General features: G+C 66.8%; 47 protein-coding genes. 21 read left to right on the top strand and 26 right to left on the bottom strand.

Features of this window, described 5'->3' with window-relative positions:
- Positions 1-148: 148 nt before the first annotated feature.
- From GR303_RS21605 to GR303_RS21580, 6 genes are all read right to left on the bottom strand, one after another.
- The gene (locus tag GR303_RS21605; protein WP_161725936.1) at positions 149-754 is read right to left on the bottom strand and encodes a glutathione S-transferase family protein; all 606 of its coding nucleotides are present in this window, start codon (positions 752-754) and stop codon (positions 149-151) included.
- Positions 755-822: 68 nt separating this feature from the next.
- Positions 823-1,671 carry a 23S rRNA (adenine(2030)-N(6))-methyltransferase RlmJ gene (locus GR303_RS21600; protein ID WP_161725934.1) on the bottom strand — a complete coding sequence of 283 codons (849 nt, stop codon included), beginning with the start codon at positions 1,669-1,671 and terminating at the stop codon, positions 823-825.
- 7 nt (positions 1,672-1,678) lie between these two features.
- Positions 1,679-2,341, bottom strand: coding sequence for a ribonuclease T2 (locus tag GR303_RS21595; protein ID WP_246205791.1), 663 nt, complete (start codon positions 2,339-2,341; stop codon positions 1,679-1,681).
- Complete coding sequence (locus tag GR303_RS21590; RefSeq protein WP_161725932.1) at positions 2,338-2,769, bottom strand: hypothetical protein; 432 nt, start codon at positions 2,767-2,769, stop codon at positions 2,338-2,340. Before GR303_RS21590 ends, GR303_RS21595 begins: the two co-directional genes overlap by 4 nt.
- A gap of 79 nt (positions 2,770-2,848) precedes the next feature.
- Positions 2,849-3,871, bottom strand: coding sequence for an extensin-like domain-containing protein (locus tag GR303_RS21585; protein ID WP_161725931.1), 1,023 nt, complete (start codon positions 3,869-3,871; stop codon positions 2,849-2,851).
- Between the two features lie 492 nt (positions 3,872-4,363).
- On the bottom strand, positions 4,364-4,618 hold the full coding sequence (locus GR303_RS21580) for a hypothetical protein (protein WP_161725929.1): 255 nt from the start codon (positions 4,616-4,618) through the stop codon (positions 4,364-4,366).
- 89 nt (positions 4,619-4,707) lie between these two features.
- Here GR303_RS21580 and GR303_RS21575 point away from each other — a divergent pair, with 89 nt between their 5' ends.
- Positions 4,708-5,277, top strand: coding sequence for a GNAT family N-acetyltransferase (locus tag GR303_RS21575; RefSeq protein ID WP_210254035.1), 570 nt, complete (start codon positions 4,708-4,710; stop codon positions 5,275-5,277).
- 4 nt (positions 5,278-5,281) lie between these two features.
- Here GR303_RS21575 and GR303_RS21570 read toward each other — a convergent pair whose 3' ends face one another.
- The 4 genes from GR303_RS21570 to uvrC all read right to left on the bottom strand — a co-directional run bounded on the left by GR303_RS21570 (position 5,282) and on the right by uvrC (position 8,712).
- Positions 5,282-5,737, bottom strand: coding sequence for a molybdenum cofactor biosynthesis protein MoaE (locus GR303_RS21570; RefSeq protein ID WP_161725926.1), 456 nt, complete (start codon positions 5,735-5,737; stop codon positions 5,282-5,284).
- Positions 5,738-5,758: 21 nt separating this feature from the next.
- Positions 5,759-6,010: a molybdopterin converting factor subunit 1 gene (gene moaD / locus GR303_RS21565; protein WP_161725925.1), complete on the bottom strand. Its 252-nt coding sequence runs from the start codon at positions 6,008-6,010 to the stop codon at positions 5,759-5,761.
- 4 nt (positions 6,011-6,014) lie between these two features.
- Positions 6,015-6,611 (bottom strand): CDP-diacylglycerol--glycerol-3-phosphate 3-phosphatidyltransferase, encoded by a 597-nt coding sequence (gene pgsA, locus GR303_RS21560; protein ID WP_161725923.1) that lies wholly within the window; start codon positions 6,609-6,611, stop codon positions 6,015-6,017.
- 97 nt (positions 6,612-6,708) lie between these two features.
- On the bottom strand, positions 6,709-8,712 hold the full coding sequence (gene uvrC / locus GR303_RS21555; RefSeq protein ID WP_161725921.1) for an excinuclease ABC subunit UvrC: 2,004 nt from the start codon (positions 8,710-8,712) through the stop codon (positions 6,709-6,711).
- Positions 8,713-8,824: 112 nt separating this feature from the next.
- On the opposite strand from uvrC, the gene GR303_RS21550 reads away from it, so the two are divergent.
- The 3 genes from GR303_RS21550 (at position 8,825) to GR303_RS21540 (ending at position 11,663) form a co-directional block, all read left to right on the top strand.
- Positions 8,825-9,985, top strand: a complete 1,161-nt coding sequence (locus GR303_RS21550; RefSeq protein ID WP_161725919.1) for a benzoate/H(+) symporter BenE family transporter — start codon at positions 8,825-8,827, stop codon at positions 9,983-9,985.
- A gap of 63 nt (positions 9,986-10,048) precedes the next feature.
- Positions 10,049-10,576 (top strand): hypothetical protein, encoded by a 528-nt coding sequence (locus GR303_RS21545; protein WP_161725918.1) that lies wholly within the window; start codon positions 10,049-10,051, stop codon positions 10,574-10,576.
- A gap of 154 nt (positions 10,577-10,730) precedes the next feature.
- A complete protein-coding gene (locus tag GR303_RS21540) occupies positions 10,731-11,663 on the top strand; it encodes a ribose-phosphate pyrophosphokinase (protein ID WP_161725916.1) in 933 nt (310 codons plus the stop codon).
- A gap of 13 nt (positions 11,664-11,676) precedes the next feature.
- Here GR303_RS21540 and GR303_RS21535 read toward each other — a convergent pair whose 3' ends face one another.
- Positions 11,677-12,579, bottom strand: coding sequence for a DMT family transporter (locus GR303_RS21535; protein ID WP_161725915.1), 903 nt, complete (start codon positions 12,577-12,579; stop codon positions 11,677-11,679).
- Positions 12,580-12,707: 128 nt separating this feature from the next.
- Between GR303_RS21535 and GR303_RS21530 the strand changes: the two genes are divergently transcribed.
- The 6 genes from GR303_RS21530 to GR303_RS21505 all read left to right on the top strand — a co-directional run bounded on the left by GR303_RS21530 (position 12,708) and on the right by GR303_RS21505 (position 17,022).
- Positions 12,708-13,247 (top strand): MarR family winged helix-turn-helix transcriptional regulator, encoded by a 540-nt coding sequence (locus GR303_RS21530; RefSeq protein WP_161725914.1) that lies wholly within the window; start codon positions 12,708-12,710, stop codon positions 13,245-13,247.
- Positions 13,248-13,348: 101 nt separating this feature from the next.
- Complete coding sequence (locus tag GR303_RS21525; RefSeq protein WP_161725912.1) at positions 13,349-14,191, top strand: FkbM family methyltransferase; 843 nt, start codon at positions 13,349-13,351, stop codon at positions 14,189-14,191.
- Between the two features lie 179 nt (positions 14,192-14,370).
- Positions 14,371-14,985, top strand: a complete 615-nt coding sequence (locus GR303_RS21520; protein WP_161725911.1) for a 50S ribosomal protein L25/general stress protein Ctc — start codon at positions 14,371-14,373, stop codon at positions 14,983-14,985.
- Between the two features lie 87 nt (positions 14,986-15,072).
- Positions 15,073-15,693 (top strand): aminoacyl-tRNA hydrolase, encoded by a 621-nt coding sequence (gene pth, locus GR303_RS21515; protein WP_161725909.1) that lies wholly within the window; start codon positions 15,073-15,075, stop codon positions 15,691-15,693.
- A gap of 4 nt (positions 15,694-15,697) precedes the next feature.
- Positions 15,698-16,795, top strand: a complete 1,098-nt coding sequence (gene ychF, locus GR303_RS21510; RefSeq protein ID WP_161725908.1) for a redox-regulated ATPase YchF — start codon at positions 15,698-15,700, stop codon at positions 16,793-16,795.
- Between the two features lie 74 nt (positions 16,796-16,869).
- A complete protein-coding gene (locus GR303_RS21505) occupies positions 16,870-17,022 on the top strand; it encodes a hypothetical protein (protein ID WP_161725906.1) in 153 nt (50 codons plus the stop codon).
- A 6-nt stretch (positions 17,023-17,028) separates the two neighbouring features.
- Here GR303_RS21505 and GR303_RS21500 read toward each other — a convergent pair whose 3' ends face one another.
- Together GR303_RS21500 and GR303_RS21495 are read right to left on the bottom strand one after the other, a co-directional pair.
- A complete protein-coding gene (locus GR303_RS21500) occupies positions 17,029-17,451 on the bottom strand; it encodes a group III truncated hemoglobin (RefSeq protein WP_161725904.1) in 423 nt (140 codons plus the stop codon).
- A gap of 112 nt (positions 17,452-17,563) precedes the next feature.
- The gene (locus GR303_RS21495) at positions 17,564-18,712 is read right to left on the bottom strand and encodes a hypothetical protein (protein ID WP_246205789.1); all 1,149 of its coding nucleotides are present in this window, start codon (positions 18,710-18,712) and stop codon (positions 17,564-17,566) included.
- Between the two features lie 213 nt (positions 18,713-18,925).
- Between GR303_RS21495 and nfi the strand changes: the two genes are divergently transcribed.
- The 3 genes from nfi (at position 18,926) to GR303_RS21480 (ending at position 24,319) form a co-directional block, all read left to right on the top strand.
- Positions 18,926-19,594, top strand: coding sequence for a deoxyribonuclease V (nfi, locus tag GR303_RS21490; RefSeq protein ID WP_161725902.1), 669 nt, complete (start codon positions 18,926-18,928; stop codon positions 19,592-19,594).
- Between the two features lie 199 nt (positions 19,595-19,793).
- Positions 19,794-23,159 carry a PQQ-dependent sugar dehydrogenase gene (locus tag GR303_RS21485; protein WP_161725901.1) on the top strand — a complete coding sequence of 1,122 codons (3,366 nt, stop codon included), beginning with the start codon at positions 19,794-19,796 and terminating at the stop codon, positions 23,157-23,159.
- 143 nt (positions 23,160-23,302) lie between these two features.
- Entirely contained in the window at positions 23,303-24,319 is a 1,017-nt protein-coding gene (locus GR303_RS21480) for a MaoC family dehydratase (protein WP_425487133.1), read from the top strand.
- 119 nt (positions 24,320-24,438) lie between these two features.
- Here the strand turns inward: GR303_RS21480 and GR303_RS21475 are convergent, their stop codons facing one another.
- The 7 genes from GR303_RS21475 to petA form a co-directional block, all read right to left on the bottom strand.
- On the bottom strand, positions 24,439-24,984 hold the full coding sequence (locus tag GR303_RS21475; protein WP_161725897.1) for an adenine phosphoribosyltransferase: 546 nt from the start codon (positions 24,982-24,984) through the stop codon (positions 24,439-24,441).
- 40 nt (positions 24,985-25,024) lie between these two features.
- Positions 25,025-25,708, bottom strand: a complete 684-nt coding sequence (locus tag GR303_RS21470) for a GNAT family N-acetyltransferase (RefSeq protein ID WP_161725895.1) — start codon at positions 25,706-25,708, stop codon at positions 25,025-25,027.
- A gap of 40 nt (positions 25,709-25,748) precedes the next feature.
- The gene (locus GR303_RS21465) at positions 25,749-26,624 is read right to left on the bottom strand and encodes an S-methyl-5'-thioadenosine phosphorylase (RefSeq protein ID WP_161747605.1); all 876 of its coding nucleotides are present in this window, start codon (positions 26,622-26,624) and stop codon (positions 25,749-25,751) included.
- A gap of 63 nt (positions 26,625-26,687) precedes the next feature.
- Positions 26,688-27,302 (bottom strand): 2'-5' RNA ligase family protein, encoded by a 615-nt coding sequence (locus GR303_RS21460; RefSeq protein ID WP_161725892.1) that lies wholly within the window; start codon positions 27,300-27,302, stop codon positions 26,688-26,690.
- A gap of 1,258 nt (positions 27,303-28,560) precedes the next feature.
- Entirely contained in the window at positions 28,561-29,445 is an 885-nt protein-coding gene (locus GR303_RS21455; RefSeq protein ID WP_161725891.1) for a cytochrome c1, read from the bottom strand.
- Between the two features lie 23 nt (positions 29,446-29,468).
- Positions 29,469-30,749: a cytochrome b gene (locus GR303_RS21450; protein WP_161725889.1), complete on the bottom strand. Its 1,281-nt coding sequence runs from the start codon at positions 30,747-30,749 to the stop codon at positions 29,469-29,471.
- A gap of 25 nt (positions 30,750-30,774) precedes the next feature.
- The gene (gene petA / locus GR303_RS21445) at positions 30,775-31,338 is read right to left on the bottom strand and encodes a ubiquinol-cytochrome c reductase iron-sulfur subunit (protein WP_201752180.1); all 564 of its coding nucleotides are present in this window, start codon (positions 31,336-31,338) and stop codon (positions 30,775-30,777) included.
- Between the two features lie 255 nt (positions 31,339-31,593).
- Between petA and GR303_RS21440 the strand changes: the two genes are divergently transcribed.
- Together GR303_RS21440 and hemF are read left to right on the top strand one after the other, a co-directional pair.
- On the top strand, positions 31,594-32,073 hold the full coding sequence (locus GR303_RS21440) for a tRNA (cytidine(34)-2'-O)-methyltransferase (protein WP_161725886.1): 480 nt from the start codon (positions 31,594-31,596) through the stop codon (positions 32,071-32,073).
- 147 nt (positions 32,074-32,220) lie between these two features.
- The gene (gene hemF / locus GR303_RS21435; protein ID WP_161725885.1) at positions 32,221-33,117 is read left to right on the top strand and encodes an oxygen-dependent coproporphyrinogen oxidase; all 897 of its coding nucleotides are present in this window, start codon (positions 32,221-32,223) and stop codon (positions 33,115-33,117) included.
- Between the two features lie 67 nt (positions 33,118-33,184).
- Here hemF and GR303_RS21430 read toward each other — a convergent pair whose 3' ends face one another.
- Genes GR303_RS21430 through GR303_RS21415 form a run of 4 tightly spaced genes read right to left on the bottom strand, consistent with a single transcriptional unit; the run spans position 33,185 to position 35,920 of the window.
- Positions 33,185-34,432, bottom strand: coding sequence for a tRNA nucleotidyltransferase/poly(A) polymerase family protein (locus tag GR303_RS21430; protein WP_161725883.1), 1,248 nt, complete (start codon positions 34,430-34,432; stop codon positions 33,185-33,187).
- Complete coding sequence (locus GR303_RS21425) at positions 34,429-34,686, bottom strand: DUF6111 family protein (protein WP_161725882.1); 258 nt, start codon at positions 34,684-34,686, stop codon at positions 34,429-34,431. Before GR303_RS21425 ends, GR303_RS21430 begins: the two co-directional genes overlap by 4 nt.
- The gene (locus GR303_RS21420; protein ID WP_161725881.1) at positions 34,683-35,321 is read right to left on the bottom strand and encodes a CoA pyrophosphatase; all 639 of its coding nucleotides are present in this window, start codon (positions 35,319-35,321) and stop codon (positions 34,683-34,685) included. Before GR303_RS21420 ends, GR303_RS21425 begins: the two co-directional genes overlap by 4 nt.
- Entirely contained in the window at positions 35,321-35,920 is a 600-nt protein-coding gene (locus GR303_RS21415) for a DUF1285 domain-containing protein (RefSeq protein WP_161725880.1), read from the bottom strand. Before GR303_RS21415 ends, GR303_RS21420 begins: the two co-directional genes overlap by 1 nt.
- Positions 35,921-36,121: 201 nt before the next feature.
- Between GR303_RS21415 and GR303_RS21410 the strand changes: the two genes are divergently transcribed.
- The 4 genes from GR303_RS21410 to GR303_RS21395 all read left to right on the top strand — a co-directional run bounded on the left by GR303_RS21410 (position 36,122) and on the right by GR303_RS21395 (position 43,150).
- The gene (locus tag GR303_RS21410) at positions 36,122-37,138 is read left to right on the top strand and encodes an AAA family ATPase (RefSeq protein WP_161725879.1); all 1,017 of its coding nucleotides are present in this window, start codon (positions 36,122-36,124) and stop codon (positions 37,136-37,138) included.
- 10 nt (positions 37,139-37,148) lie between these two features.
- Positions 37,149-38,075 carry a DUF58 domain-containing protein gene (locus GR303_RS21405; RefSeq protein WP_161725878.1) on the top strand — a complete coding sequence of 309 codons (927 nt, stop codon included), beginning with the start codon at positions 37,149-37,151 and terminating at the stop codon, positions 38,073-38,075.
- 3 nt (positions 38,076-38,078) lie between these two features.
- Positions 38,079-40,886, top strand: coding sequence for a DUF4159 domain-containing protein (locus GR303_RS21400; protein WP_161725877.1), 2,808 nt, complete (start codon positions 38,079-38,081; stop codon positions 40,884-40,886).
- A gap of 191 nt (positions 40,887-41,077) precedes the next feature.
- Entirely contained in the window at positions 41,078-43,150 is a 2,073-nt protein-coding gene (locus GR303_RS21395) for a hypothetical protein (RefSeq protein ID WP_161725876.1), read from the top strand.
- On the opposite strand, the gene GR303_RS21390 is transcribed toward GR303_RS21395, so the two are convergent.
- Positions 43,151-43,660 carry a GNAT family N-acetyltransferase gene (locus tag GR303_RS21390; protein WP_161725875.1) on the bottom strand — a complete coding sequence of 170 codons (510 nt, stop codon included), beginning with the start codon at positions 43,658-43,660 and terminating at the stop codon, positions 43,151-43,153.
- Positions 43,661-43,817: 157 nt separating this feature from the next.
- Complete coding sequence (locus GR303_RS21385) at positions 43,818-44,300, bottom strand: NUDIX domain-containing protein (protein ID WP_161725874.1); 483 nt, start codon at positions 44,298-44,300, stop codon at positions 43,818-43,820.
- Between the two features lie 428 nt (positions 44,301-44,728).
- Between GR303_RS21385 and GR303_RS21380 the strand changes: the two genes are divergently transcribed.
- The gene (locus GR303_RS21380) at positions 44,729-45,640 is read left to right on the top strand and encodes a metallophosphoesterase family protein (RefSeq protein ID WP_161725873.1); all 912 of its coding nucleotides are present in this window, start codon (positions 44,729-44,731) and stop codon (positions 45,638-45,640) included.
- Positions 45,641-45,922: 282 nt separating this feature from the next.
- Positions 45,923-46,348: DUF4142 domain-containing protein (locus GR303_RS25245; protein WP_161747604.1), on the top strand; the 426-nt coding region annotated here is incomplete at its 3' end.

Raw genomic sequence — 46,348 nt, 5'->3', positions numbered from 1 at the left:
GACAACGACGACGACTTCCCGGGCTTCGACGGCGAGACCGACTTCGGCGTCATCCGCGCCGGTCTGAACTTCCGCTTCGGCACCTACTAAGATCCGGCGCCGCAGCACAACACAACAAGGCCCGGGGCAACCCCCGGGCCTTTTCGTTTCACGCGGTGACCTTCGTCTTGGCGAAGGCCGGAACGCGGGCCTCGAAGTCGGCAAGCCACGCCACGAGCCTCGGATGGCTCTCGCGCCACCGGCCGCCGAAACGCAGGTCGAGATAGCCGAGTGCGCAGGCAAGCGCGATCCTGCCGATATGCAGATCCTCTCCGGGGGTCGAGAGATGGGCCTCCGCATGGGCGAGGCCGCGACGCACCTTGTCGGCCTGGTGGTCGACCCATTTCGGCTCGCGCCTGTCTTCCGCACGGAAGCGGCCCTCGTAGACCTGCAGCAGCGCCGCATCCATGATGCCGTCACACAGGGCCTGGTCGCGCAGGGCGGAGAAGCGCCCGGCGCCGTTCGGGATGATGCGCCCTCCCCCAGCCAGATGATCGAGATACTCCACGATGACCCGGGAATCGTAGAGCACCTCGCCGCCTTCCAGGATCAGCGCCGGGATCTTGCCGAGCGGGTTCTGCTGGCGAATGGAATCCTCGGGGTTCAGGGTATCCGCATCCACCACCTGGATCCGGTCCGAGAGGCCGAGGATCGCGGCGGAGAGCTTCACCTTCCGGCCGAAGGGCGATGCGGGCGAGGAGCGAAGAACGAGCATGGAAGAGAACCCCTGATGAAGAGAAGGACAGGAGTCATGACCGTTCGAGGCGCCCGCCGCAATCGGTTTTAAGCAGGGGGGCCGAAGGCCTCGCAGCGATAGGCGCCGTAGCCGCTGCGGGACAGGCGCTCGGCAAGGGCCGGCAGCAGCAGTTCCGCCTCATCCTTCAGGATCCAGGGCGGATTGAGGACGAAGAGCCCGCTGCCATTGAGTCGCGCGGAGTCGCGTGGATCGTCCACATAGAGTTCCAGCCGCAGGCCCGCGCGCGGGCTCTCCCGGTGCAGGCGATCGAACAGGGCATCGACGGGCCGCGCATCCTTGATCGGGTACCAGCCCGCATAGACGCCGGTGGACCACTTTCTCAGGGCGGCGAGCGTCTCGGTGCCGAGCCGCTCCAACTCGTTGGGCTGCTCATAGGGAGGGTCGATCAGCATGAGGCCGCGCTTCTCCTTCGGCGGGATCAGGGCATGCAGGGCCGTCCAGCCGTCGAGATGCATCACCTTCAGGTTCGAGACCTCGTTGAAGGCCTCGCTCAGCACCGCATGATCGGCCGGGTGCAGTTCCACGAACACGCCCCGGTCCTGGCGCCGCAGCAGCTCGCGCACGATGCCGGGCGAGCCGGGATAGATGGTCTGCCCGTGCCGGGCGCGGACATCGGCGATCACCTTGCGGTAGGGCGCGAGAATGTCCTCCACCTCGGGAGCGAAAGGCTCGTCCAAGCGCCCGACGCCCTCGACCCACTCGCCGGTCCGTCCGGCCTCGTCGCCCGAAAGGTCATAGAGCCCGATGCCGGCATGGGTGTCGATGACCCGCAGCGGGGTGTCCTTGCGCTGCAGATAGGTAAGGATCCGCACCAGCAGCGCGTGCTTCATGACATCGGCGAAATTGCCGGCGTGGAAGGCATGGCGGTAATTCATGTCCGTCCTATCGGGGCGCGGGAACCGTGATTGCGCCCGCGCGGCAGCCGTCGCGGTCGACCTCGGGACACGAGCGGAAGCCGCGCAGATCCCTGGTCAGGCAGATGCGCACCTCCTGGAGGATGCGCCGTCCGCAGGAAACCGCAATCATGTCGGGGCGCAAGCCTGGATTGACGTCGATGAAGGCGCGCTCGATCTCGCTCGGCAGCACCTGCGAGCGGCTGTCCAGGCCCTTGAAGCCGTCCGGGATCCGGACGAGCTCGCGGGCCCGCCGCACGGCCTGGAAGTAGCCGCTCGGGGACTCGCCCGTGCAGGTTCCATGCTTGCGCCACTGATAGCGGGCGAGATTGTCGTCCGGGAAGAGTCCCTTGGCGTCCGCCATGGCCGCTTGCGGCACGAAGCGGCCGCTGGGCTCGCAGAAGCTGGGATAGCCCTGCTCGTATTGCGGCCAGAGGCCGTGGGTCACGAAGCCGAGCCCGCTGCCGCTGTCGCATTGCGGGCTGCGGCTGCCGCTGTTCTCGCAGAAGCCCGGCGACCAGGAGAGGGCCAGCACATGGAAGTCGAACTGCCCCATGGGGGCGCCCCTCGCCTCCCGCGGCCCGGGAGCCGCCATGGCGGAAAGCGAGAGAAGACAGGCACCCGCGGCGGCAAGGCACCGGCGCAGGATCAAGGGGCGGCCTGCTTGCAATGGGGAGCGAAGGAATAATGGCGGTCGAAGCCGTCGACGCAGGCTTCCGTATTCCAGCCGATGCCGATGAAGCCGAGATCCTCGCGGATCGAGAAATTGATCCTGCGCTTCAGGCCGTCCGACACGACCACCGTGCCCGTGCAGTAGCGGCGGGGGATGTAGTCGAGCCCCCAGGGGCGCCAGGCCACCTGCCGCACCTGCTCGAAGGCGACGATCTGCAGGTTGGAGTTCCAGAACTTGTATTCCTTGCTCTGGAAATTCACGCTGATGTCGTGGAGCACGGACGGGTCGGCGCAGGCCGGCAGGGTGGCGTCGAAGGGTTCCTCGCGCCGCTCCGCGGGCGTGATCTCACGGGCGAGGACGGGGCCGCTCAACAGCATCAAGGAGATGAAAGCCGCCAGCCACTTCATTCGGGGTGCTCCAACAGATCTTCGGTTGTCCTCCGACCATGTGGGCGAAGCCCACGGAGGTCAAGGCTGCGCCTGCGGTTTAATAGAGGGCGTGTCTGTTCAGCACCATCGGCTCCCCGGCGGGACGCTGCAGGGGTCTGGGCGGAGCATAGGTCTGCTCCACGGGGCGGCCGGTGGGAGGAAGCGGCGGATAGGGCTGTACGGGCTGCCCTCTGGGCGACGCGGCATTCGCCCCCGGCAGGTCGGGAGAATAGCCGGAGGAGAAGCGCTGCACGGGGGCGGCCAAGGCGGGAGCCGGAGGCGGCGCGGGGGGAATATAGGCTTGGCCCTCCGCCACATCCTGCTCCAGGTCGACGGGAGCAATCTCGCCCGAGGCAGCGGCGCTCTGGAGCACCTCCCGGCTGCGCTCGGGATCGATCCGGGGCGTAAACTTCAGGATCGGCTTGCAGATGCGCCGTTCGCCCCTCGGATCGTGCCGCGCAAGGTCGAGATGGAAGTGATCGTAGTGGAAGGCGTCGGAGCCCGGACCGAGAACCGTCGTGAAATACCGGCAGGCGCCGACGAAAACCTCGCGCAGGAAGTCCTGCTGGGCGGGATCCCTGCTCCGCCAGCCGTCGACGACCGAGATCTCCCGGCCGTCGGCCAGGGCGAATCCCATGATGTCGATGGCATTCCCGAAGGAGTGCTCGGACAGCTTCGCGCCCATCTGGTTGTTGCGGGGCCTGCAGGAATAGGATCCGGCCTTCAGGTCGGCGAGAGGAACGCCGAAATACATTTCCGCGGCCGGCCTCACGATCTCGTTGAGCCAGGTGTCGATGCTCGGGATGATCGGGCAGGCGAGCGTCACCCTGGATTTCAGGCCGACGGCGCCGTTGTTGAAGGCGGATACCTTGAAGGGATAGTCCATGCCGCAGACGCCCGGCCCGTCGATCTTGTTGCCCAGGGCCATGTAGGCAGAAGGCTGCACGAGGCGCTGGGACAGGCAGGCTTCCTCAGCCTGCGCGCGCCAGGGCTCGCGCTGCTCGAACCGGAACAGGCCGCAACCGGTAAGCCCAAGGCCGACAAGCGATAGGGCAACAAACGCAACTAACCCACGACGCATGGCCCGAACCCTAGAGCGGGGCCGTAAACATCCCGTCAACGGCAGGAAAGGCTCAGCCGCGTGGGCGATTCGGGGTCGGGAGCCCCTTTCACGGCACATTTCACCGAAAAAGAGGAGTGCGACAGTATGGAGCAGGAACTTATTTCGACGAAGGTCTTATGCGGATCCAGCCTTGGAAAAACAAGACGTTAACCATTTGTTAACCATTTCTCGAGCCGCTCCGGAACCGCTCTATCTCTTTCGAAGTGCTTCTCAGGCCCTCGCAGGTTTGATACCTTCCTATCCGTTCAGAGAGGGGTATTAACCCCTTCACGCGGAAAGGGGCACCCGATGAATATGACATCGAACCTGGACTGGACGTCCAAGCTCAACATCGCCGCCGTCTGCGTCTCCTCCTCCTTCATTCTCGCCATCGTCGCCGGCCTCCTCTGAGGCTCCGTCGACCCAATCGGCTCCAGAGTTTCGACGCCGCCGCATTCCGGCGGCGTTTTTTCATGCATCCGGGCACGCCGTTTCCGTGATGCTCCAGGACATCACGTTGATCTCCATCTGGCACTGGGCGAGCCGCGGGCCTTGGGCGGTCCTGAGGCAGACCTTCTCGCCGGGCGCGAAGATGCGCCCCTGGGCCCGGCAGTAGCAGTCGAGCGGGTTGTGATCGGGAGCCTGAACGGTTTGAGGCACCGCAGGCCTCTCGTGGGCGACGGCGGGAGAGAGCATGAGGAGCCCAAGAACGACAGCGCTGCGCATGGAGCATCTCCGCTTGTCATCGGCTCGCCATGCTCCGCCTTCTGCGGCATAAGGTCAAGGAACTCGCCTCAAGCCGCCCCTTCCCTTCCATGACTGAGCCCTCCGAAAACCTCATGATCCGCCGCGGATCCGTCTCCGACAGCGCCGCCATCGGGCGGATCCTCGCCGGTGGCTGGCGGCAGGCCTATGCCGGCTTCATGCCCGAGGCGGAACTCGGTCCCCGAACCGATCCGGACTACCGGCGAGCGGAGGTCGAGGCATGGCTCTCGTCCGATTTCGATGGGGAACGGGAACTGCTGCTGGTCGCCGAGGAGGCCCGCAGCGTGGCAGGCTTCCTCGCCGCGCGTTTGGGAGACCGCAACGACGTGGGCGCTGCGTCCCAGATCACGCTGCTCTATGTCTCGCCCGAACGGCAGGGACGCGGGATTGGCCAGCGGCTCCTTCTCGAGGCGGCGGAATGGCTGAAGGAGACGGCGCCGGGCCCGGTTGCCATAGGTGCCTTCGAGCAGAACCCGTACCGTTCTTTCTACGACGCGATCGGCGGCACCATCGCCAAGCGGGTTCTCGTGAAGGTCGATGCCCGGGAGTGGCCGGTGGTCGTCTATCTCTGGCCCTCCCCGGAGGCGCTGCGGGACGGAATTCGGGCGAAAGGAGCGTGATGTTTCAGCCCCACCGCTGGGTAGCGCGGTCATCAGCCTCCTTGGCCTCGACCCAGGCTCCGACCGTGCCGTCCTTGAGGTGCTCGCGCTTCCAGAACGGCGCCCGGGTCTTGAGGTAATCCATGAGGAAGGATGCGGCTTCGAAGGCCGCCTGCCGGTGGGCGCTTGCGGCCAGCACCAGCACGATCTCCTCGCCGGGCGCGATCCTGCCGAAGCGGTGGATGACGGTCAGGCCGAGCAGCGGCCAGCGGCTCTCCGCCTGGGCGGCGATGCGGCCGATCTCGGCTTCGGCCATGCCGGGATAGTGCTCCAGTTCGAGGGCGGCCAGCCGTCCGTCCTCGTCCCGGCACAGGCCGGTGAAGGCGACGACCGCGCCGATGTCCCCCCTCCCCTTTGTCAGGAGCCCCGTCTCGGCGGCGGCGTCGAAGGGCTCGGCCTGGATGCGGATCGTGCGTGCCATGGCGATGCGGCCCCGGCGGGGCTACCCCCCCGTCATCGGCGGGAAGAAGGCGATCTCCCGCGCTCCCGCGATGGAGGCCTCAGGCTTTACATGGGTATGGTCGACGGCGGCGCGCACGATGCCCTCGTTCTCGAAGGCGTATTGATATTCCTCCCCCCGGCTCTTGAGCCAGCGCACCAGGTCGGCAACGGTGCCGATGCCATCCGGCACATCGACCTGCTCCTCCGCTTTGCCGATGCGCTCCCGCACCCATGCGAAGTAGACGATTTTCATGGGCTCAGCCCTCGTCCATGAGGTGGTGGATGCCGTTCTTGAAGTAGTCCCAGCCGGTATAGATCGTCAGGAGCGCGGCGATCCAGAGCAGGACGATGCCGATCAGGGTGTTGTTGGGCAGCACCGTCTCGCCGGCCGGCCCCGCGATGAGGAAGCCCAGCGCCACAAGCTGGAGGGTGGTCTTCCACTTGGCGACCCGGCTCACCGGCACGCTCACCTTCAGCTCGGCCAGGAACTCGCGCAGGCCCGAGACCAGGATCTCGCGGCACAGGATCACGATGGCCGCCCACAGCGCCCAGCCGTGGATCGTGCCGTCGGCCACCAGCATGAGCAGGCAGGCGGCCACCAGCAGCTTGTCGGCGATGGGATCGAGCATGCGCCCGAGCGCCGATTGCTGGGCGAAGGTGCGCGCCACGTAGCCGTCGAGGTAGTCGGTGATGGCGGCCAGCGCGAAGACGATCAGCGCGGCCCAGCGCGACCAGTGGTCCTCCGGCCAGAACAGCAGGCCGACCACGGCGGGAACCGCCGCAAGCCGACCATAGGTCAGCAGGTTGGCCAGGTTGAAGGCCTTCGAGCGGCTGAAGGAGGGAGCAGTCTTCATATCAAGCGCAGGAAGCATGACGACAGACGATCCGTCAATCGCAGAGGCTCGGAATTACCGAAGGTCACCGGGACGTGATCCCCCATCGATTGCCGGACTATCCCCGCTCATGGAAGAAGTCGTAGACGGCCCGGGCCGTTGCGGCATTCACGCCGGGCGCCTTCATCAGGTCCTCCAAGGCGGCGCGCTGGATCGCCTTGACGGTGCCGAAATGGTGCAGGAGCGCCCGCTTGCGCGTCGGGCCGATGCCGGGGATCTCGTCGAGGGGGTTCTTCACCAGCTCGCGCTTGCGCTTGGCTCGATGCGCGCCGATGGCGAAGCGGTGAGCCTCGTCGCGCAGCCGCTGGACGAAGTAGAGCGCCGGGTCCCGCGGCGGCATCTTGAACGGCGGCTGGCCCGGCTTGAAGAAGGTCTCGCGGCCTGCATCGCGGTCGCGCCCCTTGGCGATGCCGATGAGGGCCACGTCGTCCTCGCTCACCCCAACCTCGGCCAGCGCCTGGCGCGCGGCCTCGAGCTGCCCCTTGCCGCCGTCGATGAGCACCAGATCCGGCCAGGCGGGAAACGCGTCGTCGCCGCTCTCGCCGTCGGCGGAGGAGCCCTTCGGCTCCTCCTTCACGAGACGGGCGAAGCGGCGCTGCAGCATCTCCTTCATCATGCCGTAGTCGTCGCCGGGCTTCAGCTCCTCCGACTTCATGTTGAAGGTGCGGTAGTGCTGCTTCATGAAGCCGTTGGCGCCCGCCACCACCATGGCGCCGACCGCATTGGTGCCCATGATGTGAGAGTTGTCGTAGACCTCCACCCGCTTGGGCACCTTCGGCAGGCCGAAGGCTTGGGCGAGGGAGACGAGAAGCTTCTGCTGCGACGAGGTGTCGGCGAGCCGCCGGCCGAGCGCCTCGCGGGCGTTGCGCAGGGCATAATCGATGAGCTGGCGCCGCTCGCCGCGCTGGGGCGCGTGGATCTCCACCTTGGTCTCGGTCCGGGTCGAGAGCGCCGCGGCCATGAGCTCCGCGTCCTCGATCTCGTGCGAGAGCAGGATGAGGCGTGGCGCGGGCTTGTCGTCGTAGAACTGCGCGAGGAAGGCGCCGAGCACCTCGTCCGGGCTCATGGACTTGTCGGCCTTCGGGAAATAGGCGCGGTTGCCCCAATTCTGCCAGTTGCGGAAGAAGAACACCTCGACGCAGAACTGCCCCGCCTGCTCGTCGAGGGCGAACACGTCCGCCTCCTCCACCGACTGGGTGTTGATCCCCTGCACGCCCTGGATGGCCGAGAGCGCCGCCAGGCGGTCGCGGCAGCGCGCGGCACGCTCGAATTCGAGCTCCTCCGCCGCCTTCTGCATCTCCTCGGTGATGCGCTGCTTCACGGCATTGGACTTGCCCGACAGGAATGCCCGCGCCTCGGCGACCAGCTCGGCATATTCGTCGTGCGGGATCTCGTTGGTGCAGGGTCCCGAGCAGCGCTTGATCTGAAACAGCAGGCAGGGCCGCGTGCGGTTCTCGTAGTAGCTGTCGTTGCAGGAGCGCAGGAGGAAGGCGCGCTGGAGCGCGTTGATGGTGCGGTTCACCGCCCAGACGCTGGCGAAGGGCCCGTAGTAGTCGCCCTTGCGCTTTCTCGCGCCGCGATGCTTCACGAGCTGCGGCGCCTCGTGGTCGGCGGTGAGCAGGATATAGGGCAGCGACTTGTCGTCCCGCAGCAGCACGTTGTAGCGGGGCTTCAGCTGCTTGATGAGGTTGGCCTCGAGCAGCAGCGCCTCGGTTTCCGTCGCCGTGGTGACGAACTCCATCGAGGCGGTTTCGGCAATCATGCGGGCGATGCGATTCGAATGCGCCTGACCCCGTGCATAGGAGCCCACCCGGTTCTTCAGGCTCTTGGCCTTGCCGACGTAAAGAACGTCGCCCTTGGCGTCGAGCATGCGATAGACGCCAGGCGCGTTGGGGAGGGTCGTCCAGAAATGCCGGATGACCTCGGTGCCCCGCTGGACGGAGCCCGGATTGGCCTCCAGGTCGAACTCGATATCGGACCCGGCCTCGACCGCGACGGCCTCATCCTCATCCCCGTTGTCCAGGATATCCGGCGGGACGTCGTTGTACGTATTGCGACTCATGGGAGAGATTTAAGGGCTCGGGAGTCGCGAGGAAAGTGCCGCCGGCGAACTGGCGCAGCCCCGTCGTTCGGTTTAAACCGCCAAGCTCGCGGAAAGGAAGCGGAGCATCGGGATGCGCCTGTCGATCGTCACGTCAGCCGTCGTTGCGGCCCTGGTGGGGTTCGGCAGCACGATTGCGATCATCATCGCCGCGGCGCAGGCCGTGGGGGCCGATCCGGCACAGACCTCCTCCTGGGTCGCAGCCCTGTGCCTGGCCATGGCCGCGACCAGCGGGCCGTTGAGCGTCCGCTACAGGATGCCGGTCATCACGGCCTGGTCCACGCCCGGCGCGGCCCTGGTCGCGGCATCGACGGACCTCTCCATCCATGCGGCGGTCGGCGCCTTCCTGCTGGCTGGCGCGCTGATCGTGCTCGCGGCCTTCATCAAGCCCTTCGGTCGCCTGATCGAGCGCATCCCCACCGCCATCGCGGCGGCCATGCTGGCCGGGGTGCTGCTGCAGTTCGTGGTCGGAGTGTTCCAGAGCGCCCAGGGAGCGCCTGGCCTCGTCCTGCCCCTCGTCGCCCTCTTCCTCGTGGTGCGGCTGTTCAACCCGGCGCTCGCCGTGCTGGCCGTGCTGTTCGTGGGCCTCGGCCTTGCGTTCGGGAGCGGCATGGCCCGGCCGCTGACGTCGGGCCTGACCCTTTCCTCCCTCACCTTCATCGCGCCCTCCTTCGAGCCTGCGGCGCTGATCGGGCTCGGGCTTCCCCTGTTCCTGGTGACCATGGCCTCCCAGAACCTGCCGGGCTTTGCCGTGCTCAAGGCCTCCGGCTACCAGCCGCCCTCCCGCCCGATCCTCGCCGGAACGGGCCTTGCCTCGATCGTCACCGCCTTCTTCGGCGCCCATACGAGCAACCTGGCCGCCATCTCGGCGGCCATCTGCACCGGCCCCGACACCCATCCCGACCCGTCGAAGCGCTGGATGGTCGGACCGTTCTACTCCCTGAGCTACCTGGCCTTCGCCGCCTTCAGCGCGGCGCTCATAGGCCTCATCGCGGCGCTTCCGCCGGAGCTCATCAAGACGGTGGCTGGGCTCGCCCTGATCGGCTCCTTCGCAGGGGCCCTGGGCTCCTCCCTCTCCGAGGACGCCAAACGCTTCCCGGCCGTGGTGACCTTTGCCGTCACCGCCTCGGGCCTCACCCTGTTCGGCATCGGCTCGGCCTTCTGGGGGCTCGTGGCGGGGCTGACGGCCCTCGGCCTCGACGAGGCGGCCCACCGGCTGCGCCGGCGCGCCTGATCTGGACGAAGCCCTCCGTTAAGCTTAAGACTTCGTTACGAAGAACAAGAACCGGGGGCTTTCATGGCCAGGATGACGCTTGCAGGACGGCTCGCTGTGATCGCGCTGACGGCGGCGCTGGCGGCCTGCCAGACGGCATTCACGGCCTCACCCGAGGGGGTTCCGGTGGCCCTGGAGAGCATCGACGGCGCACCCGTCCCGATCCGCACGGCGCTCGCCGACGAGCTCGCGACCGCCGCCACCGACCGCAAGGTCGACCTCGTGGGCGCCAATGCCGAGGCGCGCTACCGGGTCCGGGGCTATCTCTCGACCTCGACCGAGGATGGAGAGACCAAGGTAGCCTATGTCTGGGACGTGTTCGACGCGCAGAAGCGCCGGGCCAAGCGCCTGGAAGGCTCCAGCCCCGTCGCCGCGCCTTCCGTCGCCGCTCTCGACAAGGAGGCGCTCTCCAAGCTGGCCAAGGCCAGCATGGACGAGATCGCCGAGTTCCTTGCGAAGGCCAAGTCGGAAGCGCCCGACAACCCCATCCAGACCGCGGAAGCCTCGCCCGACGCCGCCCTGGACGAGGAGAGCCAGGTTGCGATGCAGTGATTGCATGGCAACAACACGCCTCCGAGGCCATCAAAGTCCGTGACGTGTATTGTGACGGTTTCGTATCGCTGCTAAGAGCCTTGCGCCCGGCCGCGCAGGGATCAAGGCGTTGCGCAGCGGGCGTCATCGGTCACACGAAGCCAAAGTTGCTTTCATGAAGCTCGTTGCGGGAAACTCCAATCGTCCGCTGGCGGAGGCCATCTCCGCCTATCTCAATGTCCCCCTGGCCAGGGCCCAGGTCAGGCGCTTTGCGGACATGGAGGTGTTCGTCGAGATCCAGGAGAACGTGCGCGGCGAGGATGTGTTCGTCATCCAGTCGACCTCGTTCCCCACCAACGACCATCTGATGGAGCTCCTGATCATCACGGATGCGCTGCGCAGGGCCTCCGCCCGCCGCATCACGGCCGTGATCCCCTATTTCGGCTATGCCCGGCAGGACCGGAAATCCGCCGCCCGCACGCCGATTTCGGCCAAGCTGGTCGCCAACCTGATCGCCCATGCGGGCGTCGACCGCGTGCTGACGCTGGATCTCCACGCCGGCCAGATCCAGGGCTTCTTCGACATCCCGACCGACAATCTCTTCGCCGCGCCCATCCTGGCGCGCGACATCAAGGAGCACCTTGACGGCGGCAACCGCATGGTGGTCTCGCCGGACGTGGGCGGCGTGGTGCGCGCCCGTGCGCTCGCCAAGCGCATCGACGCCCAGCTCGCCATCGTCGACAAGCGCCGCGAGCGCCCCGGCGAGTCCGAGGTGATGAACATCATCGGCGACGTCTCCGGCCGCTCCTGCATCCTGGTCGACGACATCGTCGATTCCGGCGGCACCCTGGTGAATGCCGCCGATGCTCTCCTGGCCAATGGGGCAAAGGAGGTTTACGCCTACATCACTCACGGGGTGCTCTCCGGCGGCGCGGTGGCCCGCATCGCCAGCTCGCGCCTGAAGGCGCTCGTGATCACCGATTCCATCATGCCGACCGAGGCGGTGAAGGCGGCTCACAACATCCGCGTCATCTCCATCGCCTCCCTCATGGGCGAGGCCATCGGCCGTACGGCGACGGAAAGCTCTGTTTCGAGCCTGTTCGACTGATCGCTGCTGCAGCTCAAGCATCCTGCCGGCGATTGGCCAGGATGCCTCCGGCCATGATGCAGGCGAGTCCCATAAGGGACAAGACCGTCAGCACGTCTCCGAACAGGAGAGCTGCGAGCAGCACCCCGAAGCCGGTGCCCCAATAGCCGATCTGGCTGAACACCACCGGACCTGCGATCTGCTGCAGGCGGAAGTTCATCAGCTGGGACAGGGCGGACATCGCTCCGATTCCGACGATCCACGAGAGTATGGCCGGATCCCCGAAGCGCCAGTCCTGCGGCGCCTCGAAGGCAGGCGCAATTACAGCCACCATGAGGCCTGAGCTGAACGACGCACCGCAGGAGAAGGCGAGTGCGGATGTTCCCTTGGGCCACCACGCGGAGCGGATGATATTGCCCGTCGCCGCACAGACAGGGATCACGAGGCCGAGCGCCACCCAGACCGGCTTCCCGACATCGATCTGCAGGATCTGCTGCTGAACGAGCGCGATCATTCCTGCAAATCCGATCACGATTCCGACGAAGCGGCGCAGGAACATGCCCTCGACGCCGAGCAGCGCCGCGAGAGTCATGGTGAGCAACGGCGACAGGCAATAGACGATCGAGGTGTAGGCAGGCCCCACCCGCTCGACGACGAAATAGGACAGCACGGTCGGAACCGCGAAGCTGACGAGACCGAGAATCCCGTAAAGGGCCAGGTGCTCGGGTGCCGTCGGGATCCTCTGCCGGCTGGCGGCGAGCCAGGGCAGGAGGCACAGGCCTGCAATGAGGTTGCCGAAGACGCCGAGCTGGAAAGGCTGGATGCCAGCCGACAGGGCAGCCTTGGACATCATGATCCGGCTGGCGAAGAGAAAGCCGCACAGGCCCAGGAGGACAAGGGTGGAGTCGGTGGCTCTGAGAACACGTGCGGCGGTCATGGCGAGCCTCCGAGAGGAGCGGCGAAAAACAGCGTCGGGAGCGGATGGCCCGGTTCAGCCGCTGACAACCATTGCATCGGCCGGGCAGTCATTTATCTTGATGTAAAGATAAGTGTGGGATTACCTCGATGTCAAGACAAACTGCCGATGATGGGCTCCCGTCAGCTCGGGATGGAATCGACGAGCGCCAGGCTCAGTGGCGAGCCGAACTCCCCGACGTGGATACCCGCGGCATGGCGATCCTGGGCCGCGCACGCTGGATCACCCTGGCTGCGCGCCCGCCCATCGAGGCCGTTCTCAAGGCTTATGACCTCGACAGCGGCGAGGCGGATGTTCTCTTCACGCTCCTCCGCTCCGGCCCGCCCTATCGCTTACGCCCTACAGAGCTGTTTCGGTCCTTGATGATCTCGTCGGGCGGGCTGACCGACCGCCTGAATCGTCTTGCCAAGGCGGGGCTGATCCGGCGTGTGGAAGCGGAAGGGGACGGCCGCAGCCTCCCTGTCGAGCTGACCGAGGAAGGTCGCCGACGCGCTCGGGAGGCCTTTCGAGAGGACATGGCCGTCGAGGCAGCGATGCTGCGGGGGCTGACGGAGGAGGAGCAGGTTCAACTGGCGGCCCTCCTGAGGAAGCTCACGCTGACGATCCCAACGGCGGACCGTCGGGACTGACCGCCGGCCGACGCTGCCTTTCACAAACCGCAAGAGCGATCCAGGCCACGAACCGTGTTATGATACAACGCATGCGAGAATGGTGATCGAAAGGCTTGGGCATGAGGTCGGTTTCCAGCGCGGTCGCCTTCGATGCGCTGTTTCTCTATCCATCCGCGGACCGGACCATCGGGCCCTGCCTGGCGCAGGCGGGTGAATTCGCCCGTGCGGAGGTCGACTTCCTCCGGGACCATCTTCCCCCCGGAAGCGCCTTCTGCGATGTCGGCGCCAATATCGGCACCGTTTCGATCCCGCTCGCCCGCTCGGTGCAGGGGCTGTCGGTCTTCAGTTTCGAGCCGCAGCTGCCGATCTACCGGCTCCTCATGAGAAACATCGCCCTCAACGGAGTGATGTCGGTCGAGGCTTTTCCCTGGGCTCTCGGCGAGGCGGACGGGCTGGTCGAATTCGCCATGCCGGCCATGGACATGCCCGTGAACTTCGGGGCCGTCGGCCGGGACAGCCTCCAGGGCGAGAAGACGCCCGTGGTCATGCGCCGGCTGGATTCGCTTGCTCTTCCTCCTCTGGCGATGATCAAGATCGATGTGGAGGGATACGATCTCGAGGTGGTGGGGGGAGCCCGGGAGACCATCGCACGGGACCGGCCTGTCCTGTTCTGCGAAGCCCATCCCTCGCCGAAGACGGCGGAGCTCATTTCCCTTCTTGGACGATGGGATTATGAACTCTACTGGTTCTTTGCCCCCTTTGTCTCGGCCGGATCGGCACCTCAGCCCAAGGGATCGGGCAGGATCGTGGGCGATGCCAACATCGCGGCCTTTCCGAAGCCCCTTGCGCCCCGGTGGCCCCTCCCCCGCATCAGGGCCCCTCGGGAGGATTGGCGCTCGCGGGCCGGCGAATTCACCTACCTTGAGCGTTACGGCTACAAACGACAGCCCTTGACGCCTTGAAAACTCAGCCTCGATCGGCCTCTCCGCCGGAGATTGTCAACGGGCCGGTTTTCCCCTATAAGCCGCCTCGCGCCCGCTCGACACCCTTGGAGGCACGGGCGCAGACCTCATGGCCGCCGTTAGGTTTCAAAGACCTTGGCGGCCATCGGTTTTTCAATCTCATTCAAAGGACCACGACCATGAGCGAAGTAAAGCAAATCAAGGCCGTGGCGCGCGACCGGGCCGGCAAGGGGGCCGCCCGGGCCGTTCGTCGCCAAGGCCAAGTTCCCGCCGTCATCTACGGAGCCGGCCAGCCGGCCCAGGCGATCGCCCTCGACTTCAACCAGATCAGGCAGCTGATCTTCGCCGGTCACTTCCTGACTACGATCTTCGAGATCGACGTGGACGGACAGACGGTCCGCGCCATTCCGCGCGACTACCAGCTCGACCCCGTGCGGGACTTCCCCCTCCATGTCGACTTCCTGCGCCTTTCGCAGGGCCAGGCGATCAAGGTCGTGGTTCCGGTGCACGTGATCGGCCAGGAGAAGAGCCCCGGCGTGAAGCGCGGCGGCGCCCTCCAGATCGTGGAGCACTCGGTGGAGCTGCTCGTTCCGTCCGATTCCATTCCGGACTTCATCGAGGTCTCGGTCGAGGGTCTGAACATCGGCGATTCCGTCCACCTCAACGACATCAAGCTGCCGAACGGCGCCAAGGCGACCTCCACGGAGAATGCCACCCTCGTCACCGTCGTGGCCCCGACCGGCCTGAAGGAAGAAGAGGCGGCTCCGGCTGCCGAGGGCACCGCTGCGGCCTAAGGGCCCTGATCGGGCGTTCGAGCCCATCGATCGGCTTCGACGCTCCGACCGCAAGGCCGGAGCGTTTCTTATGAGCAGGACCAAGCGATGCGCCTCTTCGTCGGGCTCGGCAATCCCGGATCCCGCTATGCCCGGAACCGCCACAACATCGGCTTCATGGTCGTGGACGAGATCGCCCGCGCGCACAATGCCGGCCCCTGGCGCAAGCGCTTCCATGCGGAAGCCGCGGATGCGGTGATCGGCGGCGAGAAGGTGCTGCTGCTCAAGCCGCAGACCTACATGAACCTGTCCGGCCAGGCGGTGGGAGAAGCGCAGAACTTCTTCAAGATCCCGCTGCACGACGTGACGGTCTTCTACGACGAGCTCGACCTGCCGCCGGCCAAGCTGCGCGTGAAGATCGGCGGCGGCAACGCCGGCCATAACGGCCTGCGCTCGATCTCGGCCCATTGCGGCAACGATTACCGCCGCGTGCGGCTCGGCATCGGCCATCCAGGCCACAAGGCACTGGTGCAAAACCATGTGCTGGGCGACTTCGCCAAGAGCGAAGAGGCCTGGGTCGAGGACCTGTGCCGCATCATCGCGGACAACGCCGCCCTTCTCGCCAAGGGCGAGGACGGCAGCTTTCAGAACAAGGTCCACCTCGCCCTGGAGGCGAGAGGCTGGACGGACGTGAAGCGGCCCGGAGAAAAGGCCACAACAAAGGAGTGAGGCCATGGGCTTCAAGATGGGCATCGTCGGCCTGCCGAATGTCGGCAAGTCCACCCTCTTCAACGCATTGACGCAGACAGCCGCGGCGCAGGCCGCGAACTACCCGTTCTGCACCATCGAGCCGAACGTGGGCGACGTGGCGGTGCCGGACAGCCGCCTCGACCAGCTCGCCGCCATCGCCAGCTCGGCCCAGATCATCCCGACCCGCCTCACCTTCGTGGACATCGCCGGGCTCGTGCGCGGCGCCTCCAAGGGCGAGGGCCTCGGCAACCAGTTCCTGGCCAATATCCGTGAGGTCGACGCGATCGCCCATGTGGTGCGCTGCTTCGAGGACACCGACATCACCCATGTCGAGGGCAAGATCGACCCCATCGCCGACATCGAGACCATCGAGACCGAGCTGATGCTGGCCGATCTCGACAGCCTCGAGAAGCGCGTCACCGCGCTCGAGAAGAAGGCCAAGGGCAACGACAAGGAAGCCAAGGAGACGCTGGATCTCGTCAACCGGACGCTGCCCCTGTTGCGCGAGGGCAAGCCCGCCCGCATGGTGGAGCGCAAGGCAGAGGAGGAGCGCCTGTTCCAGATGCTGGGCCTCCTCTCCTCCAAGCCCGTTCTCTACGTGTGCAACGTGGAGGAGGCTTCCGCCGACAAGGGCAACGCGTTCTCGGCCAGGGTCTTCGAGCGCGCGAAGGAAGAAGGCGCCAAGGCCGTCGTGGTCTCCGCCAAGATCGAGAGCGAGATCGCGGTTCTGCCCCCCGACGAGCAGAAGGAATATCTCGAAGCCGTGGGCCTCGAGGAGCCCGGTCTCAACCGCGTGATCCGCGCCGGCTACGAGCTGCTCGGCCTCATCACCTATTTCACCGTCGGCCCCAAGGAGGCCCGCGCCTGGACCATCACCAGGGGCACCAAGGCTCCCGGCGCCGCCGGCGTGATCCATACGGACTTCGAAAAGGGCTTCATCCGGGCCGAGACGATCGCTTACGCGGATTACGTCTCGCTCAAGGGCGAGGCCGGCGCGCGCGATGCGGGCAAGCTGCGGCTCGAAGGCAAGGAATACGTGGTGCAGGACGGGGACGTCATGCATTTCCGGTTCAATACCTGACGGAATCCTGAACGCTCGTTTTTTCGTCCGTTCAGGGCCGTTCTGCGACAAAGCCTGCATGGAGGTTGTCACCCATGCAGGCTTTCTTCGAGAACTTCATTTCCCCTGGCCTCGGCAATGCCGAATTCTTCGTCGGCGTGCTCGTGGCCTGCGGCTTCCTCATGATCGGCATCTCGTCCCTGCTGCCGAAGAGGGGCGAAGACGGGCTCGAATGGTGGGAGCGCTAGAAATTCCTATGGCAGCCGCAGCGCCTTCGGTCCGATCCCGAGGCCGATCTGCAGGCTTTCCGCGATCCGCTGCGCGCGATCCACGAAGAAGGCCGCCGCGTCAGGCTCGCAGAGTTCGCGGGCCGTCTGCTCGAACAGCGCCAGCCAGCGGGCGAACAGCTCGGGCGTGAGGCTCATGCCCATGTGGGCCGCCTGGGGCTTGCCCTGGTAGCGGCCCGTCCTCAGCGCGACCGAGGACCAGAAATCCACCATCAAGGCCAAATGCTTGCTCCAGCGACCCGAGAGGGCCTTCTGGAAGATGGGGCCGAGCTCCGGGTCGCGGATCACCCGGTCATAGAAGGTTTCCACCAACCTGCGGATCAGCTCCTCCGTCACGCCCTCGGCCGGGCTGGCGATCGGAATGCTGCGGCCTGTGGCAGACTGCGCCAAAGCGGATCTCCTCAAACACCGAACGGGACGGAGGCATGATGCTCCATCCCGTTCGATCATTCCTTGCGGAAGATCAAGCCGAGCCGCTCATGACGACCGGGCTTGAGCTCGGTCAGTGATGGCTGTGGTTTTCAGGCTTGGCCTGGGGCCCGTGCGGGTATTCCCTGCTGTGGGAATGGGTCGACAGTTCGGTCTGCTGACCGGTGTCGTACCCGGCGCTGTAGAACACGCCGTGCAGTCCCCAATACCCGCTCACCAGCACCACGAGGGCAACCGCAAGACCCGCGGGCACCGAAGCCAGGCTGCCGAAGCGTGGCAGGGCATTCGGCATTGTCACGGCAACCGCCTTGGCCTCGCGGCAGGGATTGGCGGCGACCAGGAAGAGAGCCGCCATGATCAGCGCATGACCGACGAGGTCGATGCGGCCGAACGGGTAGACCGCGGTGAAGAAGATCGCGAGCAAAGCCACGGCCGAGAGGCGACGCACCAGCGGGGTCCACAGCAGGCCGAAGCCCATGGTGAATTCGGCGACGCCGGCCATCGGGATGAACACGTCACGCGGCATGCCGAAGGTCAGGAAGGGCTTCTCCTCCACGAGCGGATAGAACCAGTCCGGATAGGCGAACTTCTCCAGGCTCGACCACATGAGCGCGATCGCAATGCCCCAGCGCAGGACCAGGAACCGGCGGGCGCGCCACTTCCCGTCATGGGACGAGGCCATCACCAGATAGGCCGCGACCGCAACGCCGAGCGCCAGATAGTCGAGCAGGTGAAACAGGTCGTACTCACGCAGAGCCACCACCCAGAGGGTGATGATGCCGGCCGCCGCAATCGGCATGGTCCGGCGCGAGAACACGCACATGGCGATCAGCAGCTGCGCCCAGGAGATCACCTCGTAATCCGTCTTGAGATCGGGGGTGAGATAAACCCCGCCGACGGCGAAGATCGCCACGAAGAAGCCGCCGATGGAGACGCGCATGAAATCGTCCGCCCGGCTCCAGAGCGGCGCGCTGACGCGATCAAGTCCCGACTGGATGCCCCGGCCGACGAATGTGCGCTCGACCACGAGCGTGGCGAGGAAGAAGGCCAGCACCAGGCCGATGCCGGTCCAGAACCAGACATTGGTCAGCGTTGCGGAAACAGGCTGCGGGGCGGCGTCGACGATGTAGGGTGCAAACCACTTCACATGGGCTTGGGCCGGCAGCGCCCAGAGGCCGGCGCCGAAGGCCGCAAGGCTGGCCGTGGCCGATACGCGAGACATGACATCCTCGTTTTTGACTTATCTCTAGGATGGAGAGGGATGTACACCCGTCGACCTAAGGACAAAATTCAGACAATGCCCCTAAGGGATATTGCGTAGACGGCTCATAGGCTTGGCCATAGCATCCCCCCGCTCCGGCCACGCGCCTTGGAACCGGGAGGGATCGATCCCGAACCTTGAGCGTTGAGCCCTTGTCCTCTTCGATCCCAGGTCATGAAGCTTCGCCATCGCCACGACTGGAACCTCTCCCCGTCCGAGGCCATCGCCCTGCAGCAGGAGCTGCGCCGCGAGGTCGTCTCCGACCGCCCCATCGATCTCGACCGGATCGAGCTGGTGGCCGGGGTCGACGTGAGCGTGAAGAACGAGCAGTCGCAGGCGGCCATCGTGGTGGTGACCTATCCGGGCTTCCTGCCGGTGGAGACCGTGCTGGCGCAGCGCCCGACGCCGTTTCCCTACGTCCCGGGCCTTCTCAGCTTCCGCGAGGGACCGGTGCTCGAGGAGGCCTTCGGGAAGCTCAAATCCGAGCCGGACGTGTTTCTCTTCGACGGCATGGGCATCGCGCACCCCCGCCGGATCGGGATCGCGAGCCATATGGGCCTGTGGCTCGAGCGCCCCACCATCGGCTGCGGCAAGACCCTTTTGTGCGGGCGCTACAGGGATCTGGCCGAGGAGAAGGGCTCCGCCGCGCCTCTGATCGACCGCAAGGAAACCATCGGCGTGGCGCTTCGCACCCGCACGGCCAAGAACCCCATGTTCATCTCCCCCGGCCACCTCGCCGACATCCCCACCGCCGCCGAGCTCGTCCTGCGCTGCTGCCTGAAATACCGCCTGCCGGAACCGATCCGCATGGCCCACAACGCGGCGGGGGATTTCTCGCCCTGAGTGCTGCCGATTGCCGCAGAATGGGGCTTTCCTGAGGTCCCGTCTGGGTTTGCGAGCCTCCGAAGCTGCCGCCATAGCAGTTGAAGAGCCGAAAAGTGACGCTCCGTCAGGAATCCTCTCCGTTCAGAGAGTTGCCGCCGCCAAGCCCCTCGGTGAGAGATGGAGGAAAGTAACATTCTTCAATGCGGGGCAACTTATTATGGCGACCTATCCTGGCACCTCTGGTTCCGACACCATCACCGGCTCCAACGACGCCGATACGATCTACGGCTACAATCCGCAGGGTGGAGGCGGCGGCTTTACGATCCAGACAACCACCGTCGCAACCGGGATCGATAAGCCAACCTACATTGCCGGCGATCCCGCGAACGCTGATCGGCTCTACATCCTCGAGAAGACCGGCTCCCTCAAAATGATGAGCCTCAGCCAGGGGCCCTCCTCGATGACCACAGTTCTAGATCTCACAGCTCAGATTAGTACTGTTGGCGAGCGAGGTCTGACCGGCTTTGCGTTTCATCCCCAATTTGGACAGGGTGACAACCGCAAGGTTTACCTGACTATGTCCAATCAACAGGGCAAGACGGAGCTTCGGGAGTATTCCCTCGACAACAATGGCGTGGTCGTCCCTTCAAGCATGAAGCTCGTGCTGAAGGTCAACGACTACACCGAAGGGTCCGTTTTTCACCGCGCCGGCTGGATCGGATTCGGACCGGACGGCTTGCTATACATGACAACAGGCGATGGCGAGGTCCTTGCTTCTGCACAGGATCCCCAAGATTTGCGGGGCAAGGTCCTGCGGCTCAAGGTCGACGGCGGGGATTCCTACCAAGACGACCCCGACAAGAACTTCGAAATCCCGGAAGGCAACCCCACTCAGTTTGCCGGAGTGCCAGGCACATTCGCCAAGAGCGAGGTCTATGCCATCGGCTTTCGCAACCCTTGGCGCGCCAGTTTCGATTCCGAGGGGCGCATGTTCATCGGTGACGTTGGCCAAGAGCAGTATGAGGAGATCAACCTCCTTGCAACAGGAGCTAGTATTCAAGTCGGCGCCAATTACGGATGGGGCCACAGCGGTCCCACCGATGACGGCCCCGAGCCCGAAGGCCCCAATAATCCCTACACGAACCCAATCGATTACTATGCTAACATTCGGCACCCAACCGCTCCTGAAGAAGAGCGGCTCGGCGCTTCTGTCACCGGCGGCTATGTCTACAATGGACCCGTGGAGGCATTGAAGGGCCGCTACATTTTCGCCGATTTCGGGTCAGGCAGGTTCTTTACCCTTTCTGAGAATGAGGAGGGCAATTGGCAACGGACGGAGGTGACAAACCTCATCCTTGGAACTGTCACGGGTCGCATAGAAGGCATCACGTCCTTCGGCATGGACGCCCAAGGCAATCTATACGTTGCTGATTTAGGTTCTTTCCAGACTCCCAGTACCGGAGTCATCTATCGCCTCACGCCGCAGGCCGTTGTGACGGACACGGGTGACGTCCTGAATGGTGCCGCCGGCAACGACACGCTCCATGGCGGCGCCGGCAACGACACCCTCCATGGCGGAGACGACGACGACCAGCTCTTCGGCGAGGCCGATGCCGACGAACTCTATGGCGATGCCGGCGCAGACACCCTGGACGGCGGCGCAGGCGATGACATGCTCTACGGCGGCGCAGGCGATGACACCTACATCCTCAATAACGGAGACACAATTCTAGAATTTGCGGATGAAGGCATCGACATCGTTCTATCAAAGCTGGGCAACTATACTCTTGGAAGTAATCTGGAGAACCTCACGCTGCTTGATGAGGCCTTCGTCGGCATTGGCAACAATCTCGACAACCATATCATCGGCAACAGCGGAACCAATATCCTATATGGCGATGATGGGGCGGACACGCTCAACGGCGGGAATGGCAATGACCTTCTGAATGGCGGAGCCGGTCACGACACATATATCGTCAACGGTAATGGGGATGAAATTATCGAGGAGGAAGATGGCGGCACTGACACGGTTCAGTCATCGGCCACCTACTCGCTCGTGTATCTCGAGTTCATCGAGCGCCTGACCCTGACGGGCACCGCAGCCATCGACGGCACAGGAAACGGGCTCGACAACGAGATCGTCGGCAACGATGCGGCCAATATCCTCGACGGTGCAGGCGGCAAGGACGCGTTCAGCGGCGGCGGCGGCGACGACACCTACTACGTCGACAGCGAGGACGACAGCATCGTCGAAGCGAACGGCAAGGGCACGGACACGATCATCGTCAGTGGCATCGCCTACACGCTCGCCGACGGCGTTCATGTCGAGAACATCAAAGCCCATACGGAAAATGACTTTGGTGATCTGACCGGCAATGGCTTCGCCAACATCTTCCGCGGCAACAAGGGAGCCAACCTGATCGACGGCCGCGGGGGCAACGATACGGTGGTGCTGACCGGAAAGTGGGCCGACTACGAGATCACGGACAATAAGAACGGCTCGTTCACCCTTGAGGACAAGCGGCAGAATGGCGACGGCACCGACACGATCAGGAACGTGGAGATCTTCCAGTTCGCCGACGGTGCGGTCAGCGCGGAGAACCTGCTCAACCCGGTTCCTACCGAGATCAGCCTCGGCAAGGGCGAGGACGCGGTGGCTGAGAACACCAAGAATGAAGTCGTGTTCGGGACGTTCGCCGTCACGGACAATGATGGCGACACGCACCGCTTCGAACTCACCGACAATGCCGGCGGCCGCTTCGCTGTCGACCCCTTGACCGGCAAGCTCAGGGTGGTCGATGGCGTCAGGCTCGACTTCGAGCAGGCAGCCCAGCACAACATCACGGTGAAGGTGACCGATGCTGCCGGCACGGGGGCATCCATCACGCGTACCTTCACCATCAAGGTGCAGGATGTCCTGAACGAGAATGCCAGCGGCAGCACCCGCTCGGACGTGATCCTGGGCGGCGTCGGCGGCGACACCCTCTCGGGCGGCGCCGGCGACGACACGCTCAGCGCGGGTGCGGGCGACAACCAGCTGAACGGCGATGACGGCAATGATCGGCTGATCGGCGAAGCAGGCAACGACATCTTCTCGGGCGGCGCCGGCGACGACACGCTTGATGCCGGAGCAGGGAACGACCGGGTGAGCGGCGATGCGGGCAACGACTCCCTTACAGGCGGCGCCGGCAATGACGTGTTCGGCGGCGGCGACGGCAACGACCGGCTCGTGGGCGGCCTGGGCAAGGACACGTTCACCGGCGGCAAGGGTCGCGACGTGTTCGTGTTCGACGACAAGGAGACGGGCTCGTCCAAGGCGAAGGCGGATTACATCACCGACTTCAAGGGGCGGGAGGGCGACAAGATCGACCTGCGGGCGGTGGACGCCAACACGAAGAAGAGCGGCGACCAGAACTTCAGCTTCATCGGCACGAAGGCCTTCAGCAAGGAGGGCCAGGTGCGCTACGAGAAGGCGAAGGGCACCACCTATGTCTACCTCAACACCGACAGCGACAAGGCTGCCGAGGCCGTGATCAAGCTCAAGGGCGCCATGGACCTCAGCAAGGGCTGGTTCGTGCTCTGACCATTCGGGCAGAGACACATCCAGGGGACGGGCATTGCCCGTCCCCTTTTCGTTCCTCGGACATGCGAGCGACGGACCAGGCCTGCAATGACAGGCCTCCCCGTCGGAATTCCGTTATGCTAGGGCAGGCCCCAACAGGGGACTTGCCCATGCACGCTTTCGAAGATCTGCCTCCCGGCTTCGCCCGGACGCTCGGCCCGCTCCATGTGACGAAGGAGGACATCCTGGCCTTCGCGCGGGAATACGACCCGCAGCCCTTCCACGTGGACGAGGTCGCCGCCAAGGACAGCTTCATCGGCACCCTCATCGCCTCGGGCTGGCACAGCTGCAGCCTCAACATGCGCCTCGTGGCCGACGGGCTGATCCTGGACTCGACCTCCATGGGATCGCCGGGCATCGAGGAGGTGAAGTGGGTGAGGCCCGTGAGGCCCGGGGACACCCTGCGCTCGCACATGAAGGTGCTGGAGAGCCGCATCTCCAAGAGCCGCCCCTCCCTCGGCCTCGTGCGGTTCCATTTCGACATGGTCAACCAGGCCGACGAGACCGTGCTGACCCAGACCAACTGGGTGATGTTCGCCACCCGCGATGCAGAGCCCTTCTCGGGCGAGGGCCGCAACGTCCTTGCCGCCGTCGCGGATTCCCTGCCCGGAGACCATCCCCAGCGGGAACTCCCGCCGATCTCCGCCAATCCCTTTTTCGAGGACCTCGTCATCGGCGAGACGGAGGAGCTCGGCTCCTACACCTTCCTGCCCGACGACATCATCCGCTTCGCCCGGCAGTTCGATCCGCAGCGCTTCCACGTGGACGCGGAGGCGGCGAGGCACAGCCTCTTCGGCGCGCTCTGCGCCTCGGGCTGGCACACGGCGAGCGTCTGGATGAAGCGGATGGTGGGCCACCGCGACCGCATCCGCGCCTATGCGCTCGCCCACGGCCAGAGGCCGGCCCGGCTCGGCCCCTCCCCCGGTTTCTCCAACCTGAAATGGCTCAAGCCCGTCTATGCGGGCGACACGATCACCTACCGCTCGACCGTGACCGCCAAGCGCCCCTCCGCCTCCCGCCCCGGCTGGGGCCTGGTGTTCCACCACAACACCGGCACCAACCAGCACGGCGAGGAGGTTTTCGCCTTCGACGGCATGGTGTTCTGGGAAAGGCGGGGGTGAGCTGGTCGCGCTCCGCTGTCATTCCCGGCCGGAGCATCAGCGGAGGGGAAGGGAATCCATCGCGCGCCTGATGCGGATCCCCTTCCCGGCCCAGGGCCGCCGGGGATGACGCCGTGGAGCTAATGCCCCTCGAAGCTCACGAGGCTGCGCACCTCGACGCCGAGATCGCGCAGCTTCCGGGCGCCGCCGAGATCGGGCAGGTCGATGATGAAGCAGGCGGCCACGATGTTGGCGCCCATCTGGCGCAGGAGCTGGGTGGCGGCCACCGCCGTGCCGCCGGTGGCGATGAGGTCGTCCACGAGGATCACCCGCTCGTCCTGGCCGATGGCGTCGGTATGGATCTCCATCTCGTCGACCCCGTATTCCAGCGAATAGGCGATCCGCACGGTCTCGTGGGGCAGCTTGCCCTTCTTGCGGATGGGCACGAAGCCGGCCGAGAGCTGGTGCGCCACCGCCCCGCCGAGGATGAACCCGCGCGCCTCGATGCCCGCCACCTTGTCGACCCGCCCGCCCGCGAAGGGATGGACGAGTTCGTCCACGGAGCGCCGGAAGGCCCGCGCATCGCCCAGCAGGGTCGTGATGTCCCGGAAGACGATGCCCGGCTTCGGGTAGTCCGGGATCGAGCGGATCGCGGCCTTCAGGTCGGTGAGGAGACGCTGGTCCATGGAAGAGCCTATAGTTAGATCTGTTGATCTGGACGTCAGATCACACAGCGAGCGGTAGAAGCGCTGCCGATGTATAGTGGGAATGCAGATTCCAGCCGAGGGCTGAATACAAGCCGAAGCCATCCTGTGTGGCAACAAGAATTCCTGTCGTGACGCCTGTGCTAGCTGCCTCGCGCTCCAGGGTTCGCATGACAACCGTAGCCAAACCTCGCCTGCGATGCTCGGGCGCCGTCACGATCTGATCGGCAATGCCATAGCGCCCATTGAAAGCCATCTGACCTTTTGCAGCAAGATTGCCGTCCTCCGTCAGAATCTCAACGAAAGCTACGGCTGCTCGTCGGCGAATGGAAATGACATAGCTTGAAGGAACTCTGGATCTGGCATCTTGGCTGCCAGCTTCGAGAGACACCGTCATTACGTAACACGGCTCTTGCAATGTCCAATGATCTGGCAGCAAAGGCTTCACGCTCGCCGCTGTCGCACAGATTTTGATGAAAGCTCCCGGTTCGCTCTCCCTCTCAATGACGGCCTGAAGAGCAAGGGCATCCAGCCTTGGAAAGACATAGCGAACTCGCTGCTGAGGTTGTCCGACGTCGACGCGCAGCCCCCCAGGAATCGGAATGGGCGGAGGCGCCTCACGGGATGAGGCCCATCCCCTGACCCAGGCGTCAATAATAGCCGGATCGGCTGCGAGTTCGTCGGCCTCTTGGCTCATGGCATTCATGCTTGCGCCTCAGTTCGGTCCTCGGACAAGGTCAAACAGCCTAGCCTCTCAGCACCCGCCCCGCCACAGCGTCCAGCTTCTTCAGGAGTTCCGGGTCCCGCGCCGAAGGGGCCGTCATGATGGCGCCGTCCAGCGCCCGGTCGGAGCCTGCGGGGCACGGCTCGTGCTCGGCCGGGAAGTCGCGGGCGACGCGGGCCACGAGGCGGGCGACCCTGGCGGCGTTCTGCTGCGCCACGGCGACGACGGAGGCCACATCCACGTTGTCGTGCTCCGGGTGCCAGCAATCGTAGTCGGTCACCATGGCGATGGTGGCATAGGTGATCTCGGCCTCGCGGGCGAGCTTGGCCTCGGGCATGGCCGTCATGCCGATCACGTCGTAGCCGAGCTGCTTGTATGTGATGGACTCGGCGTAAGTTGAGAATTGCGGCCCCTCGATGCACACCAGCGTGCCCCCCAGCGCGAAGGGAATATCCTCGGCCACCGCCGCGTCGGCGATGCGCTGGCGCAGCAGGGGGCCGACCGGATGGGCCATGGGCACATGCGCCACGCAGCCCCGGCCGAAGAAGGAGTTTTCGCGCTTGTGGGTGCGGTCCACATACTGGTCCACCAGCACGAAGAAGCCCGGATAATACTCGTCCTTGAACGAGCCGACGGCGGAGACGGAGATCAGGTCGGTGACGCCGGCACGCTTCATCACGTCGATATTGGCGCGGTAGTTGATGTCGGAGGGCGACAGGCGATGGCCGCGCCCGTGGCGGGGCAGGAAGGCGATCGTCGTCGCGCCGATGCGCCCGATGCGCAGCACGTCCGACGGCTCGCCCCAGGGGGATGCGATGGGCTCCTCGCGCATGTCCTCGAGCCCCGGCAGGTCATAGACCCCCGACCCGCCGATAATGCCTAGCACCGCCTTCGTCATTCCATCCTCGCCTGTTTCGGGGCCGAGCCCTGTCATAGCCGAGGAAGGGCACCGCCCCAAGCCTCAGCTCCGGATCAGCGGGAACGCGGCGATCTCGTCGGTCGCGAGGCAGGGAAAGAGCGTCTCGCGAACGAGCCTGATCTGCCCCACAGGGGCCGCGATCGAGACCGGCAGGCTCTCGATGCGCTCGACCACGTCGTCCGGAATCGACGCCTTCGTCCGGTAGCGCGCCAGGGTCGAATGGATCAGGTCGTACATGATCGGCTTCTGGCCCGGCGGCGGGGGAATGTCGCGCAGGATCCTCTTCCGGATGGCCTCGATCAGGCCGGTCTCCTCGGTGGCGGTCGCGATGATGGCCGTGTCGGTGACCTTGAGGCGGGAGAAGCGCAGTTCCAGGGTCCGATGCCCGGCGCAGAGATCCTCGAGCAGGCCGCGGCTCTGCCGGGCGATGCTCCGCCAATAGGCCTCCTTGTCGAAGCCGCCCTTCACGGTCACCAGCGGATAGATGGTGACGTGCAGCCCATGCCGGGGACCGACATGCAGGGGGCTCGGCCAGAGTTCGGCGAAGGCCCGCTGCACCCTCTCAAGGGCGGCGCGGGTCTCGGGCTCGAGGCTCGGCTGGACGTGATAGGCGAGGCAGGGCAGGCCCCAGTGATCGTCGGCGATTGTCTGCAGCATGGGTACCGGGATAGAGCCAGCCCGGCACCGTGTCACTAGCGTGGTGTGCATCACGAGGGGCCGCGCCAGGGAAAAGCGGATGCCTCCCTGCGGACGGCGCGCGGGGCGGTCCGCCGTCATGGACGGAACGACGCGCCGTCATCCCGGGGCTGCGCAGCAGAACTCGGGATCGTCGAACGAGAGTGGCGCAACGCGATCTCTCCTCCCCCACAAGCCTCGGGCTTGGCCGAGACTTGTCTTTGGTCTGCCCGATCAAGCGCACGACAGCCCTCCTCCCCCTTGTGGGGAGGAGTTGGAGGTGGGGGTGTGAGCGATCACCTCAGAAGGTGAGGCGCCCCTTCACCTCTCCCTGAGGGAGAGGTCGGACCGTCAGGTCCGGGTGAGGGGTGACAGCCCTCTCCGGCACCCGCTCTCCCCCTCACCCTCGCGTTCGCTCGACCTCTCCCCGCCGGGGAGAGGTGATCGGAGCCACGATCTTGAAAGGGTAGCGCCGGCACCCCCACCCTGACCCTCCCCACAGGGGGGAGGGAAAGAGCGCCTCATGGGTCATGCGATCCCGGATCGGCTCACGCCGTCCGGGATGACGCAGGTGGTGAGTCTTTCAAAGATCCAGCACCTTCGGGCCCGCAGCGTGAGCTGCGAGCCGTCAGGGTTGCTCGAGGGTGGCGCTTGGGGCAGCCCGGCTCGATGGGGGATGGTGGTGAGTGTGAGAGCCAAGCTGCTCGTCACGCGCGGTTCTTTTCAGGCGGACCTGGAACAAGCCAGGATCGGCCTCCCGCGACCACAGGTGTGCGAGACCTGCGGCGGGACCGCGCCCCGTCCCGCATCTGCGACGCCTCGCGAGCGCGCCCCTCACCGGACGAGGATGAACCATGATATAGCCCAGCTTGCAGCCGAAGTCAAGAACAAAGTGAGAACATTGCACAGGCCCTCACCTGCCCGCACCCGCACCTTGCCCTCTCCCCGCAGCGGGAGAGGGTGGCCTGCACAGCAGGCCGGGAGAGGGGCCGTGCTCACCCAGTGCTCCCCCTCCCCCGCATTCATGTCGGATTTTTCCGACGTGAGCACGAGGAACGTCCGGATCGGGAACACCCGATCTGGATGGGGGAGGGCTTATCCTGTGCCCTCTCCTGCACCCGATCCCGGATCGGCTGCGCCGTCCGGGATGACGCCGAGGCTCTCGCGGACGGCGGATCGGCTGTCCGGAAGAACGGGCAGAAAAGAAAAAGGCCCCGGAGCGGGGCCTTGATCCTGAGCTTTATGGATTGTGCGTCATCGGGGGCGTGGCGTGGCCGTCGACCTCGCCGCCCACCCGGGCCCAGATCTTCTTCTTGGTGAAGTAGAGCAGGCCCGCGAGCACGATCAGGAACAGCATGACCTGGAAGCCGAGGCGCTTGCGGGCTTCCAGATGCGGCTCCGCCGTCCAGGTGAGGAAGGCCGTCACGTCGCGGGCGTATTGGTCGACCGTCTCCGGAGCCTGAGGCTGGCCGGCCTCGTTCTTCGGGTACTCGACCTGGCCGTCGCTGAGCGGCTTCGGCATCGCGATCACGTGGCCCGGATAGTACTTGTTGTAGTGGCCGCCCTGGGGCACCGTGAAGCCCGCCGGGGCCTCCTCGTAGCCGTTGAGCAGGGCGACGAGATAATCCGCGCCGTTCTCCGAATACTGCCGGAACACGTCGGTGATGAACCAGGGGAAGCCGCGCTCGTAGGTCCGGGCCTTGGCCATCAGGGACAGGTCCGGCGGAGCCTTGCCGCCATTGGCGGCCGCAGCCGCGTTCTCGTTCGGGAACGGAGCCGGGAAGCGGTCGGCCGGGCGGCCGGGACGCTCGAACATGTCGCCGGCCTCGTTCGGGCCGTCCTGGATCTTGTACTCCGCCGCCAGGGCCTTGACCTGCGCCTCGGAGAATTCCGGGCCGCCCGGCTCGGCGAGGTTGCGGAACGCGACATAGGTCAGGCCGTGGCAGGAGGCGCAGACCTCCCGGTAGACCTTGAAGCCGCGCTGGAGCTGGGCCCGGTCGAAGGTGCCGAACGGCCCCTGGAAGCTCCACTTGAGCTGCGGCGGGACCGGGGTCTCGCCGGCGGCGAAGGCCGGAGCGGAGAGGCCGAGGGCAGCCGCGGCGATGAGAAGGGTACGCTTCATCATGATGTTTTCCTCAACGCTCGCGATCAGCCCTTGGACTGCGGCTCGGCATTGGCGCCGGCCGGCATGCCCGCCCCGCCCTTCTGCACGCCCATGACGGATTCGAGGATCGAATTCGGCAGCGGCAGCGGACGCTCGACGAAGCCGAGCACCGGCAGGACGATCAGGAAGTGGGCGAAGTAGTACACCGTGCAGATCTGCGAGGCGATCACGTACCACCCTTCGGCCGGGCGGGAGCCGAGCCAGCCGAGCAGCACGCAGACGGCCACGAACACCCAGAAGAACTGCTTGTAGAGCGGGCGATAGGCGGTGGAGCGGACCTTCGAGGTATCGAGCCAGGGCATGAAAACCCAGATCAGGATGGCCGAGAACATCGCGATGACGCCGCCGAGCTTGTCGGGGATGGCGCGCAGGATCGCGTAGAAGGGCAGGAAGTACCATTCCGGCACGATGTGTGCGGGCGTCACGGCGGGGTTCGCCGGGATGTAGTTGTCCGCGTGGCCGAGATAGTTCGGGATGTAGAACACCCAGTAGGCGAAGAAGATCATGAACACGACGACGGCGAAGATGTCCTTGATCGTCGCGTAGGGCGTGAAGGGAACCGCGTCCTTGCCCGACTTGATCGGGATGCCGGTCGGGTTGTTCTGGCCCGGCACGTGCAGCGCCCAGATGTGCAGGATCACGACGCCCGCGATCATGAAGGGCAGCAGGTAGTGCAGGGAGAAGAAGCGGTTGAGGGTCGGGTTGCCCACCGAGTAGCCGCCCCAGAGGTAGTGAACGATGGTCTCGCCCACGACCGGGATCGCCGAGAACAGGTTGGTGATCACGGTGGCGCCCCAGAAGCTCATCTGGCCCCAGGGAAGCACGTAGCCCATGAAGGCGGTGGCCATCATGAGGATGAAGATGATCACGCCGAGGATGTAGAGAACCTCGCGCGGCGCCTTGTAGGAGCCGTAGTAGAAGTTCCGGAAGATGTGGATGTAGACGGCGATGAAGAACATCGACGCGCCGTTGGCGTGCAGGTAGCGGATGAGCCAGCCGTAGTTCACGTCGCGCATGATGTGCTCGACGGACTGGAAGGCCATCGCCGCGTTCGGCGTGTAGTACATGGCCAGGAACACGCCGGTCACGATCTGCGACACGAGCATGAAGACCAGGATGGCGCCGAAGGTCCAGAAATACGTCAGGTTCCGCGGCACCGGGAACGCGACGAAGGACGAGTGGACGAGGCCCGCGATCGGCAGGCGGCTCTCGAACCACCGACCGAAGGCGCTCTTGGGAACGTAGGTTGTGGAATGCTGGCTCATGGATGTCGCCTGATCGTCGCTTGGGTTACGCCGTGGCTTCTTGGCCGATGATGAGCTTCGTGTCGGACACGAAAGAGTAAGGCGGGATCGGCAGATTGATCGGCGCCGGGCCGCCGCGGACGCGGCCGGAGGTGTCGAAGACCGAGCCGTGGCAGGGGCAGAACCAGCCGTTGTACTCGCCCGCGTTGCCGAGCGGCACGCAGCCCAGATGGGTGCAGTTGCCGTAGACGACGAGCCATTGATCCTTGCCGTTCTTCACGCGCTCGGAATCGGCCTGGGGGTCGCGCAGGGAGGCGACGTTCACGTCCTGGGCCGCCTTGATCTCCTGGGCCGAGCGATGGCGGATGAAGATCAGGTTGCCGCGCCAGAAGATTTTTACGATCTGCCCTTCGGCGATCGGGGTCAGGTCGACCTCGACCGGGGCACCCGCAGCCTTCGTCGCCGCATCGGGCGCCAGGGACTGGATGAAGGGCCATACCAGGGTAGCCCCGCCGACGGCGGCGGCGGCGCCCGTGGCGATGTAGAGGAAATCGCGCCGTGTCGGCTCAGCGACATGAGTGGTGGTCTCGGCCACTTGGCTCTCCAGCATTGGTCAAAAACGAGAACCGCGCATCGGCAATGCCTTGGTAACCCGGGCATTCGGCTCACGCGTTCCGATATGGAACACGACAACGCGCGCGCAATGCGACTGGGAGTCGCCGCGCGGTGGCTCTTTGGCACGGTCAAGCCCGGCTGTCCATAGGCGGATTGGAGTTGTTCCAGCCTGTGCCTCAAAATGCCGCCGAGCGGGCCGCCGCCAGGGCGCTCCCTTGACGGCGAGGCGCGTTGCCACGATGACGAACCCATGCCCCGTCTTGCCATCTTCCAGCCGGACATCCCGCAGAACACCGGCACCATGCTGCGCCTCGCGGCCTGCCTCGGCGTCCCGGTCGAGATCATCGAGCCCGCGGCCTTCGACGTCTCCGACCGCAACCTCCGCCGCTCGGGCATGGACTACATCCGCCACGTGTCCGTCACCCGGCATATCTCCTGGCGGGCCTTCGAGGAATGGCGGCGCGCGAGCGGAGCGCGGCTCGTCCTGGCGACGACCAAGGGGGCAACGCCCTATGTCGGTTTCTCCTATCGGCCCGACGACATCATCCTGGTGGGCCGGGAATCCGCCGGCGTGCCGGACGAGGTCCACGCGGCGGCGGACGCCCGCATCGTGGTTCCCATGCAGCCGGGCCTGCGCTCGCTCAACGTCGCCGTGACCGCCGCCATGATCCTGGGCGAAGCCCTGCGGCAGACCCATGCGTTTCCCCAGCCGGATCCGATTAACCCGTGAAAGTCAAACACCAACCTCATCCTGAGGAGCCGCGCAGCGGCGTCTCGAAGGAGGGTCCAGTGCTCTCTGGACCCTCCTTCGAGACGGATTGCTGACGCAATCCTCCTCAGGATGAGGTCTTCACATGATCTGAAAGACAGTGCTGCCATGACCGACCAAACCGCCGTCGCGCGCCTGCAGACAGAAGCCCCGATCTGGTTCGCCCTGCTGCGCGACCGCATCTGCGCCGCCTTCGAGGCGCTGGAGGACGAGACGACGGCCCCCCTCCCCCCGGAAGCCACGGAACCCGGCCGCTTCGAGCGCACCCCCTGGGAGCGCAGGGACCACAGCGGCGCGCCCGGCGGCGGGGGCGTGATGTCGATGATGCGCGGCCGCGTGTTCGAGAAGGTGGGCGTGCATGTGTCGACGGTGCACGGGGAGTTCGCGCCCGAGTTCCGCGGCCAGATTCCCGGCTCCGACCAGGACCCGCGATTCTGGGCCGGCGGCATCTCGCTCATTGCCCATCCCTGGAACCCGAACGTGCCGACCGTCCACATGAACACCCGCTTCGTGGTGACCACGAAGCCCTGGTTCGGCGGCGGGGCGGACCTCACCCCCGTCCTCGACCGGCGCCGCACGCAGGAGGACCCGGACACGATCCTGTTCCATCAGGCCATGGAGGAGGCCTGCCGCGCCCATGCGCCGGAGGGCTCCTACGAGACGTACAGGAAATGGTGCGACGAGTACTTCTTCCTCAAGCACCGCAACGAGCCCCGCGGCATCGGCGGCATCTTCTACGACTACCACTGGACCGGGAACCCGGACGAGGATTTCGCCTTCACCCGCAACGTGGGCGAGGCCTTCCTGAAGGTCTATCCCGAGATCGTGCGCCGCAACGTCACCACCCCGTGGACGGAGGCGGACCGGATCGAGCAGCAGGTGCGGCGCGGGCGCTATGTGGAGTTCAACCTGCTCTACGACCGAGGCACGATCTTCGGCCTGAAGACCGGCGGCAACATCGCCTCGATCCTCTCCTCCATGCCGCCCACGGTGCGGTGGCCGTAAAGAAAGCCGTCATCCCAATGCCGGATCGGCTCGCGGCGTCCGGAAGGGGATCGAAGAGACCAAAGTCTCAGGATTGATCGAGCACGCGCTTGAGCAGCGCCCTGGAATAGGCCTCGTCCGTGCGGCAGCCTTCCGCGAGCCAGACCTGCCGGCCGCGGGCGAGCAGCTCGCCCACCTTCGGGCCCTTCGGGACGCCGCCCGCGACCAGGTCGGCCCCGCGCAGGGGAAACACCGGCACGGGTTCGGCGCCGCTGCGGAACCGCGCGAGAGCCTCCCGCGCCTCCTCCTTCACGACGGGCGCGGGTTCTCCGGCCGTTGCGGCGAGGACGACGCCGAGGATCTCGGGCTCGTGGTCCGCCACCAGGCGGCGGATGGCTGCGGCATCGAGAGGCGGGGCCCAGGCCTTCAGCAGGGCCAGGAGCCTTGCATAGGCGGAAAGCCTCCTGTGCTCGTCGTTGGAGAGCCGGAGATGCTCGCGCAGGCGCTCCGCATCCTCCTCCACCAGGACGGCGAGAGCCGCCAGGCGCCAGATCGCGGCCGGGTCGCCCCGGACGGATCCGGCGACGCGGGCGAAGCGCCCGAACTCGGCGACGCCCCCGAGCAGGCCGGTGAGGAAGCCGTGCCCGGCCAGGATCCGGATGGTCTCCTCGGCCCGCCGGGCGACGAGAAGCTTCAGGAGCTCATGCCGGATCCGCTCCTTCGAGAGGATCGCAAGCCCCTGCCGCTCGGCTCCCGAGGCGGCGAGCCCCTCCGGATCGGGCTCCCCTTGCGCATATTCCGCATGGAAGCGGAAGAAGCGCATGATGCGCAGGTAATCCTCGCGGATGCGGGTGCGCGCCTCGCCGATGAAGCGCACGCGCCGGGCCGCGAGGTCGGCGACCCCGCCGGTATAGTCGTGGAGCCTCCCGTCGAGGCCGAGGGAGAGCGCGTTGATGGTGAAGTCGCGCCGCCTCGCATCGCGCACGAAATCGCGCCCGAAATGCACCACCGCATGCCGCCCGTCCGTCTCCACATCCTCGCGCAGGGTCGTGATCTCGAAGGCCTCGCCCTCGACGATCACCGTGATCGTGCCGTGCTCGATGCCGGTGGGCACCGCCTTGAAGCCGGCCCGTGCGGCGCGCTCGACGATGGCGTCGGGCAGCATGGTGGTGGCGCAGTCGATCTCCGTGACCGGGCGTCCGAGCAGGGCGTTGCGCACCGCGCCGCCCACGATGCGCGTCTCCTCCCCCTCGCCGTCGAACGCGTCCAGGAGGCGGCGCAGCGGCGGGCGCTCGAGGAGGCCCGCGAGCGCGTTCCGGTCGAGAGCGTCCGTCACTCGAAATGCCCCCGGATGACCCGTCCGTTCTCCACCCGCGACGGCACGTAGGCGCCTGTCTCGCGCTCGTCCAGGAAGCCCGTCGCGACCAGGGAGATCACGACGAAGCCCAGGCCCGCGATGGTGAGCCAGAGGGACTGGTCGCTCCAGTGCGACCACAGCAGGGGATTGCGGCGACGGATGACGAGATAGACGCCGAACAGGACGAAGGGCAGGAAGAACAGCACCAGTCCCTGAACAACTGCCCGCGTCATGAACCGTAGAGCCTCTCGTAAAGGTTGCGGATGATGCCCGCCGTGACGCCCCAGATGTAGCGCCCCTGGTAGGGCATTGCATAGTAGCGGCGGACCCGTCCCTTCCACTCGCGGGAATGGAGCTCGTGGCGCGCGGGGTCCATGAGGAAACTCACGGGAACCTCGAAGGTGTCGGCCACTTCGTCGTGGTTGACGTTGAGCGTGTAGGACGGCGGGATCCGCGCCACCACCGGCATCACGAGATAGTTCGTGCCGGACAGATAGGCGTCGAGATAGCCGAGCGGGCTGATGAAGCGGCTGTCGAGGCCGATCTCCTCCATCGCCTCCCGGCAGGCGGCATCCAGAACCGATGCGTCCGTCGGGTCGACCCGCCCGCCCGGAAAGGCGATCTGCCCCGAATGCTGGCGCAGGTGCGCGGCGCGCTCGGTCAGCAGCAGCATGGGCTCCTCGCGCATCACGACGGGCACCAGGACCGCGGCAGGCTTCGGCGCGAGCGGATGGACGAGGGGCACGTTGTCGAGGCTGTGGTCGCCCCGCGGGTTGGCGAGAGCCTCCTCGGGATGCGGCGGCTCCCGCCGCAGCCGCTCGGCGGCCAGCGTCAGGAAGTCCGGCGCGTCATGGGGAGCAAGGCGCATCAGCACGCGCCCAGCTCGGAGACGGGGGCGATGGGAAAGAAGACTCCGCCGGCCGCCACCCCGAAGACGGGCCCGTCTTCGGTGCTGCGTTCCTCGCCCAGGGCGATCAGGTCGAGGGCGAGGCTGCGCGTCACGCGCGCCCACAGTTCGCCCCGGACCTTCACATAGGGCTTGACGCCGCCGCTCGCGTCCCGCTCGAAGCGCAGGGGACGATCCGGCCCCACCGGCACGAGATCGTCCACATTGGTGCGGAACGCGATCTGACGCCCCTCCCCTTCGCCCTCCACAGCCATTTCGACCGCGACGAAGGGCGCATCCTCCACGACGATCCCGACCCGCTCGACGGGCGTGACCAGCACATAGCGCTCGGGATCCTTGCGCAGCACCGTCGAAAACAGCTTCACGAGGGCGGGCCGGTTGATGGGCGTGCCCATGTAGTGCCACGTCCCGTCGGCCGCGATCCGCATGTCGATCTCGCCGCAATAGGCCGGGTTCCAGCGCTCGACGGGGGGCAGGCCCTTCCGGTTCGCTTCGGCGCCGAGGGCCTCTGCCAGGCGGGCGAGGGCGCTGGCCGTGGGTGGAGGGGAGGAATCGGTCATGACGCAAGCGTGAACACAAATTTCGCTTTTCGGGATCGACGAACGGCCATCGATGGTTACTTCCTAGAGCATAGAGTCCCCGGCTGTCTCGTCCACTCCACCTGGGTTCGGCGCTGCGGCGCATCGACCCTTGCCACTCGACCCGGAACAAAGGCAGACTAGCTGAAGGGGGCAATTGCCTATGAGAGGGAGCACGACCTCATGACGGCCAGCATTGCTCAAGCGCCCACCGCCTTGGACGACGCGATCATCCGCAGCGCGGAGGCAACGCTTGAGACTGTCGGGCGGGCCCGGGAGGCCATCCACAGCGTCATCTTCGGCCAGGAGAACGTTGTCGACCTGACCCTCATCACCCTTCTCGCAGGCGGCCACGGCCTGCTCGTCGGCGTTCCGGGGCTTGCCAAGACCAAGCTCGTGGACACGCTCGGCACCGTGCTCGGGCTCGATGCCCGCCGCATCCAGTTCACCCCGGACCTGATGCCCTCCGACATCCTCGGCTCCGAGATCCTCGACGAGGGCGCGGACCGGCGCCGCTCCTTCCGCTTCGTGAAAGGCCCCGTCTTCGCGCAGCTCCTGATGGCCGACGAGATCAACCGCGCGAGCCCCCGCACCCAGTCCGCCCTGCTGCAGGCCATGCAGGAGCACCACGTTTCCGTGGGCGGCGAGCGCCACGACCTGCCCCAGCCCTTCCACGTCCTGGCGACGCAGAACCCGGTCGAGCAGGAGGGCACCTATCCCCTTCCCGAAGCCCAGCTCGACCGCTTCCTCCTGGAGATCGACGTGGGCTACCCGAGCCGCGAGGCCGAGCGCCGCATCCTGATCGAAACCACCGGCGCGGACGAGCACAGGCCCTCGGCCGTGATGGACGCGGAGGCGCTCATGAATGCGCAGCGCCTCGTGCGCCGCCTGCCCGTGGGCGAGAGCGTGGTCGAGGCGATCCTCGACCTCGTCCGCTCGGCCCGACCGGAGGGCGACCCGGTGGAGGGCGTGACCGACAGGATCCTCTGGGGCCCCGGCCCACGCGCCAGCCAGGCGCTCATGCTGGCCGTGCGCGCCCGTGCCCTCATCGAGGGCCGCGTGGCCCCCTCGATGGCCGACGTGGTGGCGCTTGCGGAGCCCGTTCTCAAGCACCGCATGGCGCTGACCTTCTCCGCCCGCGCGGATGGAGAGACCATCGGCGGCATCATCGGCCGGCTCACCGCACGGCTGGCAGGCTAGGATCGTCACCATGGCCCGTGTCCGGGTCCTTCCCGAAAGCGACCGCTCGCCGGGTCGCCGCGAGACGGAAAGCGCCCTCTCCCTCGCCGACCGGATGCCGCGCCTCGTGCTGGAAGCCCGGCGCGTGGCCGCCAACCTCGCCCACGGCATTCACGGCCGCCGCCGCGCCGGCACCGGCGAGACCTTCTGGCAGTTCCGCCCCTTCGTCACCGGCGAGGCGGCGCAGCGCATCGACTGGCGCCGCTCCGGGCGCGACGACCGTCTCTACGTGCGCGAGCGCGAATGGGAGACGGCGCAGACGGTCTGGTTCTGGATCGACCGCTCCGCCTCCATGGGCTACGTCTCCGATCTGGCGCAGGCCTCCAAGATCGAGCGCGCCGTCGTGCTCGGCCTGGCCCTCGCGGACTGCTTCGTCGATGGCGGCGAGCGCGTCGGCATGCTGGGGCTCATGCCTCCCCGCGCGACCCGGCGCATCGCCGAGACCATGGCCCAGACCCTGGTGGCGGACCGCGCCTCCCTGGAGGAGGACCTGCCGCCGCAGGCGCCCATCGCGGCCCAGCACGAGGCGGTTCTGATCAGCGACTTCCTCTCGCCCCTGCGGGAGATCACCACCATGGTGGAGGGCATCTCCTCCCGCGGCGCGCGCGGGCATCTCGTGATGATCGTCGATCCGGTCGAGGAGACCTTCCCGTTCCAGGGGCAGGCCGTGCTGCACGACCTCGAGGACGGCGTTTCGCTCAGGATCGGCGATGCCTCCTCCTGGGGACGGGCCTACCGCGCGCGCATCGACCAGCACCGGTCGGAGATCCAGGACCTGGCCCGCCGCCGGGGCTGGACGCTGACCATCCACCGCACGGACCGGCCGGCGAGCGAGGCAGCCCTTCGCATCATGACGCTCGTGTCGACGGCCCGGGGCACCGCGATGGGAGGGCGATAGGCGATGCTGGGACTGCCGCTCACCTTCACCGTTCCGCTCGTCCTCACCGCGCTCGCCGCCCTGCCGGCGATCTGGCTGCTCCTGCGCATCACGCCGCCGCAGCCCAAGCGCGTGGACTTCCCGCCCCTCAAGATCCTGGCCGACCTGCGCCCGGAGCAGGAGACGCCCGCCCGCACGCCCTGGTGGCTCCTGCTCATGCGGCTCCTGCTGGCGGCCTTCCTCATCCTGGCGGCCGCCGGCCCGATCTGGAATCCGCTGGCGGAGGAGAACAGCCGCTCCCCGCTCCTGATCGTGCTCGACAACGGGCTTGCCGCGGCGCACGACTGGCGCGAGCGCATGAACCTGGCCTCGGAGCGCATCGAGGCCGCCGGGCGCGACGGACGCACCGTCGCCCTCGTCGCGACGGCGGAGGCGCCTGCGGCCATCGAACCCGCAAGCCCCGCCGCGGCGCTCGAGCGCCTGCGCTCCCTGAAACCCCTGCCCCACCTGCAGAACCGGCAGGCCCATCTCGACTCCATGAGGCGTTTCCTGGAATCGACGCCCGATGCCAACGTCGTCTGGATCAGCGACGGGGTCGCCGGCGTTGACGGGCAGGGCTTCATCGACGGATTGGCGCAGATGGCGGACGGGCAGCGGATCACCGTTCTCAAGGCTGAGCGCGCTCAGGCCCTTGCCGTTGCCGGCGCGGAGAACGCGAGCGGCCAGCTCAATGTCAGGCTCGTGCGCCCCGAGCCGAACGGGCGCGATTCCGGCACCGTGCGCGTCCTCGACCTGAAGAGCCTGCCGCTGGCCGACATGCGCTTCTCCTTCGAGGCCAATGCCACGGAGACCACGGTCGCCTTCGATCTGCCCACCGAGATCCGCAACGCCATCGCCCGGGTCGAGATCCTCGGCGAGGGCTCGGCCGGCGCGGTCCATCTCCTCGACGAGCGGGGCAAGCGCCGCCGCGTGGGCCTCGTCTTCGGCGGCACGTCCGATCAGGCGCAGCCGCTCCTCTCGCCGCTCTACTACATCGAGCGGGCGCTTGCGCCCTATTCGGAGATCCGCACGGGCCGCGGCGGCGTGGCCGACGCGGTGAGCCAGCTCATCGACGAGCAGGTCTCCGTCCTGGTGCTCGCCGATGTGGGCGGCCTCGACCGGGAGACGCTCGGCAAGGTCACCGCCTTCGTCGAGAACGGCGGCATGCTGCTGCGCTTTGCGGGGTCGCGCCTGGCCGCGGGCAACGACGAGCTGGTGCCGGTGCGCCTGCGCCGCGGCGGCCGCAGCCTGGGCGGCACGCTCTCCTGGGACACCCCTAAAACCTTCGCCCCCTTCACCCGCGAAAGCCCGTTCTTCGGTCTCGCCATCCCGGAGGAGATCGGCATCCGCCGCCAGATCCTCGCGGAGCCGGACGGCGATCTGCCGGCCAAGACCTGGGCGGCGCTGGCCGACGGCACGCCCATCGTCACAGCCGACAAGCGGGGGGACGGCATGATCGTGCTCTTCCACGTGACCGCGGACACCACCTGGTCGAACCTGCCCCTGTCGGGCCTGTTCGTGGAGATGCTGCGCCGGACCACGGCCCTGGCCGGCGCGCCGGGCGACGCGAATGCGGAGGCGCGCAACGCGGAGAACGAAACCGTGGCTCCCCGCCTCACCCTCGACGGCTACGGCACCTACATCTCCCCGCCGGCGAACGCCCGCGCGGTGGCGCGCACCTATGCGGAGCGCGCCACCGGCGAGCACCCGCCGGGCTTCTACGGCCCCGTGGATTCGAGCCTTGCCGTGAATGCCCTTCTCGCGGGCGACCGGCTCGTGCCGCTGAACTACACGCCGCTCAACGCCCGGATCGCTCCCCTGGCCGGAGCCCAGACCATCGACCTGCGCATGCCGCTCTTCATGCTCGCCCTGCTTCTGCTCGTCGCCGACACCCTCGCCTCGCTCTGGCTCGGCGGCCATCTGTCGAACCTCACCGGCCGCCTGCGGCGCGCAGGCGCTGCGGCCGCCCTCGCCCTGACCGGGGCGCTGATGCTGAACCCCGCATCCGATGCGAGCGCGCAGGAACGCCGGCCCTCCCCCATGACGATGGAGAGCTCGAGCCCCGCCCTCGTGACGCGGCTTGCCTATGTCATCACGGGGGACCAGCAGGTCGACGACACGAGCAGAGCCGGCCTGACCGGCCTCACCCAGGTGCTGAGCCAGCGCACGGCGCTCTCGCCGGGCGAGCCCATCGGGATCGATCCGGCACGGGACGAGATCGCGTTCTATCCCCTGATCTACTGGCCCATCGTCGCATCGCGGCCCATGCCCTCGGAAGCCGCGATCCGGCGCATCGACGCCTTCATGAAGGGCGGCGGCACGGTGATCTTCGACACCCGCGACGCCTTCGGCAACCGTCCCGGCGGAGCGCCCACGGCGGAGGGCCAGTACCTGCGCCGGATGCTGGCGAGCCTCGACATTCCCGAGCTCGAGCCCATTCCCCCGGACCACGTCCTCACCAAGACCTTCTACATCCTCGACTCGTTCCCCGGCCGCTACGCCACGGGGCAGACCTGGGTGGAGGCTCTGCCGCCCCAGGCGGAGGGCGAGGAAAGCCGCCCGGCGCGGTCCGGCGACGGGGTTTCGCCGATCATCATCACCTCCAACGACCTCGCGGCCGCCTGGGCCGTGGGGCCGCGGGGCGAGTGGCTCTTCCCGGTCGTCGGCACCGACCAGCGCCAGCGGGAATTCTCCTATCGCAGCGGGGTCAACATCGTCATGTACGCGCTGACAGGCAACTACAAGGCCGATCAGGTGCACGTGCCGGCCCTGCTCGAACGGCTCGGGCAATAGGGCATGAGCATTTTCGAGCAAAAGCGGATTCCGGCGGCTCAGGCCGGCGTCAAGTACGTCGTTCCCGGCCGGAGCGAAGCGGAGGGGAAGAAAATCCATGGCGCCGAGCGTGCAAGTGGATCCCTTTCCCTCGCTCCGCTCGCCGCGGATGACACGGCCGGCTCGACCCGAGCCACGACCAGGAGAACGATTTGCTTTCCGTCAGCTTCTCCCCACTGATCCCAACCTACGGCCTCTGGGCCCTCGGCGCGGTCGTCGCCCTGCTGGCGATCCTGGCGCTCCTTTCGCGAGGTCCCGTCGCGATCCTCCGCGCCGTCGCCCTCGGGCTGGTGCTGCTGGCGCTCGCCAACCCGGCCCTCGTGCAGGAGGACCGGGAGAAGGTGAAGGACATCGTGGCGGTGGTGATCGACCGCTCCACGTCGCAATCTCTCGGCGACCGCTCGCCCATGACCGATCAGGTGCGCGCCGAGCTGGAGCGCCGGTTCGGCTCGCTCGCGGATGTGGATCCCCGCTTCATCGAGGCCGACGACGGCAACGGCGATGACGGCACGCGCCTGTTCTCGGCGCTCTCCAACGGCCTCGCCGACGTGCCGCCGGACCGGCTGGCGGGCGTGATCTTCGTCACCGACGGCGTGGTCCACGACATCCCCTCCTCCGTGGAGGGCCTCGGCTTCCGCGCGCCCCTGCACGCCCTCATCACCGGGCGCCCGGACGAGCGCGACCGGCAGATCAAGCTCCTGGAGGCGCCCCGCTTCGGCATCGTCGGCAAGGACCAGACCGTCCGTGCCCAGGTGATGGAGCGCGGCGGCACCGGAACGGCCCTGGTGACCGTGCGCCGGGACGGACAGGTGCTCGCCCGCCAGCAGGTGCGCGCCGACACGCCCTTCTCGCTCCAGGTCCGCATCGAGCACGGCGGCACCAACGTGGTGGAACTCGAGGTCGAGGGGCTTCCCAACGAGCTGACCCAGGCGAACAACCGGGCCGTCGTTCCCATCGAGGGCATCCGCGAGAAGCTGCGCGTGCTGCTGGTCTCGGGCGAGCCCCATGCGGGCGAGCGCACCTGGCGCAACCTGCTGAAGTCGGACGCCAACGTGGACCTCGTCCACTTCACCATTCTCCGCCCGCCGGAGAAGCAGGACGGCACCCCGATCAACGAACTCTCGCTGATCGCCTTCCCCACCCGCGAGCTGTTCCAGCAGAAGATCAAGGAATTCGACCTGATCATCTTCGACCGCTACGCGAACCAGAGCATCCTGCCGTCGAGCTATTTCGAGAACATCGTGCGCTACGTGCGCGAGGGCGGCGCGATCCTCGTGGCGGCAGGCCCCGAATTCGCGAGCTACGGCAGCCTGGCGCAGACGCGCCTCGCCCCGGTCATCCCGGGCCAGCCCAACGGCAGCATCGTGGAGCAACCCTACAAGGCCGAGATCACCGAGACCGGCGAGCGCCATCCCGTGACCCGCGATCTGCCCGGATCGGAGCAGTCCCCTCCCGCCTGGGGCGAATGGCTGCGCATCATCGGCTCGCAGGTGCAGACGGGCTCGACCCTCATGTCGGGCGCCAACGACCTGCCCCTCCTCGTGCTGCGCCGGGAGGACAAGGGTCGCGTGGCCCTGCTGCTCTCCGACCACGCCTGGCTCTGGGCGCGCGGCTACCAGAACGGCGGCCCCCATCTCGACCTGCTGCGCCGCCTGGCCCACTGGCTGATGAAGGAGCCGGCGCTGGAAGAGGAGGCGCTGCGGGCGAGCGCGCTGGGGCGGGACATCCGCATCGAGCGCCAGACCATGGCCGACGCGGCGGATCCGGTGACCCTCGTTTCTCCCAGCGGCGCGCAGAGCAGCGTCGCCCTCACCGAGTCGCGCCCCGGCCTGTTCTCCGCGCAGGTGGCGAGCCGCGAGCTCGGGCTGCACACGGTGCGCTCGGGCGACCTCATCGCCTTCGTGAGCATCGGGCCGGCCAACCCGCGCGAGCTGATGGACGTGTTCAGCAACACGGAAGCCCTCGAACCCATCGCCGAGGCGACGGGCGGCTCCGTGCGGCGGGTGGCCATGGCGGGCGACCAGAGCATCGCGGTGCCGCGCATCCTCGCGGTTCATTCGGGCACCCGCTTTTCCGGCGGGGACTGGATCGGGATCAGGCCCAGCGACAGCGCCATCGTGCGCGGCGTCTCGGTCTTCCCGATGGCGCTCGGCTTCCTCGGGCTCGTTCTCCTGATCGGCTCGACGCTCGCCGCCTGGCTGATTGAGGGACGCCGCCGGGCGTAGTCACGCAACCGGCGGGAGCGGGCTGACGAGCCCCCTGGCACGGGCGAGCGCCCCCTCGGCCAGCTCCAGCGCCAGGAAGCGCGCGGGATTGACCGGCCCGGGAAGCTGCAGCTGCTGGGGCGGAATGCGCTGGAAGCCGAAGCGGCTGTAATAGGGCTCGTCGCCCACGAGCAGCACCAGGGTGTGCCCCTTGCCCTTGGCGGCCTCCAGGGAGCGGCGCATGAGGGCGCCGCCGATGCCGCGGCTCTCGAAGGCCGGCTCCACCGTGAGAGGGCCGAGCATCAGAGCAGGCTCGTCGCCGGCCCGCACGGGCGTCATGCGCACGGAACCCACGAGCAGCGTGCCGACCATGGCGGTAAACGACAGATCGAGCAGATGGGGTGCCCCCTCGCGCAGGCGCGATGCGGTGCGGGCGAAGCGGCCGGGGCCGAAGGCGCGCTCGTGCAGGCGCTCGATGGCCTCTGAATCGATGGGCTGCTCGGTACGGATCTGGAGCGAGAGCTCGGTCATGAACGGACCCTGGACATAGGACGAGACAGGCAGGAAGGCGGCTGGACGGGGTCAGCCGTGTCGTCGTCGCAGAATCCGGGTGGCGGTCATGAGGCTCGGCGTTTCCTTACTTTCCTTCAGGCCATAGCAGCGTCGACCCCGGGGCGCAAACCCTCTCTCACCAGGTGGCGGAGAGGGGCTGTCCCTCGAGGATCTCGTCCAGGCGTCGGCGGGTGGCCGGCGTGGTCCCCTCCGGCAACCGGTCGAGGGGGAAGAATCCCGCCTCTGCGATCTCCCGGTCAGGCCGCTTCTCCGCCAGCACCGTGAAGCGGCGGATGACATAGACCAGCACGTGATCGCGCGGGGAGGCACGCCGGTTGAAGAACACCCCGAGCAGCGCCGGAGGCTCGTCCATCGCGATGCAGGCCTCCTCGCGCAGCTCCCGGTCGAGGGCCTCCAGAGCCGTCTCCCCCGTCTCCACGCCTCCGCCCGGCAGATGCCAGCCGGGCACATAGGTATGGCGGATGAGGAAGACCCGGTTCTGCCCGTCGAGCACGGCGCCCCTCACCCCGAGGGTCATGCCCCGTGCAAAGCGCCAGTAGGTGTGCAGCGCCCGCGAGACGAGGCGCGCGGCTGGACGAGGCTGGGGGAGGTCGGACATCGGCTCATGCCATCACAACAAGATTACCGGAGGATGAATGTAGTCATTCATCAAATGCATGGCTGCCGCATCATATTGGCGCGTGACCCGCTTTAGACGAAGGTCTAAGACAGGACCAACCAAAGGTGTTCCAATGTTTCTCGCTTTCATCCTGTCCCGCCTGAACCGCTCGGCCCGCTTCTCCTGGTCGCCGGCCCTCAACCTCGAGGACCGCTCGGTCTACTCGACCCTGATCCCGGGCACCCAGTACTGAGCCGCGGTTTCGCCTCGTCTGCCCTCGGCAGGCCGAGGGCAAGCGGCCGCGATACGGCCTTGTGATGAGCGCGAGGCGCAATCATGCGCTTCGCGACGGTATCTTCACCCCGAGCGCTTGACGCAGACGGCCCCGCGCGCGAACTCTCCTCTCCGTTCGCACCCAGCCGGCCGCCATGTTCCGCATCGCTCATCTGACCGACCCCCATGTGGGCCCCCTGCCCCGGCCGCGCCTCAAGCAGCTGCTCAGCAAGCGCCTGACCGGCTGGTACAACTGGCACCGCAGCCGGCAGGACCTCCACGACATGGAGCTGCTGGCCGAACTCGTGGCCGACATGCATGCCCAGGGGCCGGACCACATCACCTGCACGGGCGACACCTGCAACATCGGCCTGCCCGAGGAATGGAAGACCTCCCGGGTGTTCCTCAAGGGCCTGGGCGACCCCTCCCGCGTCACCTTCGTGCCGGGCAACCACGACGCCTATGTCCGCGGCTCCCTCGAAGGCCTCCTGAAGGAGGTCGCCCCCTGGACGCGCGGGGATGACGGGCGCGAGGCGGTCTTCCCGTATCTGCGCCGCTACGGGCCCATCGCCATCGTCGGGCTGTCCTCGGCGATCCCGACGCTCCCCTTCGTCGCCACCGGCCGGGTCGGATCCAAGCAGACGAAGGCCGCCGAGGCCATGCTGGACCAGCTCGGGCGGGAGCCCGGCTGCTTCCGGATCGTGCTCATCCACCACCCGCCGCATGTGGGCGGCGCGGAGCCGGGCCGCCACCTCACGGACGCGCCCCGCTTCGAGGCCATGCTCGGCCGGGTCGGCGCGGAACTCGTGCTGCACGGGCACAACCATGTGGGTTCGCTCGCCCATCTCGACGGACCGCGGGGCCCGATCCCGATCGTCGGCGCCCCCTCCGCCTCGGCCCGCGGCGGAACGCTCACCCACACGGCCGGCTACCATCTCTTCACGATCGACCAGGACCGGACGGGTTTCCTGCTGACCGCGGAGCGGCGCGGCCTGAGGCCCGACGGCAGCGTCGGCGGCTTAGGCATGCTCTCCCTCGCGCGCATCCGGCAGGTGCAGAAGACCTGAGCGGCACGGCCGCCCGGCCGCATCGGTCATTCCGACGTCAAGCTTGGCCTCAGCCAGAAATCGCAAGCATTCGCGAGCATCGGGACCATCGTTCTACTATCGCCTCGTGAGTAATGGCCAAGCTCGATACAGGAATTCCGGAGTTTATGCGGCACAATGACTGCCTTTTCTGGAACCGCCCAGATCGCTCCTCGTTGAAGGGGTGCAGCAGCCACCCATGACGTTGCAAGCCTGTTGAGCTTCGCACGGTGTTCTGCGACCCGCACAGACAGGAGTTCACTCATGAAGAAGTATGTTGCCCTTGCGGCCTTGTTTGCATCCGTTTCGGCCGCCCCGGCCTCTGCCCAGATGGTCATGGACAGCCAGACCTATCGCATGAGGGCGGCTCAATCGGATGCTTTCGAGATCGCCTCGAGCCAGCTCGCGCTGGAGCGCTCCCGCAACCCGGTCGTCCGCCGCTATGCGCAGCAGATGATCCAGGATCACTCCATGACCAGCCAGGCCCTCAACGGCGGCCGTCCGGTCTACAGCGCTTCCGGTGAGTTCATCGGCGGCTCGCTGAGCGGCACGCTCGCCGGCGCAGGCATCGGCGCCCTGATCGGCGGGCCGGTGGGTGCGGCCGTCGGCGCGGGCATCGGCGCCAGTGCGGGTGCGACGGCCGGCGCGGCTGCGAGCGGCTCCCCGGGCGCGGCGGGCGGCACGGCGACC

It is taken from the genome of Microvirga arsenatis (assembly GCF_009910705.1).
Taxonomy (GTDB): Bacteria; Pseudomonadota; Alphaproteobacteria; order Rhizobiales; family Beijerinckiaceae; genus Microvirga; species Microvirga arsenatis.
The sequence above is the reverse complement of the archived record's forward strand: the minus strand, read 5'-3'. Positions and strand labels throughout refer to the sequence as shown.

Coding starts and splice junctions, on each gene's coding strand:
- GR303_RS21520 (WP_161725911.1), top strand. CDS start 14,371: ATGAGCGAAGTAAAGCAAATCAAGGCCGTGGCGCGCGACCGGGCCGGC.
- pth (WP_161725909.1), top strand. CDS start 15,073: ATGCGCCTCTTCGTCGGGCTCGGCAATCCCGGATCCCGCTATGCCCGG.
- GR303_RS21605 (WP_161725936.1), bottom strand. CDS start 754: ATGCTCGTTCTTCGCTCCTCGCCCGCATCGCCCTTCGGCCGGAAGGTG.
- GR303_RS21505 (WP_161725906.1), top strand. CDS start 16,870: ATGCAGGCTTTCTTCGAGAACTTCATTTCCCCTGGCCTCGGCAATGCC.
- GR303_RS21535 (WP_161725915.1), bottom strand. CDS start 12,579: ATGACCGCCGCACGTGTTCTCAGAGCCACCGACTCCACCCTTGTCCTC.
- GR303_RS21385 (WP_161725874.1), bottom strand. CDS start 44,300: ATGTCCGACCTCCCCCAGCCTCGTCCAGCCGCGCGCCTCGTCTCGCGG.
- GR303_RS21570 (WP_161725926.1), bottom strand. CDS start 5,737: ATGGCACGCACGATCCGCATCCAGGCCGAGCCCTTCGACGCCGCCGCC.
- ychF (WP_161725908.1), top strand. CDS start 15,698: ATGGGCTTCAAGATGGGCATCGTCGGCCTGCCGAATGTCGGCAAGTCC.
- GR303_RS21575 (WP_210254035.1), top strand. CDS start 4,708: ATGACTGAGCCCTCCGAAAACCTCATGATCCGCCGCGGATCCGTCTCC.
- GR303_RS21495 (WP_246205789.1), bottom strand. CDS start 18,712: ATGTCTCGCGTATCGGCCACGGCCAGCCTTGCGGCCTTCGGCGCCGGC.
- GR303_RS21545 (WP_161725918.1), top strand. CDS start 10,049: ATGGCCAGGATGACGCTTGCAGGACGGCTCGCTGTGATCGCGCTGACG.
- petA (WP_201752180.1), bottom strand. CDS start 31,338: ATGCTGGAGAGCCAAGTGGCCGAGACCACCACTCATGTCGCTGAGCCG.
- GR303_RS21420 (WP_161725881.1), bottom strand. CDS start 35,321: ATGCGCCTTGCTCCCCATGACGCGCCGGACTTCCTGACGCTGGCCGCC.
- GR303_RS21485 (WP_161725901.1), top strand. CDS start 19,794: ATGGCGACCTATCCTGGCACCTCTGGTTCCGACACCATCACCGGCTCC.
- GR303_RS21580 (WP_161725929.1), bottom strand. CDS start 4,618: ATGCGCAGCGCTGTCGTTCTTGGGCTCCTCATGCTCTCTCCCGCCGTC.
- GR303_RS21405 (WP_161725878.1), top strand. CDS start 37,149: ATGGCCCGTGTCCGGGTCCTTCCCGAAAGCGACCGCTCGCCGGGTCGC.
- GR303_RS21600 (WP_161725934.1), bottom strand. CDS start 1,671: ATGAATTACCGCCATGCCTTCCACGCCGGCAATTTCGCCGATGTCATG.
- GR303_RS21585 (WP_161725931.1), bottom strand. CDS start 3,871: ATGCGTCGTGGGTTAGTTGCGTTTGTTGCCCTATCGCTTGTCGGCCTT.
- GR303_RS21440 (WP_161725886.1), top strand. CDS start 31,594: ATGCCCCGTCTTGCCATCTTCCAGCCGGACATCCCGCAGAACACCGGC.
- GR303_RS21590 (WP_161725932.1), bottom strand. CDS start 2,769: ATGAAGTGGCTGGCGGCTTTCATCTCCTTGATGCTGTTGAGCGGCCCC.
- GR303_RS21415 (WP_161725880.1), bottom strand. CDS start 35,920: ATGACCGATTCCTCCCCTCCACCCACGGCCAGCGCCCTCGCCCGCCTG.
- GR303_RS21390 (WP_161725875.1), bottom strand. CDS start 43,660: ATGACCGAGCTCTCGCTCCAGATCCGTACCGAGCAGCCCATCGATTCA.
- GR303_RS21425 (WP_161725882.1), bottom strand. CDS start 34,686: ATGACGCGGGCAGTTGTTCAGGGACTGGTGCTGTTCTTCCTGCCCTTC.
- GR303_RS21450 (WP_161725889.1), bottom strand. CDS start 30,749: ATGAGCCAGCATTCCACAACCTACGTTCCCAAGAGCGCCTTCGGTCGG.
- moaD (WP_161725925.1), bottom strand. CDS start 6,010: ATGAAAATCGTCTACTTCGCATGGGTGCGGGAGCGCATCGGCAAAGCG.
- pgsA (WP_161725923.1), bottom strand. CDS start 6,611: ATGAAGACTGCTCCCTCCTTCAGCCGCTCGAAGGCCTTCAACCTGGCC.
- GR303_RS21475 (WP_161725897.1), bottom strand. CDS start 24,984: ATGGACCAGCGTCTCCTCACCGACCTGAAGGCCGCGATCCGCTCGATC.
- GR303_RS21460 (WP_161725892.1), bottom strand. CDS start 27,302: ATGCTGCAGACAATCGCCGACGATCACTGGGGCCTGCCCTGCCTCGCC.
- nfi (WP_161725902.1), top strand. CDS start 18,926: ATGAAGCTTCGCCATCGCCACGACTGGAACCTCTCCCCGTCCGAGGCC.
- GR303_RS21470 (WP_161725895.1), bottom strand. CDS start 25,708: ATGAATGCCATGAGCCAAGAGGCCGACGAACTCGCAGCCGATCCGGCT.
- GR303_RS21530 (WP_161725914.1), top strand. CDS start 12,708: ATGTCAAGACAAACTGCCGATGATGGGCTCCCGTCAGCTCGGGATGGA.
- GR303_RS21455 (WP_161725891.1), bottom strand. CDS start 29,445: ATGATGAAGCGTACCCTTCTCATCGCCGCGGCTGCCCTCGGCCTCTCC.
- GR303_RS21550 (WP_161725919.1), top strand. CDS start 8,825: ATGCGCCTGTCGATCGTCACGTCAGCCGTCGTTGCGGCCCTGGTGGGG.
- GR303_RS21540 (WP_161725916.1), top strand. CDS start 10,731: ATGAAGCTCGTTGCGGGAAACTCCAATCGTCCGCTGGCGGAGGCCATC.
- GR303_RS21380 (WP_161725873.1), top strand. CDS start 44,729: ATGTTCCGCATCGCTCATCTGACCGACCCCCATGTGGGCCCCCTGCCC.
- hemF (WP_161725885.1), top strand. CDS start 32,221: ATGACCGACCAAACCGCCGTCGCGCGCCTGCAGACAGAAGCCCCGATC.
- GR303_RS21410 (WP_161725879.1), top strand. CDS start 36,122: ATGACGGCCAGCATTGCTCAAGCGCCCACCGCCTTGGACGACGCGATC.
- GR303_RS21400 (WP_161725877.1), top strand. CDS start 38,079: ATGCTGGGACTGCCGCTCACCTTCACCGTTCCGCTCGTCCTCACCGCG.
- GR303_RS21525 (WP_161725912.1), top strand. CDS start 13,349: ATGAGGTCGGTTTCCAGCGCGGTCGCCTTCGATGCGCTGTTTCTCTAT.
- GR303_RS21465 (WP_161747605.1), bottom strand. CDS start 26,624: ATGACGAAGGCGGTGCTAGGCATTATCGGCGGGTCGGGGGTCTATGAC.
- uvrC (WP_161725921.1), bottom strand. CDS start 8,712: ATGAGTCGCAATACGTACAACGACGTCCCGCCGGATATCCTGGACAAC.